The sequence below is a fragment of the Limnohabitans sp. Bal53 genome, from assembly GCF_003063355.1.
Taxonomy (GTDB): Bacteria; Pseudomonadota; Gammaproteobacteria; order Burkholderiales; family Burkholderiaceae_C; genus Limnohabitans_A.
Map to the genome: position 1 here is coordinate 516,212 of NZ_NESH01000001.1, position 57,671 is coordinate 573,882.

The window sequence follows — 57,671 nt, forward strand, 5'->3', positions numbered from 1 at the left end:
CCACATCGTACAAACGCCGTGGCGCCTGGCGTGCGGTGGCGGCGTCAAAGCCATCATCGCCCGTCAAGATTTCGGCCACCCAGGCGATGTCTTCCAAGTTGCGAGCCAACACGCCCACTTCGTCCAGTGAAGGCGACTGGTCCAGCACGCCGGTGCGCGGCACCAGCCCGCGTGAAGGCTTGTATGCATACACCCCGCAATACGAGGCCGGACGGATCACCGAGCCATTCGTTTGAGTGCCCAGCGCCACCGGCACCATGCCTGCGGCCACCGCTGCGGCCGAACCGCTGGACGAGCCACCCGGCGTGTGGGCCGTGTTGTGCGGGTTGCAGGTTGGGCCCGCTTGGGTGGTCGCAAACTCCGTGCTCACGGTTTTACCGAAGATCACGGCACCGGCTGCACGCAACCGGGACACCACGGTGGCATCCCCCACCGAGTAGCGGCCCTTGTGAATGGGGCTGCCGTATTCGGTGGGAAAGTCCATGGTGTCAATGATGTCCTTGACCGCCACCGGAATGCCGTACAAAGGGCCCGGCAAATGGCCAGCCGCACGGTCGCGTTGCAGGTTGTCGGCCTGCAGCGCCACCACACGTTCATCACGGTGGGCGAATGCGTGGATCTTCTCATCGGCCGCATCCGCAAACCGACCCAATTTGGCGGTGAACTCCTCCACCGTCTCCTGGCCACTGAGCAAGTGCTCGCGGATTTGCAGAGCCGTCAATTCCGATACGGTTTTCAAAGCGTCTGTCATCACTGCTGCTTGAAGAAGTCAGGGTTGACCACCGACTCATCGTTGGGGTCACGCTCCATCTCAACCGCTTGGTTGAAGAAATGGTCTGGCAAATAGGTCACCATGGCCGGGTAGACATAGGTCATGGCCAGCGTGAACAAAACCATCCCGACAAAAGGCATGCAGCCTTTGAAGATGGTGACCAGTTGCAGATTTTTGGGTGCAACCCCTTTCAGGTAATAGGCCGACATCGCCATCGGCGGCGTCAGGAACGACGTCTGCAAATTGATGGCAATCAGGATGCCGAACAGGATCGGGTCAATGCCATACAAAGGCAGCAAAGGCAGGAAGATGGGCACGAAGATGATGATGATCTCGCTCCACTCCAAAGGCCAGCCCAAGATGAAAATCAGAAACTGTGACAGCAACAAGAACTGCACGGGCGAGAGGTTCAAGGCCAGCATGAAGTCTTTGACCACATGCTCACCGCCAAGGTAAGAGAACACCGAGGCAAACGTGGCCGCACCCACAAACAGGAAACACACCATGGCTGAAGTGCGGGCAGTGAGGTAGACCGACTCGCGCAGACGCTGCCAAGTGAAGGCGCGGTAGACCACGGCCAAAATGATGCCGCCCAAAGCGCCCATGGCAGCCGCTTCACTGGGGGTGGCCAGGCCAAACAAAATGGAGCCCAACACCGCCATGATCAGCGCGGCCAAAGGCACAAAGGCTTTGAACACCAACACGATGCTTGCCCACACGGTGTAGTGCTCCACATCTTTGGGCTTGGGGCACAAAGAGGGGTTGAGCGTGGCGCGCACGATGATGTAGATCAGGTACAGCAAAGCCAATGTGAAACCGGGGATGATGGCCGCGGCGTACAGCTTGACCACCGACACGCTGGCCGTGGCCGCATACACGATGAGCAAAATGGAGGGCGGAATCAAAATACCCAATGTGCCGCCAGCTGTGATCACACCAGAAGCAAGTTTTTGGTCATAACCGGCTTTGAGCATGGGCGGCAAGGCAATGAGGCCCATCAGGGTCACCACCGCACCCACGATGCCGGTGGCCGTGGCAAAGAGCGCACAGGTGATCAGTGCGGCCACAGCCATGGAGCCGGGCAAAAAGCGCAAACCGACCTGCAAGCTCAGGAACAATTTATCGAGGATGTTGGCCCGCTCGATGATGTAACCCATGAACAAGAACAAGGGGATCGATATGAGCACATCGTTGTTCATCACGCTGAAAGTGTTCTGCGTGAAGAGGTACAGGATGCGGTTGTCCCACATCAACTGATCGGGCGTGAAGTAGGCGTAAAAGCCAAAACCGATGCCCATGGCCATCAAGGTGAAGGCGATCGGAAAACCCAGAAAAATAAAGACGATGAACAGCCCCAACATGACGAGGGCGATGATGGGATCACTCATGACGGTGCTTTCTCAGCGTGCTGTTGAATCAGCACTTGTTCAAGTTCTTCAACGTCGCCACTGCGCGACAACCACTCGCCGGTTCGAATGCACACCAGGCAACGCATGACCTCAGCAGCACCTGCAATCAGCAGCGTGACGCCGGCCACAAAAATCACCGACTTCAAGGGCCACACCGGCACACCGGCGGGACTGTTCACGCTGGACTCCAGAATGCGGGCGCTCTCGTAGGCGTACTGGCCACCGGTGAACACCATGGCAAAAATGGCTGGAAAATAAAACACCAGATAAAGGGTCAGGTCGACCTTGGCCTGCGTGCGGTTGGACCACTTGCGGTAAATAAAGTCACCGCGCACATGCGAGTTGCGCGAGACGGCATAAGCCCCCGACATCATGAACAGGGCGCCATACAGCATGTAGCTCATGTCAAACGCCCACGCGGTGGGGTTATTGAGCACATAACGCATGAACACCTCAAAACAGGTGGATGCGGTCAGAATCAAGACACACCAAGAGAAGGCGTGACCAATCGACTTGCTGAGGATATCAATCCTTCGAATCCAGACTTCCATGCGATTTACCTCTAGACAGACAAAAACAAAGGCTGCCGGAACCGATTCCGACAGCCTTCAGGAGGACCTAATGATCAGCGCGGCAGCTTGGTCTTTTGCACGTGCTCGTAAGCCATTTTGTAGTCGGCTTCGTTGGTGAAGTGGTAGAAGCCCACGCGACGTGACCAAGCCTTGAAGGAGTCGTTCACTTCTTTGAACATGTCGACTTCCTTTTCCAACTTGGCTGTGACCTTATCCCAGGCTGCCAACTGACCTTTGTACACGTCAGCCGAAGTGCGTGACACCTGGACTTTGTGCTTGACGATCAACTCCTGCAAGTCTTTGGAGTAGTTCTGGTGCGCCAGGGCCGTGGATGCTGTTGAAGCAGCTTCTGCAGCGTACTTCAGGACCGCCTTCAGGTCGGCGGGCAAGGCGTTGTACTTGTCCTTGTTGAAGATGATTTCAAAGAATTCCTGGGCTTGGTGGTAGGAACCCATGGAGTAGAACTTGGCCACGTCTTGTGCGCCAAAACGCATGTCCGATGTGGGGTTGTTGTATTCAAAGGCATCGATCACACCGCGCTGCATGGCAGGAACGATTTCGCCGCCTGGCAACTGAGCCACGGCCATGCCCATTTCCTGCAACATGTCAGCTGCCAAGCCGATGGTACGGTACTTGAAACCCTTCAAGTCAGTTGCCTTCTTGGGTGGAGATTTTTTGAACCAACCCAGTGGCTGCGAAGGCATGGGGAAGGAGAAGAAGCCGACGACGTTCAGGTTCATCTTGGCGACCAGTTTGTCCCACAGCTGCTGACCACCACCGGCTTGAATCCAGCTCAGACCGATTTCGGGGGTGGCGCCACTCACGGGGCCAGTGCCAAACAAAGAAGCCACTTTAGACTTACCGTACCAGTAGCCGGACACGTGGTGACCACCGTCGAGCACGCCTTTGCTCACGGCATCGATGATTTCGAAAGGCTTGACCACGGCACCAGCTGGCAGGTACTCGATTTTCAGGCGGCCACCGGACATTTCATTGACGCGGCTGACGTACAGCTGAGCCATTTCGCTGAAGATGTCGTTGGCACCCCAGGAGCCTTGCATCTTGAACACGATGGGGGCCTGGGCCACAGAAATCATGGGCACGCCAGCCAAAGGTGCAGCAACGGCTGCAGTGGCGGCTTTGCCAAAGAAACGGCGGCGGCTGGCTTCAGGGGCATCGGTCTTTGCCGATGCGATGTCTTGCTGGACTTGTGTCATGGATGGTCTCCTGTTTAAACGTTCAAGCGCGAAAAATTACCGCTCGGTATCGGATTATGAAGGTCGCTTGGGCTTTACCCGTCAGTGAAAACCCGTGGGTATACCGTCATTTATTTCAGGTCACATTGAAAAAAAATTCAATTCACGGAGTTGAAGTCACCTGTCTAGACACCGATGCAGGTGGCCGTGAAGGCAGCAAGGCCCCGTTCGTACAAAATGTTGTAAAGGCTTTGTTCAAACGCCTCATGAGCAGCGGTTGCGATCTTTCATGTCTAAAAGCTGGCACGCGAACACCCATCAAGCATCGCTGAGCAAGGGTAACCGCAAAGTGAAGACCGTTCGCCGACCCGGTTCAGACTGGAAAGTCAAGCGACCGCCGTGCATCTCGACGATGGAGCGGCTGAGCCACAGGCCCACACCCATGCCTTGAGACTTGGAGGACTTGAACAAACTGAACACATCGTCGGCACGATCAGGCGCGATGCCTTGCCCGTTGTCTTCCACCTCCAGCTCCAGGTGCTGCCCCGAGGCTTTGGAACGAATGCACAACTCAAGTTGGGGTCGCCCGGACTCTGCCAATGCATCGATGGCATTGTTGAGCAGGTTCAAGATCACTTGTTGCAACTGCGTCGCATCCCCATGCAAGCGCAAGCTGGGATCCAACTCAGTCCTCCCGCCGATGTCGGCATCTTTCATTTTCGACTGAACCAGATCCAGCACCTCCTGGACCAAATCGTCCAGTTTCAAGACCGTGTACTCGCCCTTGCTCATGCGAAACAGGTTGCGCAGCTTGCGGATGATGTCGGCCGCACGCTGCGTGTCGTGCACGATGGCGAAGGCCACTTTGTGCAGGATGTCCAGCTGGAGCGGTGACTGCTCCCGCTCAGCCTCCTCCAGCATGGTTTGAATCAATTCGGCGTGCAACATATTGGCCGTAAGCGGCTGGTTCAGCTCATGCGCAAAACTGGCCACCAATGCCCCCATGCCCGCGCTTTTGTTCGACAGCGTCAGCTGTCGGATGATTTCTTCGCGCTCGGTCAACAGGGCGCCTAGATCCTGAGAATGCTGAAAAGCCAGGGCGGCACGCTCTTGCTCGCGTGCGAGTTGCTGCTCCGTCGCCATTTTGCTGCGGTGATCCTGCTCTACAAAGATCTGCATGAAGCCCACACACAGCATCATGATGGCCAAAAATTGACCGATGAAAACCAGCGCTTGATCCCAAGAGGCTTCATACAGGTCTTGCGCCCCCAAGCCTGTCAACATGGCCAGCGTCTTGATGCCCAAGGTGCCAGACAAAATCAGGCCTGCCCACTTCACCGAAGTGGCACCCCTTTGGTCGTGGGTCAGGGCAATGCGTTGGCCCGCAAAAAAATACTCCAAACAATTGAAGGTGTAAAAAGCATAGAACACCAATATGACGGTGCTCTCGGGTGAGCCTGAAAAATACAAGCCAAAACTGAGGGCCAAAAAGGCGATGTTCAGCCCCCCAGAGGACCACAACCAAATGGACGAAGCTGGTCCATTGAGTGAGCGCAAAGCCACCTGACGCCCCCAGTTGCCGGCGGCCATCAAAAACTGACCGGCCACCACCACGACTTCGGTGCTGAGCCAACCCCGGCTGCCCAGCACGCACAGGCCCAGCGCGCTGAAAATGCCCGAGGCACTCCACAAAACCACCACAGGGCTGCGAAAACGGGCCAAGCCATACCAAATGGCGGCATGCAGCATCAGGTACAAAAAAGCATCCATCCAGAAGATGGTTTGCACACTCACATTCAAAGCGGCCTCCTTGGCCCAAACGGACAGCCATCCGTGGATGGCGCCGGATCACCGGCCCACGGACTCAAACAGCCGCAGATTATGCGTTGACCGACGCAGCCGCTTCGATCCGCACCGCGCAGTATTTGAATTCCGGAATCTTGCCAAACGGGTCCAACGCCGAATTGGTCAACAAATTAGCCGCAGCCTCTTGGTAGGCAAAGGGAATGAACACGGTGCCCAGTGGCGTGCCATCGTCTTGCCGCAATTGCAACTGAACTTCGCCGCGCCGTGAGGCCAAGCGCACCCACTGCCCGGCCTCCAAGCCCAAGCGCCGCAACTCGCTGCCGTTCACCGAGGCCGTCGCCGCAGGCTCCAGCGCATCGAGCACGGTGGCGCGGCGCGTCATGCTGCCGGTGTGCCAATGCTCCAGCTGCCGCCCAGTGATGAGCACCATCGGGTACTCGGCATCGGGTTGCTCATTGGCGGGGATCAGGCTGGCCGTCATCAGCCGCACCCGGCCATCGGCGGTGGGGAAATGGTCATGAAAGACGATGGGCTGGCCCGGATCGTCTGCGCTCACACACGGGTAAGTGACCGAGCCCGCGTTCAGGCGTGCCCAGTCGATGCCGCCAATGGCCGGGGCCATGGCCTGGCGCATTTCTTCGTACACCTGGGCCACACCCGAGTGCTCGCCTGCATAGTGCCAGTTCAGGCCCATGCGCTCGGCGATTTGCTGGATGATCCAAAGATCGGGTTGGGCATCGCCCGGCGGCAGCAAGGCCTGGCGGCCCATTTGCACCGTGCGGTCGGTGTTGCTGACCGTGCCGGTCTTCTCGGGCCAGGCGCTGGCAGGTAGCACCACATCGGCCAGCCAAGCCGTTTCGGTCAAGAAGATGTCTTGCACCACCAGGTGCTGCAAGCTGGCCAGCGCGTGCCGTGCGTGGTTCAGGTCCGGGTCGCTCATGGCCGGGTTCTCGCCCATGATGTACATGCCGCGCACCTTGTGCGGGTCGCTGTCCGGAGCCAAAGCCTTGTGCATGATTTCCACCACGGTGTAGCCCGGCTGGTCGTCCAGTTTCGTGTCCCAGAACTTCTCAAACCAGTCGTGCGCCGACTTATCCGTCACCCGCTGGTAGTTGGGGTACATCATTGGGATCAGGCCCGCGTCACTCGCCCCTTGCACGTTGTTTTGGCCGCGCAGCGGGTGCAATCCCGTGCCGGGGCGGCCGATCTGGCCGGTGATGCTGGCCAATGCGATCAGGCAGCGCACGTTGTCGGTGCCGTGCACATGCTGGCTCACGCCCATGCCCCACAAGATCATGGCGGCCTTGGCGGTGGCGTAGGCCCGGGCCACCTCACGGATAGTGTCGGCCGAAATGCCGCACACCAAGCTCATGGCCTCGGGCGTGAAGGCCTGCACATGGGCCTTGAGTTCGGCCACGTTGTCGGCGCGCTCGCGCAAGAAGGTCTCGTCGCACAGATTCTCGGTGACGATGACGTGCAGCATCGCGTTGAGCAAAGCCACATCGGTGTCGGCCTTGAACTGCAGGTTGCGCCAGCTGTGGCGGCCGATGTCGGTGATGCGCGGGTCGGCCAGCACGATGCGTGTGCCGCGCTGAGCCGCATTTTTCATCCAAGTGGCAGCCACCGGGTGGTTGGCTGTCGGGTTGGAGCCGATCACGATGATCAGGTCAGCATGCTCGACATCGCGCACCGGGTTGCTCACTGCGCCCGAGCCCACACCTTCCAGCAAGGCGGCCACGCTGGACGCGTGGCACAAACGGGTGCAATGGTCCACGTTGTTGCTGCCAAAGCCGGTACGCACCAGCTTTTGGAACAAATAGGCTTCTTCGTTGCTGCCTTTGGCCGAACCGAAACCAGCGAGCGATTTGGGGCCGTGTTGCTGGCGCAAGGCGTTCAGTGGCCCGGTGGCCAAACCCAAGGCTTCTTCCCATGTGGCTTCGCGGAAGACTTCGCGCCAGTCGGTGTGGCCCTCGATCAGGCTCAGGTCTTTGGCCACACCCGGCTTGCGGATGAGAGGCTTGGTGATGCGGTCCGGGCTGTGGATGTAGTCCATGCCAAAACGGCCCTTGACGCACAAGCGACCTTCGTTGGCTGGGCCTTCGCGGCCTTTGACGCTGATGATTTTTTCATCTTTGACCTGGTAGGTGACCAGACAGCCGACGCCACAAAACGGACACACGGAGTCGACTTCGCGGTCCACCATCTGCGGACCCATGTGGCTCTTGGGCATGAGCGCGCCTGTGGGGCAGGCCTGCACGCATTCGCCGCACCCCACGCAGCTGCTGCCGCCCATCGGGTCGGCCAGATCAAACACCACTTGGGTGTGCGCACCCCGAAAAGCCAAGCCAATCACATCGTTGACCTGCAGATCACGGCAGGCGCGTTGGCAGCGGTTGCACTGGATGCAGGCATCCAGATTCACCGCCATGGCCGGGTGCGACAGGTCCGCGGGCACGGCGTCGCGCTGGAGCGCGGCCAGCGCCGGACGTACCGTGACGCCGTGGTGATCGGCCCATTGGCTCAGTTCGCCATGCGGGGCTTCGGCACGGTCGTCCAGCCACTTGTGGCCCTGCTCGGGCAGGTCGGCCAGGAGCATCTCCAGCACCATCTTCTGGCTTTTGACGGCGCGCTCGCTGTTCGTCTGCACCTGCATGCCGGGCGTGGCGCTGCGGCAGCAGCTGGGGGCCAGCGTGCGTTCACCGTCAATTTCGACCACACAAGCGCGGCAGTTGCCATCGGGCGCGAGGCCTTCTTTGTGGCACAGGTGCGGGATGGCGATGCCCAGCTCTTTGGCGATGTTGAAAATGCTTTTGCCAGCAGACGCTTCAACGCTTTGGCCATTGAGGGTGAATTGCACAGTGCTCATGGCTTCGCCTCTTGATTGGCGTCAGCGCGAGCCTTGTCGCCATGATCACCCTCCCCGTCATCGCGAGCCTTGCCGCCATGACCACCTTCCCCGTCATCGCGAGCGGAGCGTGGCGATCCATAGACAACCTCTGACAACGCCACCGTAGATTGCCGCGCTTCGCTCGCAATGACGGGTTGTTGGGGAACGCCGCCGCCATCAGCGGCAACGCGAACCTTATCCTCATCAGCATCATCGCGAGCCTTGTCGCCATGACCACCTTCCCCGTCATCGCGAGCGGAGCGTGGCGATCCATATGCAACCTCTGACAACACCACAATGGATTGCCGCGCTTTGCTCGCAATGACGGGTTGTTGGGGAACGCCGTCGCCATCAGCGGCAACGCGAACCTTATCCTCATCAGCATCATCGCGAGCCCTCTCCTCATCAGTGTCGTGGCGAGCCTTACCGCCATCAACGTCAACGCGAGCCTTGCCGCCATGACCACCCTCCCCGTCATCGCGAGCGGAGCGTGGCGATCCACCTTTCACTTCGTGGGCAAAGTAATCGAGCACACACCGGATCGGGTTGGGCGCGGCCTGACCCAGGCCGCAAATCGACGCGTCACCCATGACCTGCGCCAAGTCTTGCAAGGTGTGGGCATCCCACACGGGCGCGGCCATGAGTTGCGCGGCCTTGTCAGTGCCAACGCGGCAAGGCGTGCACTGGCCGCAGCTCTCGTGCGCAAAAAAGCGCATCACGTTCAGGGCCGCTTCACGGGCGCTGTCGCGCTGGCCCAGCACCATCACAGCGGCCGAGCCAATGAAGCAACCATGCGGCTGCAAGGTGTCAAAGTCCAGCGGCACATCGGCCAAGCGCGCGGGCAAGATGCCGCCGCTGGCCCCGCCGGGCAGGTAGGCGTAGAGCGTGTGGCCCTCGGCCATGCCGCCGCAGTATTCATCCACCAGCTCGCGCAGCGTGATGCCCGCAGGCGCGAGCTTGACGCCGGGTTGCTTCACGCGCCCGCTGACGCTGAAACGGCGCAGGCCTTGGCGACCGTGGCGACCGTGAGATGCGAAACTTTCTGCGCCTTGTTCAATGAGTTCGCGCACCCAGTAAAGCGTCTCAAAGTTATGCTCCAGCGTCGGGCGGCCAAACAGCCCGACCTCGGCGATGTAGGGCGGGCGCATGCGCGGCTCACCGCGTTTGCCTTCGATGCTTTCGATCATGGCCGACTCTTCGCCGCAGATGTAAGCGCCCGCACCCCGGCGCAATTCGATGCGCGGCAAGGCGCAAGGCGGGTTGGCCTGCAAGGCGGCCAATTCTTGGGTCAACAAAACACGCGCTTCGTGGTACTCGTCGCGCAAATAAATGTAGACCGCCTCGCAACCCACCACGCTGGCAGCGATCAGCACGCCTTCCAAAAAACGGTGCGGATCGGCTTCCAAACAGGTGCGGTCTTTGAAGGTGCCAGGCTCGCCTTCATCGATGTTCACCGCCATCAAACGCGGGCCGGGTTGGCTGCGCACGATGCGCCACTTGCGACCGGCCGGAAAACCCGCGCCGCCCAAGCCGCGCAGGCCTGAAGACTCGAGACACTGGATGACGGATTCATGGTCTTTCAGACAGGCTGCCACTTGCAGGGCCAGCTGGTAGCCCCCGGCTTTTTTGTATTCATCGAAACGCAGGGCCTGGGGCAAGGCCAAGGGCTGCGTGCTGTTTGCGGCCACCAAGCGGCTCACATCCTGAGCCGAGGCAAACCCCACTGCCTGCTGGCCCACTTGCGCCGCAGGGGCTTGCTCGCAACGACCCAGACAAGGCACAGGCACCACCTTCACATCCAGCAGCTCGTTTTGCAATTGCCGCAGCAAGCGGTCGCTGCCCGCGAGGCTGCAGCTCAGGCTGTCGCACACACGTACGGTGATTCGTGGCGCTGAGGCATCGTCTTTCAGAATCTCAAAGTGGTGGTAGAACGAAGCCACCTCGAACACCTCGACCACGGGCAGCCGCATCTCGGCGGCCAGCGCCACGATGTGGCGTTCGAACAGCCCATGAAAGTGGTCGTTGAGCACATGCAGGTGCTCGATCAGCAGATCACGGCGGTGGCCTTCCGCAGGCACAGGACCGATGAGGGCTTGCACATCGGCTCGGGCCTCAGGCAAGACCTGCCGGCCTTTGAGCTGGGTTCGGGGCTGGCGCAGTTGCTGGCGAACTTGGTCCAGGCCAATTTGGGTGGTATTGGCCATGCGTGGTCAGTAGGTTTCGAGGTGTAAACGGCCTTCTTTTTTCAGCGCCGCGCCGATGGTATCCCAATCGAGCCCAGCGTTCTGTGCGATATCGCGCAGCGCCATGACCACGCCCTCTTCCATGCTTTTGAGGCCGCACACATAAAAACAGGTGTTCGGGTCTTTGAGCTGAACTGCAATGTCGGCAGCGCGATCGCGCATGGCGTCTTGCACGTAACGCTTGGGCTTGCCCACTTCGCGCGAGAACGCGAACTCGGTGTCGATGAAGTCTTTGGGCAGGTTGTTCAGCGGCCCAAAGTACGGCAACTCGGCAGGGGTGCGGGCCCCAAAGAACAGCATCAATTTGCCGCCCTCGAACTTGCCACTGGCGCGCAGGCGGCGACGCCATTCGGTCATGGCGCGCATGGGGGCAGAACCCGTGCCGGTGCAGATCATGACGATGTTGCTCTTGGGGTGGTTGGGCATGAGGAAGCTCGCGCCAAAAGGCCCGATCACCTGCACTTTTTCACCCACATTCAAATCGCACATGAAGTTGGAGGCCACGCCGCGAACGGGTTGACCGTCGTGGTCTTCGAGCACGCGCTTGATGGTCAGCGACAGGTTGTTGTGGCCGGGGCGTTCGCCATTGCGCGGGCTGGCAATCGAATACTGACGGGCATGGTGCGGCTTGCCGTTGGCGTCCACACCAGGCGGGATGATGCCAATCGACTGGCCTTCGAGCACCGGGAAAGGCAGGCTGCCAAAGTCGAGCACGATGTGGTGGGTGTCGTAGTCTTGTTGACCTTCTTGCAAACCTACCTCAGTCACGCGCAGGTTGCCCGTGACGGTGGCGGTGATGGTTTTCTCTGCGGCCTTGGGGCCATACAAGTTGGTGTAAGGGTGCGCGGCCGACCAAGGCGGGATGGTGGCGCCGAATTGCGCTGAGTTGAAGCCCGAGGCTGTGGCGGTGCTGACGGCCGATGAAGACGAAGCGGCGGCTTGTACGGCGGCTTGAGCTTCTTCTTGCGCCAGACCGGCATCACCACCGGCCGCCGCCAGTTCTTCGGCGCTCAGTTCAGCGGGCAGGTCGTACCACTTGAGTTGTTCTTCGATGCTGTAGGCCTTGGCCTTGGGCACCATGCGCCAGTTGTCGATCGAGCCTGTCGGGCAAGGCGAGATGCAGTCCATGCAACCGTTGCAGACGTCGGCTTTGACCACGTAGTTGAGCGAGTCGTGGGTGATCGCACCCACGGGGCAGATCGCTTCACAGGTGTTGCAGCGGATGCAGATTTCCGGGTCGATCAGGTGTTGTTTGATCAGCGTCGCTTCTGTGCTCATGTCTTGGCTCTCTTATGTTTGTTTGTCTTATCTTGTTGGTGGTCTGCGTGGTCCGCGACGTTAGGACTTTGTATGCGTGGTCCGCAACAGTATGGCTGGGGGCCGGTCGCCTCATGCTGGGGTACCAGAAATCGGCGCCCGGCCCCCAGCCATACCGTCGCTCTGTGCCTGCTTCAGCGCCCAGAGTCTAATGGGACCCTGATCGCTGCGCACACCCATGTCATTGAAAGGGCAAGGGGCGGGTGACGATTTTCGGTACCCCGTTATGAGGAACCCGCCCCTTGCCCTTTCAATGACCGCCTCCACTCCAGGCAGAACATAGAAACAACCAGCCACACAGCCACCCACAGACGCGGAACAAGCCCATGCAGTTGACAGGGGAAGGGGCGGGTGACGATTTCTGGTACCCCAGCATGAGGAACACGCCCCTTCCTCTGTCAACTGCCGCCCCCGCAAACAGAGAGGACGGCAGCAAGAGGATCAATCAGTTGAACCGAACGTAATCAAAGTCCACTGGCTGACGGTTGATGCCCATGACGGGGGGCGCAATCCAGTTGGCGAACTTGCCAGGCTCCACCACTCGGCCCATCAGGCTGGCCACGTAAGCGCGGTCTTCGTTGGTGGGCAACCACTCGCCCACTTTGGCCATCCACTCGGCGTCAGTCACCACTTGGCCGTCGGGCGTGATCTTGGAGCCCGACAAAGAGCCGATGTTGCGGTGGAAAGCCTTGTGCGGTGCTTTCAAGGTGAAAGGAATACCGGCCTTGCTGATCACACGGTTCCAACGGTCGATGCCGCCTTTGGAGTCCGTGATGTAGTCGTCGCGCAGCACCTCGTTCAAAGCGTTGAGCATCGGCACTTCTTTTTCGACCAACTTGCCGTCTTCGACTGACAAGATCTTGTAGCTGTTGCCCTTCAAGATGTGGTCATCGCCACGCTTGCCTTCTTCGTAACGGCCCTTGAGGCCAGAGCTGTAGAAAGTGGCGGCATTCGACGACTCGTCGGCACCGAACAAGTCGATGGTCACCGAGAAGTGGAAGTTGATGTAACGCTGAATAGTCGGCAAATCGATCACACCGGCTGCGCGCAGCTTGCCCACGTCGTCGGTTTTGAGTTGGTTCATCACATCCACCGTGCGCTGGATGGTGCGGCTCACGCCGGACTCACCCACAAACATGTGGTGCGCTTCTTCGGTCAGCATGAACTTGGTGGTGCGGGCCAGCGGGTCGAAGGCCGACTCAGCCAAGGCGCACAACTGGAACTTGCCGTCGCGGTCGGTGAAGTAGGTGAACATGAAGAAGCTCAACCAGTCAGGCGTCTTCTCGTTGAAGGCCTGCAAGATGCGGGGGTTGTCTTCGTTGCCGCTGTTGCGCTGCAGCAGGGCATCGGCTTCTTCACGACCGTCTTTGCCAAAGTATTTGTGCAACAGGTACACCATGGCCCACAGGTGGCGACCTTCTTCCACGTTGATCTGGAACAGGTTGCGCAAGTCATACATGCTGGGCGCAGTCAGGCCCAAGTGGCGCTGCTGCTCCACCGATGCGGGCTCGGTGTCACCTTGTGTGACGATGATGCGGCGCAGGTTGGCGCGGTGTTCGCCAGGCACGTCTTGCCAAGCTTTTTCGCCAATGTGGTCACCGAAATGGATCTTGCGGTCTTGCTCGCCGGGGTTCATGAACACGCCCCAACGGTAGTCACGCATCTTGACGTGGCCGAACTGGGCCCAGCCTTGAGGGTCCACGCTCACGGCGGTGCGCAGGTACACGTCCATGTCGGTCGAGCCCTCAGGGCCCATGTCGTCCCACCAGTTGATGAAGTTGGGCTGCCACTGCTCGAGTGCGCGCTGCAGCGTGCGGTCTTCGCTCAAGTTGACGTTGTTGGGGATTTTTTCGCTGTAGTTGATACCGGACATGGAAATCTCCTTAAAAAAAGATGGAATCGTCACTGCGAGCGCAGCGTGGCAGTCTGTGGATTGCCGCGTCGCTTCGCTCCTCGCCATGACGGGTTGATGGGCATAAAGATCGTTGGGTCTCAAACGCGGTTCATGTCGAACTGGACTTTTTCGCCCTTGCCGTAAACCTTCAAGGCGCCCTTTTCGCCCACGGCGTTGGGGCGCTGGAAGATCCAGTTCTGCCAGGCGGTCAGGCGACCAAAAATACGGGTGGCCATGTTTTCCTTCTGGGCGAAACGCAGGTTGGCTTCCAGACCGGTCAGCGCGTCGGGCGACATGGCGGCACGCTCTTCCAGGGCCAGGCGGATTTCGTCAGCCCAGTCGATGTCGTCAGGTGCAGCGGTCACCAGGCCCAAGGCCAGTGCGGCGTCCGCATCAAGGGCTTGGCCAATCGCGCCGCGGGCGGCTTCCATGGCGGGCACTTCTTCATAAAAGCGGCGTTGCAGGCGGGTCTGGTCGTTGACCATCGGGAAGAAACCGAAGTTCATCTCGCTCAGTTGCAGCTTGGGCGCTTTGTCAGCGTCATCGGGCAAAGCCAGCATGTAAGCGCGGTCGGCGCAGAACGCCAACTCGGCCAGGGTACCCGCAAAGCAAGTGCCTTCTTCGATCAGGGCGAACAGGCTGCGCGAAGACACGTCGAGGCGGGCCAGTGTGCGGCGCAGGTGGCCGATGGTCTCGCGCACCAGCCAGTGGTCTTTGTGGGCCAACAAGGTCGCGTCAGACGCCAGCACGGCAGCGGCGTCACCGGCGGTCTTGAGCACCCAGGTGCCGATGTCGAGTTCGTTGGTGCGCATGTGCAAGATGGCGTCGTCCAGTTCGCGCACCATCTGCAGCGGCCACCAGTTCACGCCAGCCGCTTCGATGCCCGCGATGTCGGTGGGTTGGGCTGTGGCGGGGGCCTTGACGGTGAACGTGGCGATGCGCTTGGCGCGGTCGATTTCAACGGTCACGTTGGTATAGGTCAGCGCGTCCGCTGCAATGCTGCGGTTGAGCGGCGTCAAGGTCACGCCCTTGGCACCTGCGGGGCGGATGCTGGCAGCGGCCAGTTGGGTGGCGCGCTGTTTGACCACATCCTTGAACACAGCAGGCTTGGCGATCGCATCCACCAGACGCCAGTCCACGGCTTTTTGACCGCGCACGCCTTCGACGCTGGTGCAGAAGATGTCGGCCAGGTCGTGGCGCACATGGCGCTTGTCGGTCACGCGGGTCAGGCCGCCGGTGCCGGGCAACACGCCCAGCAGCGGCACTTCGGGCAGCGACACGGCACTGGAGCGGTCGTCGACCAGCACGATGTCGTCACAGGCCAAGGCCAACTCGTAGCCGCCGCCCGCACAAGCGCCGTTCAAGGCAGCCACAAACTTCAGGCCGTCGTGCTTGCTGGAGTCTTCGATGCCATTGCGGGTTTCGTTGGTGAATTTGCAGAAGTTCACTTTCCAGCCGTGGGTCGAGACGCCCAGCATGAAGATGTTGGCACCCGAGCAGAACACGCGGTCCTTCAAGCTGGTCACCACCACCGAGCGCACTTCGGGGTGTTCGAAACGGATGCGTTGCAGCGCGTCGTGCAGCTCGATGTCCACGCCCAGGTCGTAGCTGTTGAGCTTGAGTTTGTAGCCGGGGCGGATGCCCGCGTCTTCATTGATGTTGATCGACAAGGTCGCGATCTCGCCATCAAAAGCCATCTGGATGTGTTTGTATTGGGAGGGGTTGGTTTGGTAGTCAACCTGGAATGTTTGCGTCATGTGGCGTCTCTGTGGAAGAAGAGGTGTCTTGATTGGGGTCAAAAAATGCATTTCATTGCATGTTGCATTGAATTTTATTGCAGGCCACCGACCTCCACAACATGCACTTTAGTGCATTTTATAAGTGTTTACCCTAGGAAATGCATTTTTCTTCCAGACTTCAAATCGGCAACGCCAAATGTTGGCGAACAGAAGACCTCAAAGCCGCAAAAGCCTGATCTTCGGTGCGCCCACTGGTGTTGATGGCCATGTCCGCCTTGGAGTAGAAGGCCGATCGGCCGTCCAAAATGCGCTTGAGGTCTTCCATGGCTTCACGGCTGCCCGCCATGGGCCGCATGTCGCCTTGCGCGGCCACGCGGCCCATGTGGTCAGCGGCATCGGCCTGCAGCCACACGGTGCTGCAGTGCGACAGCAGCACATTGAAATTGGCCGAATCCGACACCAGGCCGCCGGGTGTGGCAATCACGACTTCGGGGTAGATCTGGATGGCCTCTTCGAGTGCCCGACGCTCGTATCGGCGGTAAGCATTGGCACCATACAGGTTGTGGATCTCGCTGATCTGGCAGCCGGCAAACTGCTCAATCTCACGACTGAGTTCTATGAAAGGAAAACCCAGATCGTCGGCCAAGCGCTGCCCCAGCGAGGTCTTGCCCGCGCCGCGCAAACCGATCAGGGCGATGCGGTTCTTGCGCTCTTGCGCATTGCCGCCTTCGCCAAACATCTCGCCCAGCTGCACTCGGGCACGGCGCAGATCGGCTTCGCTGCGCTTTCCCAACAACTCGCGGATCAACAGCCACTCGGGCGAGGTGGTGGTCACGTCACCCAACAACTCGGCCAGCGAGCATTGCAAAGCATTGGCCACTTGCAACAGCACCAGCACAGAGACATTGCCTGTGCCGTATTCGAGGTTGGCCAGATGCCGCTCAGACACATCGGCCGCCACCGCCACGGCGCGGCGCGTCATGCCCTTGCGCGATCGCAGCGTGCGCACGCGCTCGCCCAGCGACTCGAGAAACGGGCTGCGCTTGCCGTCCACGTCAGGCGCGTTTGCCTGCGTCTGCACAAATTCTTCGTGTGTTGCCATGCTCAAATTTTGTCCCGAATTAGGGAAAACCCTTTAATTTCTACAAACCTAAAACATGCACTTTATTGCATACTCACCAACACGCAAAATAATGCATTAACCCGTGTTTATACCGCCAACTGCCCCCTTGGAACAGTTTTTTGTTGCACATCAGAGCATGTCAACACCCCCACAGCGCCCCAGTGCGCACCCCAAAAGATCTTTCACATGACCACCTCCTTGCTCCCCAACTTCTTCGCAGGCCGCTGGCAAACTGGCACCGGCCCAGGCACGCCCCTGTTTGACCCGGTGCTGGGCACTGAATTGGCCCGCGTGTCGAGCAGCGGCATCGACCTGGCCGAAGGCTTTGCCTTGGCCCGCGAACAAGGCGGCGCGGCCCTGCGCGCCCTGAGTTATGGCCAACGCGCGGCCTTGCTGACCCAAATCGTGGATGTCCTGCAAGCGAATCGAGACGCGTATTACGAAATCGCCACCGCCAACAGCGGCACCGTGGCCAAGGATTCCGGCGTGGACATCGACGGCGCGATCTTCACCCTGGGCTATTACGCCAAGCAAGGTGCGGCCCTGGGCGATGCCAAGCTGCTGCTCGATGGCCAGCGCATCCGCATGGCCAAAGACCCGGCCTTTCAGACCCAGCACATCCAAGTGCCCACACGCGGCGTCGCGCTGTTCATCAACGCATTCAACTTCCCCAGCTGGGGTTTGTGGGAAAAAGCCGCCCCGGCTTTGCTGTCGGGTGTGCCGGTCATCATCAAACCGGCCACCGCGACCGCCTGGCTGACCCAGCGCATGGTCAAAGACGTGGTCGACGCGGGCGTGCTGCCTGTGGGCGCGCTGTCGGTGATTTGCGGCTCGTCCGCAGGTCTGATGGACCAACTGCAGGCCTTTGACGTGGTGAGTTTCACCGGCTCGGCCGAGACGGGCCAAATCATCCGCAGCCACCGCGCCGTGACCGAGCTGTCGGTGCGCTGCAACATCGAAGCCGACAGCCTCAACAGCGCCCTTCTCTCGCCCGCCGCCACAGCCGATAGCGAAGCCTTCAAGCTGCTGGTGGCCGAAGTGGCCCGCGAGATGACTGTCAAGTCGGGGCAAAAGTGCACCGCGATTCGCCGCGTTTTTGTGCCACGTGCGCTGTACCCAGCTGCGGCCGAAGCCATTGGCGCGCGCCTGGCCAAAACCACTGTGGGCAACCCAAGAAGCGAATCGGTGCGCATGGGCGCGCTGGTAAGCCAGGAACAAAAAGCCAGCGTGCTGGCCGGATTGGCCCAGCTCAAAACTGAAGCCACTGTACTGTTTGATGGCAACAGCGCTGGTCTGGTGGACGCCGACGCTTCGAGCGCTTGCGTGGCCCCGGTTCTGTTAGGCACCGAATCGCCCATGACGGCCAAGGTCTTGCATGCGGTCGAGGTGTTCGGCCCCGTCTCCACCTTGATGCCTTACGACAGCATCGACGAGGCCTACGCCATGATCCGCCGAGGCGAAGGCTCGCTGGTGTGCTCGGTCTACAGCGAAGACCCGGCCCTCACGGCTCAGGCCTCGGTAGAGCTGGCCAGCAGCCACGGCCGCGTGCACGCCATCTCGCCCGACGTGGCGGCCTTGCACAGCGGCCACGGCAATGTGATGCCCATGAGTTTGCACGGCGGGCCAGGCCGCGCCGGTGGCGGCGAAGAGTTAGGGGGCCTCAGGGCGCTCAACTTCTACCACCGCCGCACTGCGGTGCAAGGCAGCTCGCTGGCACTGGATCAGCTGGCCGCGCAAGGCACCGCCATGTCCTTGTAAACCCCCTTCACAAGCCACCCACATTCCAACAACATCAGAGACATCCGAGGAGACCCACATGACACGCTCCGTGACTGCCCCCAGCACGAACTTCAACTTTGCCCAACACCTGATCGCCACCAACGCCGGGCGCGCCGCCAAAACCGCGTTGATCGACGATGTGGGCACCCTGACCTATGGCGAGCTGACCGACCAGATCCGCCGTTTTGCAGGTGGCCTACAGGCCATGGGTATCCGGCGCGAAGAGCGCGTGCTCTTGCTCATGCAAGACAGCTGCGACTGGGTGGTGGCCTTTCTGGGATCGCTCTATGCGGGCGTGGTGCCAGTGGCCGTGAACACCTTGCTCACCGCCGAGGACTATGCCTTCATGCTGAGCAACAGCCGGGCGCAAGCGGCGCTGGTATCGGGGTCCTTGCTGCCCACGCTGAAAACGGCCATGGATCTGGTCAAAACCGAAGTACGGCAAGTGCTGGTCTCGCGCCCCACAGGCGCTTTGACACAGGGCCAATTCAACATGACCGACTTGGTGGCGCAAAACCAGCCCGTTCTGCCTGCGCAGACGCTGGCCGACGAACCGGCGTTTTGGCTGTATTCGTCCGGCTCCACAGGCAAACCCAAGGGCACCGTGCACAGCCAGGGCAACTTGTATTGGACAGCCGAGCTGTACGGCAAGGGTGTGCTGGAGCTGAAAGAAAGCGACACCGTGTTCTCGGCCGCCAAGCTGTTCTTTGCCTACGGTCTGGGCAACGCCCTCACCTTCCCATTGAGCGTGGGCGCCACAGTGGTGTTGATGGCCGAGCGCCCCACCCCACAAGCCACCTTCAAACGGCTGGTTCAGCACCAGCCCACCGTGTTTTACGGCGCGCCCACCGGCTACGGCGGCATGTTGGCCAACCCCGAACTGCCCGCCAAAAGTCAGGTCGCCCTGCGCCTGTGCTCGTCGGCGGGCGAAGCCCTGCCGCGCGACATCGCCGAACGCTGGTCTGCCCACTTTGGCTGCGACATCATCGACGGCATCGGCTCCACCGAAATGCTGCACGTGTTTTTGTCCAACCGCCCAGGCGACGTGCGCTATGGCACCACAGGCAAGGCCGTGCCTGGCTACGAAGTTCAGTTGCGCCATGAAGACGGCAGCGTGGTCACCGGCCACGACGAGATTGGCGACCTCTACATCCAAGGCCCCAGCAGCGCCTTGATGTACTGGAACAACCGCGAGAAAACCCGCGACACCTTTCAGGGCATATGGACCAAGAGCGGCGACAAATACACCCGCGATGCCGATGGCTACTACACCTACGCGGGGCGCAACGACGACATGCTCAAGGTCAGTGGCATTTATGTCTCGCCTTTTGAGGTGGAGTCCACCTTGGTGCAACACCCCGCGATTTTGGAGGCGGCCGTGATCGGCAAAGTAGACACCGATGGCCTGACCAAGACCAAGGCTTTCATCGTGCTCAAAGCAGGCCAGAGCATGACGCAAGACGAGGTCAAGGCGTTCGTGAAGGAGCGCCTGGCCCCTTACAAGTACCCGCGCTTCATCGACTTTGTGGCCGAGTTGCCCAAAACAGCCACAGGCAAGATCCAGCGCTTTCGCCTGCGTGATCTGGAAAAATCAGCGTCCTGACCACCGATCAGGCGAGAGGAAAACCTCCAGCGCTGGCTTGCGCTGAGGATTTGCCCCATGGGTACCCAAAGATCAGTTCGGTGCTTCGTCCTCGTCCGCATGGGGCACATTCAGCACCCGCTCAATTTCCTTTTGCAACGCCGCCTGCGACATGGGTTTGGAGACATAGCCATCCGCCCCCGCGCCCAAGAAGCGCTCCCGGTCGCCGGTCATGGCGTGGGCCGTGACCATCAAGACGCGCGTTCTTTGGCCTCGCTCACCCTCGCGCTCTCGCAACAGTTTGAGGGCAGTGATGCCGTCCATGACCGGCATCATCACGTCCATCAGAACCACGTCGAAACGGTCCTTTTCCAGCACATCCAAGGCCTGCAAACCATCGCAAGCCGAAACGTAGCGGTAACCCATGCGCTGCAACATGATCTCGGCCAGTTTGCGGTTGATGTCGTGGTCCTCCACGAGCAAAACCGAAATCAGCTTTTGGTACCTCGGGCTCTCACTCAGATCTGAACTCTGAGCGGCTGCAGCGCTTTGGTCGTTGGCATCCAAACTGGTTTTTTCGACCGGCAAAGTCACCGTGAAGCATGCGCCCAGGTCGGGCTGCGCGTTGGCGCTGATCTCACCGCCCATCAAATGCACCAGCCGACGGGTGATGGCCAAGCCCAGGCCAGTGCCGCCAAACGAGCGTGTCACCGAACCATCGCCTTGCGTGAAGGGGCTGAAGAGCGCCGCAGTACGCGATGGATCAAAACCAATGCCAGTGTCGGTGATGCTGATTCGCAGCACACAATGCTCAGCATCATGGCCCGGGACGGCTTGCGCGGCCACAGTGACCGCACCGACTTCGGTGAACTTGATGGCATTGCCAATCAGATTGGTCAACACCTGGCGCATGCGAACCGGGTCCATCCAGGCCCATTCGGGCACCGCCGACGCGATGTCCACCTGTAGATCGATGCCCTTGACACGGGCCAACTGCTCCAGGGAGCGGCTGGTGTCGTGGATCAATTGCCCCGGGCTGACCTTGAGCAATTCCAGCTCCAGAGCCCGGGCTTCGATTTTCGAGAAGTCCAGAATCTGGTTGATGATGTGCAGCAAATGGTTGGCCGAATCGCGCGCCAACGTCAGGTATTCCTTTTGCGCCACCTTGTCCTGGGTGTCCATGGCCAACTCGGTCATGCCCACGATGCCGTTCATGGGGGTACGGATCTCATGGCTCATATTGGCCAGGAATTCACCCCGCATGCGGTTGTCCTGCTCGGCCTTTTCCTTGGCCTCGATGAGCATCCGTTGGGCATTTTCGATGGTCGTGAAATCCTGCATCACGCCCACAAAATGCACCTCATCGTCCACCCGCATTTCGCTGATGGTCAAACGCAATGAGAACAACTGGCCGTCCTTACGCCGACCATGGAGCACACGCGGCTGGTTGATGATCTTGTTACCCCCTGTACGTTGGTAACCCTGCATGTAGTGATCATGCCGCTGCCCATCTTCGGCCCTCATCAGCATGTCCACCTTCTGACCCTTGAGTTCTTCTAAGGTGTAGCCAAAAATCGCCTCTGTGGCGTTATTGCACTGGACAATCTGGCCTTCGGCATCGGTCACCACGATGGCTTCAGGGACCGACCTAAAAATGCTTTGCAGCTTGCTTTCGCTCAAGCGCATTTGCCGCTCTATCTGTTTGCGCTCGTTGATTTCTTCGTTCAGTTGTTCGATGGCTGCGCGCCGTTCGGTCGCCAATTTGCGCGACGTGAGCAAAGCCTGGCGGAATCGCCGCACCGTCAACCACACCAGCAGCAGCCCCAAAAAGAGCAGTGCCAGCAGGACCACAAAGGTGCGGTTGAGGATGCCGGTGCTGGTGGTCTGCCACTGCGAAACGGGTAACACCACCTCCAGGGCACCGCGCACATCCCCAGTTTTCCAGTCGGTTCGGGGTGAGCTGGGATAACTGTTGTGGCAGGCCACGCAGCGCAACGTCATCCGGTCGGCCTGAGCGAAACGCAAGACCCTTTCGCCGTTGAGGATCTCCTCGCGCACAAAAGGCACATCCGGCTTTTCTTTCAAATGTTGCAGGGCCTGACGCTGAAAGTCATCCAGCTCGCGCTCTTGCTCGCGCCAGGGAAAAGGCTTTTCGCTGTAAAGCCGCACCTGGGTGCCCCCATCGACTTTGGACAGGTAGTGACCCAAATCCAGCGTCAAGGTGGCAGGCAAAGGCAGGGTATTTTTCCGATTTTTATAGTCGTGCGTGACGTGCAAACCCGCCTCCATGGCGCGGGGCACGATCTGATCGGTGTAGAAATTGCGAAATTGCGTGAGGCTCACAGCGTGGGCCTGTGCACTTTCGGTGGCGTATTGCCGGACCATCCGCTCGCTGGCCTGGTAGGTGTAGAGCACCACCCACAGACAAATGCCCACCAAAAGCAGCCCCAACCACCACAATGGCCAACGCTGAAGGGCTTGACGAATCCAATAAACAGGTAAAAGGAGGTATTTCACATGACGCCTTTGATACTGGACGCATGATAACAACGAATACCTATGGACTCTTTACAGTGGGTATCCCAAGAAACCCAGGGTTCAAGGCCCGCCTGGCTACTGGCTCAGGCGGCCCTGACTGGGCACTCAGGTGTCCTTGCTGACCTTGATGGTCGGAAACTTGGACGAAAAGTCCTTGGCTTTGGCCGCGATCTTGACCGCCACCTGGCGGGCAACCGCCTTGTAGATCTGCGCCACTTCGCCGTCGGGGTCGTTGACCACAGTGGGCTTGCCGCTGTCGGCCTGAAGGCGAATTTGCATGTCCAAAGGCAGCGCGCCCAGGTAGTCCATGCCATATTCGGCGGCCATTTTCTTGCCGCCATCGGCGCCAAAAATATGCTCCACATGGCCGCAGTTGGTGCACACGTGCACGGCCATGTTTTCAACCAGCCCCAAAATCGGCACGCCGACTTTTTCGAACATCTTCACGCCTTTTTTAGCGTCCAAAAGGGCAATGTCTTGCGGGGTGGTCACGATCACGGCACCCGTCATGGGCACGCGTTGTGACAGCGTCAGCTGAATGTCACCGGTGCCCGGGGGCATGTCCACGATCAAATAGTCGAGTTCTTTCCAGTTGGTCTGGCGCAGCAGCTGCTCCAGCGCCTGGGTGGCCATGGGGCCGCGCCAGATCATGGCATCGTCGGCATTGACCAAGAAACCAATCGACATGACCTGAACGCCATAATTTTCCAGCGGCTCCATGGTCTGGCCGTCTTCGCTCTCGGGGCGGCCTTCGATGCCCATCATCATGGGCTGACTGGGGCCGTAAATGTCGGCATCCAACAAGCCCACTTTAGCGCCTTCGGCAGCCAGCGCCAGGGCCAGGTTCACAGCGGTGGTGCTCTTGCCCACGCCGCCCTTGCCAGAGGCCACGGCCACGATGTTTTTGACCTGCGGCAGCAGGGCCACACCGCGCTGGGCAGCGTGGGCCGTGATCTTGCTGGTCACGTTGGCCGACACGTTGGAGACGCCCGCCACACCTTTGGCCGCAGCAATCAGCGCTTGGCGCAGCGCCGGGATCTGGCTCTTGGCCGGGTAACCCAGCTCCACATCAAAGGCGACATCGCCGCCTTCGACTTGCAGGTTCTTCAGGGCTTTGGTGGACACAAAATCTTTGCCCGTGTTCGGGTCAATGACGGCTTGCAGGGCTTGGAGGAGTTGTTCGGTGGTCGCCATGGTCTCTTTCTAGAATGGGGCGGAGTTTACCGACAAGACAGGCCGTACACCCTAAAATCACCGATTCCCCCTACAAACTGTCCCACCATGTCTGCCCATAACGGTCTTCTAGAGGCGCCCCGCCAACTCTTTGTCACCACCGCCTTGCCGTATGCCAACGGCAATTTCCACATCGGCCACATCATGGAATACATCCAGGCCGACATCTGGGTGCGGTACCAGCGCATGCAGGGCAACCACGTCAACTTTGTGGGCGCTGACGACACACACGGCGCACCCATCATGATCGCGGCCGAAAAAGCCGGGAAGACGCCCCAGCAGTTCGTGGCCGACATCGCGGCCGGTCGCAAGCCTTATCTGGACGGCTTTCACATCCAGTTTGACAACTGGCACAGCACCGACGCACCCGAAAACCACGAATTGGCGCGCCAGATTTACCGTGACCTGCGCGACATTTCGGCAGCCCATGGTGGCTCGCTGATCGAGGTGCGCTCGGTCGAGCAGTTCTTTGACCCGCAAAAGAACATGTTTTTGCCCGACCGCTTCATCAAAGGCGAGTGCCCCAAGTGCCACGCCAAAGACCAATACGGCGACAACTGCGAGAGCTGCGGCGCGGTTTACGCGCCCACCGACCTGATCAACCCCTTCTCGGCCCTGTCCGGTGCCAAACCCGAGCTCAAAACCTCGGAACACTTTTTCTTCAAGCTCTCCGACCCACGTTGCGTCGAGTTTTTGAGCCAGTGGACACAAGACGGCAAGCTGCAGCCCGAGGTGGCCAACAAGGTCAAAGAGTGGTTTTCTGTGCGCACCAACCCCGACGGCACGACCAGCGAAGGCCTGGGCGATTGGGACATCTCGCGCGACGCACCCTACTTCGGCATTGAAATTCCCGACGCACCGGGCAAGTACTTTTATGTCTGGCTCGACGCGCCCGTGGGCTACTTGGCGTCCCTCAAAAACCTGCTGGACAAGCGAGGCGAAAGTTACGACGCCTACATGGCCAACCCGGCGCTCGAGCAGTACCACTTCATCGGCAAGGACATCGTCACCTTCCACACGCTGTTTTGGCCAGCCATGCTGCATTTCTCGGGCCGCAAAACGCCCAACAGCGTGTTCGTGCACGGCTTCTTGACGGTGAACAACGGCGAGAAGATGAGCAAGAGCCGCGGCACGGGCCTGGACCCGCTCAAGTACCTGAGCCTGGGCATGAACCCCGAGTGGCTGCGCTACTACCTGGCTGCCAAACTCTCGGCCCGCAACGAAGACATCGACTTCAACGCCGAAGACTTCATGGCGCGGGTCAACAGCGATTTGATCGGCAAGTTTGTGAACATCGCTTCGCGCTCGGCCGGCTTCATCGCCAAGCGCTTTGCCGGACAACTCGGCGCGGTGAGCGACGACGGCCAAGCCCTGCTCTCGGCCTTGCAAGCCGCCACGCCGAGCATCGCCGCTTTCTACGACCAGCGCGAATATGCCAAAGCCCTGCGCGAAATCATGCTGCTGACCGACAAGGTCAACAGCTATGTGGACCAAAACAAACCCTGGGACTTGGCCAAACAAGAAGGTCAGAACGCCAGACTGCACGACGTGTGCACCACCTGCATCGAGGCCTTCCGCCTGCTCAGCCTGCAACTCAAACCCGTGCTGCCCGCATTGGCGTCGCAGGTCGAGGCCTTCTTGAACGTAGGCCCCTTCACTTTTGCGCAAGCAAAACAGTTGCTGGGCGCGGGTCACACCATCAACGTCTACCAACACCTGATGCAACGCGTCACACCCGAACAACTCGACGCCCTGTTCGAGCCGCCTGCCGTGGTCGAAGAAAAAGTCATCCCTGGCGGCGAAGAAATCGCCCCGACGATTGGCATCGATGACTTCGCCAAGGTGGACCTGCGCATCGCCCAAATCGTGAACTGCGAGGCAGTCGTTGGCTCGGTCAAGCTGCTGCGCCTGACGCTGGACGTTGGCGAAGGCCGCATGCGCAACGTCTTCAGCGGCATCGCCAGCATGTACAAGCCCGAAGACTTGGTGGGCAAGCTCACCGTGATGGTGGCCAACTTGGCCCCTCGCAAGATGAAGTTTGGTGTTTCCGAGGGCATGGTGCTGGCCGCCAGCCACGCTGACGACAAGGCGGACGCTGGCATTTACGTGCTGCAGCCCTGGCCCGGCGCCAAGCCCGGCATGCGCATCCACTGACCCGATGGCTCGCTGCACACGTCCTCCAGATCAACCGAGGAACGCCTGTGCAGCCAAGCCCCGTGCACATGGCATGTTGGCGTGTCGCATAATTTGCCTATAAAAATAAACACGAGACACCCATGAACTGGATGCAGGCCACGCATTTTTTTCGTCCCCGTTTGCTCGACAGTCTGCACGGCTACAACCGCGAGCGCTTCTCCCAAGACGTGGGCGCGGGTCTGACCGTGGGGGTGGTGGCCTTGCCACTGGCCATGGCCTTTGCCATCGCCTCAGGCCTCAAACCCGAGGCGGGCCTGTTCACCGCCATCATTGCGGGCTTTCTGATCTCGGCCTTGGGTGGCAGCCGGGTGCAAATCGGCGGACCGGCCGGGGCCTTCATCGTGATCGTTTACGGCATCGTCGAGCGCTATGGCTTGGCCAACCTGATTTTGGCCACCGCCATGTCGGGCGTCTTGTTGTTCTTGATGGGGTTGTTCCGACTGGGCACGCTGATCCGCTTCATCCCGGTGGCGGTGGTGATTGGTTTCACCAACGGCATCGCGGTGCTGATCATGCTGTCGCAAATCAAGGACTTTCTGGGCCTGAAAGTGGCTGCCATGCCCGCCGATTTCTTTGGCATCCTGAACACCCTGTGGCTGAACCTGCACACTGCCAACCTGGCCGCCTTGCTGCTGGCCTTGGCGTCTTTGTCTTTGGTGGTGGGTTGGTTGAGCATGACCCGCCGCTTGACGGACACCCGATACCGCTGGGCCAGCATGGTCCCAGGCTCCATCGTGGCGCTGGTGTTTGCCACCCTGGTCACCTGGATTCTGAATTTGCCCGTAGAGACCATTGGCAGCAAGTTTGGCGGGATCCCCTCGTCCATGCCCGGCTTTGCCTGGCCCGAGTTCAGTTGGGACAGCGCCCGTTTTTTGCTCATGCCCACCTTGACACTGACGCTGTTGGGGGCCATTGAATCGCTGCTGTGCGCCCGCATTGCCGACGGCATGATCGGCGACCGCCACAACCCCAACCAGGAACTGATGGCGCAAGGCGTGGCCAACTTTGTCACGCCGTTTTTTGGCGGTATGCCCGCCACAGGCACCATTGCCCGCACTGTGACCAACATCAAAAGCGGTGGCACCACCCCGATTTCGGGCATGGTGCATGCGCTGACCTTGCTGGTCGTGGTGCTGGTGGCCGCCCCCCTGGCCGGGCACATCCCCCTGGCGGCGCTGGCCGCGATCTTGATGTTTGTGGCCTGGAACATGGGCGAGTGGCGTGAATTCATGCACCTGCAGCAGTACCGCATGCCCTACCGCATCACCTTGCTTGCGGTGTTTTTCCTCACCGTGGTGTTTGACCTGACGGTGGCGGTCGAGGTCGGCCTGATCGCGGCCTGCCTCACATTCATTTACCGCATCTCCAGCTTGACACGCTGCGAAGGCGTGACCCGCGTCGAGCAGCCAGGCCTGGCCGGTTTTGAGCACCGGGTGCAGGCTTGGCGCATGTACGGCGCGCTGTTCTTTGGGGCGGTCAAACTGATCGAGGCCATCGAGGACAAAATCAACACGCCCACACTGGTGCTGGACCTGAAAAACGTCATCTACATCGACTCCTCGGGCGCGGACGCGCTGTTGAACCTGATCGAGACCTGCCGCAAAAAACAAGTTCAGCTCATTGTGTGCGGACTGACGCACCAGCCACTCGACATGGCCCAGCGCAGCGGCCTGCTGGAGCACATCAAAGACCACCTGCAGCCTGACCTGAGCAGCAGCTTGGCCCTGGCCGTCAGCTTGAGCGCAGACCCGGCCCGCTAAAATGGTTCCACTCAGGTTTTGACTGTCTTCAGGGACTGCCAAAAGCCTTTTGTTTTTGCCCTGCACAGATTGCCCGCCATGTCCATTTTTCGCCGCCCCGATTACAGCTCTGACACGACCCAGTTCATTGACCAACTCAAGGCCCAGCGCCCCGAGCTCGAAGCCGAACAGCGCCAAGGCCGCGGTCTGCTGTGGGACAAACCGATCGATCGCGACATCCAAGCCGAGTTCAAGCAAGGCCGTGTGGCGCAAAAGCCCTACGTTTACCAAACAAAGGCCTGAGCGGCATTGACTCAAACCCTGACGACTTGATGGCCCGACTTTCCAGGTCCCCACGCCCGTGAGCACCACGCCCCCCCAGCCTGAACCCTTGCAGCTGCCCGAAGTCGCGGCCAATGCGGCCATGCCTTCGGTGATCGACCAAGTGGCCTTGGCGCGTTTGTATGGTGAGCCGCTGTTTGCCATGCCCAGCGACCTTTACATCCCGCCAGATGCGCTGGAGGTGTTTCTGGAGGCCTTCGAAGGCCCGCTGGACTTGCTGCTGTACCTGATCCGAAAACAAAACTTCAACATCCTCGACATCCCCATGGCGGGCGTGACGCGCCAGTACCTGAGCTATGTCGAAGAGATCCGCCAGCGCAACCTGGAGCTGGCGGCCGAATACCTGCTCATGGCGGCCATGCTGATCGAGATCAAGTCGCGCATGCTGCTGCCCCCGAAAAAAGTGGCCGAGGGCGAGGAGGCCGAAGACCCGCGTGCCGAACTGGTGCGCCGCCTGCTCGAATACGAGCAAATGAAACTGGCCTCGATGCAACTGAACGTGATCCCGCAATACGGCCGCGACTTTTTGCAGGCCCAAGTGTTCATCGAGCAAAGTCTGCAGCCGCGCTTTCCCGATGTCAGCATGGACGAGCTGCAATCGGCTTGGCGTGACATCCTCAAACGCGCCAACCTGGTGCAACACCACAAGATCAGCCGCGAAGAGCTCAGCGTGCGCGAGCACATGAGCATCGTGCTCAAGCACCTGCAAGGGCGTAAATTTGTGGAGTTTGAAAACCTGTTCGATCCAAGTTTGGGTGTGCCGGTGCTGGTGGTTACCTTCATCGCCTTGCTGGAGCTGGCCAAGGAAACCCTGATCGAGATCACCCAGGCCGAGGCCTTTGCGCCGATTTACGTGCGCCTGGCCTACACCCCCAATTGACCCGCACACGCCCTGAAGTCTGCAGGGCTGCCCGTCAGGGCCATCCTGAGCCGCTGACTTTCACGCCCTGAGAACAACTAGCGATTGCCTTGAACACCTTCAACGCTACCCCCTACGGCACATCGCCACCTGCTTCACCTGTGGCTGCCCGCCAACGCATCCGTTTGCCGCGCCTGAACGCGCTGCGCGAGCGCGGTGAAAAGAGCACCATGCTCACCGCCTATGACGCCACCTTTGCTGCTGCGGCCGATGCCGCTGGCGTGGACTGTTTCCTCGTGGGGAACTCGCTGGGCATGGTTTGTCAAGGTTTGCCCAGCACCGTGGGCGTGAGACTGGACACCATGCGCTGCCACACCGAAAGCGTCGCACGCGGCATTCGTCGCGCACAAGGCACGGCATGGATCATGGGCGACCTGCCCTTTGGCAGTGACCAGGCGTCCAAAGAGCCAGCTCTGCTCAGCGCAACCGAGCTGATGCAAGCGGGGGCCATGGGCGTTCACGTGCGCGCCATCAAGACCGGTCAGTTCCCCGACAACACACTGCACGCCTGGTAAGGCGTTTTTGACCCATGATCATTGCACGCTCCATCGACGAACTCCGTCAAGCCCTGAGCCCTTCGCAACGCCCCGCTTTTGTGCCCACCATGGGCAATCTGCACGACGGCCACATCCAACTGGTGGCGCGCGCCAAGCCCTTGGGTGACTGCACCGTCGTGAGCATTTTTGTGAACCGACTCCAATTTTTACCGCACGAGGACTTTGACAGCTATCCCCGCACCTGGGAAGCCGACTGCGCCAAGCTGCAAGCTGCGGGCTGCGACGTGGTGTTTGCGCCGCGCGAAACCGATCTCTACCCTGAGCCCCAGACCTTCAAGGTGCATGCCGACCCTGCGCTGGGTGATATTTTGGAGGGTGCATTTCGACCCGGCTTTTTCACGGGCGTCTCGACTGTCGTCATGAAATTGTTCACGGCTGTGTTTGCAGGCAAGGTCCAGGGCGTGGCCGTGTTCGGCAAAAAGGATTACCAGCAACTCATGGTGATTCGCCAGATGGTGCGGCAGTTTGCGCTGCCCATCGAGGTCTTGGGCGTGGAAACTTGCCGCGCCGAAGACGGCCTGGCCCTGAGTTCGCGCAACGGTTATTTGAGTGAGCCTGAGCGCAACCAAGCGCTGCAGCTGTCAATGGCCCTGCGCGAATTGGGACGCGACGCCTTGGCTGCCGCCGAGGCGCTGACCCGACACTTGCCCGCGCTGGAGGCGAAAGCCATGGAAGGTCTGCGCCAAAGCGGCTGGCAGCCCGACTACTTGACAGTGCGCCGGCGCAGCGACCTGCAAGCCCCTCAGGCCGGTGATGCGCTGGTGGTGCTGGGTGCCGCGAAATTGGGTGCAACGCGCCTGATCGACAACTTCGAAATTTGATGGTTGCGCAGCCGGCTCAATGGCTGCGACCGCTGCGGAACATGCCATGGGTTTTGCGGCTGAGCACGCCTTGCGCGGCCAGCTTGTTCATCGAAGGGCTGGCATGCGCATGGGTGATGGCCATGCCCAAGGCATCGGCCGCGTCTTGCCGGGGCAGCACGGGCAACTGCAGCAAGCGCTTGACCATCTCCTGGATCTGAGATTTGGCGGCGCGCCCGTGCCCGGTGACCGATTGCTTCATTTGCAAAGCGGTGTATTCGGCCACTGGCAAGTCACACGACACCAAGGCCGTGACCGCACAACCCCGGGCCTGACCGAGCAGCAAAGTCGCTTGCGGGTTGACGTTGACGAACACGATCTCGACCGAGGCCACATCGGGCTGGTAGCGCGCGGTGATTTCACGCACGCCGTCGTAGATGATTTTCAGCCGGGCGGGCAGGTTGCCCATCTCACCACGCGTGGTCTCAATGACGCCACTGGCTACGTATTGAAGGCGCGAGCCGGTGATCTCGATCACGCCAAAGCCGGTGGTTTGCAAACCCGGGTCGATGCCCAGGATGCGAATGCTGGCGGGGGCTGGGGTACTCAGGCTCATGGCAGCACCACATCGTTCATGCGCGCCATGATGGTCTCGGCGCGCCGCGCCAAGTAGGCCGACTGCGCCAGCTTTTCAAAATAACGCGGGCGCGGCAGCATCACTGCCAGGCGAGCGGCCTCCCAAGCGTTGAGCCGGGCCGCACTTTTACGAAAGTAGTGCTGCGCCGCCGCCTCGGCACCGAACACGCCCTCTCCCCATTCGACGCTGTTGAGGTAGATCTCCAAAATACGCTCTTTGCTGAGCAAAGCCTCCAGCGTCAGCGCCAGCACCATCTCTTGGCCCTTGCGCAGCAGCGTGCGCTCACCCGATAAAAACAGGTTTTTGGCCAGCTGCTGGGTGATGGTGGAGCCGCCCACGATTTTGACGTCCACCGGTTTGTCCGGTTGGCGCTGGGCACGTTTTTCGGCTTGCGCTTTGGCACGGGCATTTTTTTCCCAGGCTTTTTCAAGGGACTGCCACCAAATGCCGTGATGCTGGGTGAAGGCCGAATCTTCTGAGGCGATCACGGCGCGTTGCAAATTGGTGGACATGGCTTTGAACGCCACAGAGTCCTGCCGCCAAGGCAATTGCCCTTGCTGCTTGAGAATTTGCCAAGCCTGCGAGCGTTGGAAGCTGGTGGATTCGGGGGCGATCCAAGCCATGGCAGCGATGCGCAGGATAAAAAACAGCTGCAAGCCCACACAGGCCAAGGCCAAAAGCAGCAACCAGCGTCCTAAAGCACGCATCATGCAACCACCTCTAAGGGACAAAGCATTGAGCAGCTCACGGTTTGAAGGACTCAGAAGCCATCATGCGGGTGGCCAATGTGTCGTCCCGCGAGAAATTGAAGCGCGAGACCACCACGATTTGATCGGCCTGGGCCCGCATCTTTCGGTTGAAAAGGCCAAACGGTGCGGCGGTCCGCACGATGGCCACCGCGCGTTCGTCGAGCAATGGATTGCCTGACGAGCGGGCCACTTCGGTACTGAGCAACTGTCCCCGACTGTCGACCGTGATCACCATGGTCAATTCGCCGTAGAGTTTTTCACCGGCTGCCTCCGGGAAGTTCAATGTCCCCTGGTACTCGATGCTGTGGCGCATTTTGTCGTAGTAAATCGCATACACCGCCTCTTGAGTGGCCGGGCTGATGTAGCGCTTGCGGGCCGCCCCTTGGGTTTGGTCTACGCGCTGCTCGATTTGCGCCAACTGACGCGCCAATTGCTGCTGGCGTTGCACCTTGGCCTCGCGATCGGGGCTGTCGCTCTTGTCGCCTGCATTCTCCCGGGTGAGCACGGCCAGCTCATCCTTGAGTTGGGTCAGCAAACGCATTTGCTGCATTTTGAGCACTTCGATTTTTTGCTGAACCTCGCTGCGGTCCGTGCCCGCAGCAGCATTCATCGCGGGCGGTAAGGGCGAGCTGGAAATGCGCACTTCGGGCACCTCGCCGCCACCGGCCAAACGGACCTGCGCCAAAGCTTGGGCTTCCTGGGGACGCTCCTGGCTGCGCGCGTTGACCAAAATCACTTCCAGCGGTGTGTCCTGAAAAACCCGGTTATAGGTTTCAGGTGCAGCAAAACGAAAACCCACCAAACCCGCGTGAACGGCCACGGACAAGCCCAATGTCCAGCTCAAAACCCTGTGGGAGGACTGCTGCAAAGGACCTGCGGTGTGACGGGTCTCCTTGGCGAGCGGTGGTTTCTTGTCAGGCCGCATGAAGTGGTGTGCTGTCGTTCAGGTCCACCGCGATGGTCACCGGACCCGCAGGCAGGTTGTCCTCATCCTCGGCCTCTTGTTCGGCCTCGTCCGTGCCAGCGCCCTGGCCTTCAGCGTCCAAGTGCGCGATCACGGTGCCGCGCACATCCAGGGCCATCAGGTCCACATCGGCCAACTTGACGCGCACGCGTGCACCGCGTGGCAGATTGTTCGCACCCATGACGCTGAACATCAGCGGCAAGGTGTCGGCGCGCACCAGCCAGGCTCCGCCGCCCATTTCCTTGACCAGGCTGGCGTCCAGCTCCTCGAGGCTGTGCTGCTGCACATGGCGCAGCGTCCAGTAACGCTCCATGCTGGACTGCACGCCGTTGTAGGCGCTGTAGGCCGCGTCAAAACCGCTGATGATGGAAAACAACTCGGCGTCTTTGGGCTTGAAGGGCGCGGCCAGTGCAGCGGTGGCGCCATGCTTGGCGCAGGCGATGATTTGCCACTGGTTGACCAAGTCAGTGTAGCGGCGCAGCGGCGAGGTGCTCCAGGCGTAGCTGGGCACGCCAATGCCGGCGTGCGGCAGCGCCTTGGTGCCCATGCGCACTTTCACACCGGGCGCCAGACTGGCTTGGCTGCGGTAAATGCCGGGCACACCCAGCTGGGCCATCCACTGGCCCCAGGTGCTGTTGGCCAAGATCATGGCCTCGGCCACCATCAAATCAAGCGGCGCGCCGCGTTTGCGGGTGCCGATCACCACCGTCTCGTCACCCGTGGGCGGCGTGTCATTGCTGTCCCGCTCGAGCTTAAAGCTGTAGTCCGGGCGGTTGAAGTTTTCGGGCTTGCCGCGCACCACCTCTCGCCGCGCCTTGAGGGTTTGCGCCAGGCGCCAGTAAAACGCCAGGGTGTCGCGGCTCACGGGCACGTCTGCGTGGTCGCTCTGGTCTTCGCCCTCCAGCCATTCGCGGGTGATGCGATCGTCCAGTTGGTCGTGTCGCAGGTTGACCAAGATCGGCACCCGCTCCAGGCGTGTCTCGGCGCTTTGCACTTCCAGCGTGTCTTCACTAAAGGTGACGTACAGCGACACCGCCGGGCAGTCGCGCCCCTCGATCAAGGTGTAGGCCTGCACCACGCTGTCGGGCAACATGGTGATTTTGTAGCCAGGCATGTAGACGGTAGAGAGGCGGGCACGGCCGAGCTGGTCAATCGGACTGCCAGGGCTCAGGGCCAGGCCCGGTGCGGCAATGTGGACGCCCACGGTGACCGTACCCGTGCCCAGACCCTGCAGCGACAGGGCGTCGTCGATTTCGGTGGTGTGCGAGTCGTCAATCGAAAAAGCCTGCACCGGGGCCAGCGGCAAGTCGTCGGTGATGGCCGGCGCTTGCAAAGGGGGAAAGCCCGTGCCCTTGGGGAACAGGTCGAACAGGAAACGCTGCCAATGGAAATCCCAAGCTGAGGCGATGGCCCCCGCGTTTTGCAGCAGGTCCAAAGGCGCGGTCTGGCTGCTCTTGCTGGCCTCGACCACGGCCTTGTATTCGGGCGTGTTCTTGTCAGGGCGAAACAGGATTTTGTAGAGCTGCTCTCGGATCGGCTCGGGGCAAGTGCCCGCCACCAGATCGGCCGACCAAGCCTCGATTTGAGCTTGGATCTGCTTTTTCTTTTCGATGGCCAGCAAGGCCTGTTGCACGATTTCGGCGGGGGCTTTGCGAAAGCGCCCCTTGGCACCACCCCGGCGGAAGTAATGCGGGGCTTCGTGCAAGCGCAGCAAAGCCGCCACCTGCTCGGTGGTGCTGGCGTTGGTGCTGAAATAGTCTTTGGCCAAGTCGCCAAAGCCGAACTCTTCGTCCGGGGCGCATTCGTAGGCCAGCTCCAACTCGATGGTTTGGCTCAAGGCGGCGGCATCACTCAGCAAAGCGGCCGGGGCCGGTTTGTCGAACCTGAGCATCATGTGGGCCGATTTGACCTTGACCCGTTTGCCGGAGTCGAGTTCGACCTGCGCAGAGGCCTCGGCTTCGGACATGATCCGACCGGCCATGAATTTGCCGGCATCTTCAAATAATACGTACATGGTGGGATTTTCCCATGCCACCCGGCCATTCGGCCTGTCAGGCTTCAAGCCAGCTGCAGAAATTCAAGGATTTGCGGCAAGTGGTATTCAAAATCGCTCAGGGCGTGATCGCCGCCCTCGATCAGGCGCACTTGTCCAGACTGGTGGCAGGCCAGCATTTCGCGCCAGTCCAGCACCTCATCACCCTTGGCGATGATGGCCAGCGTAGTGGGCAGTGTTAGTGGGGGCTGACTTTCAAGCACTTTGAGCTCTTGCACATAAGCGGGCTCAAAAAAGATGCTTTGCGCGGGGTCTTGCCAGACCGGGTGCTCGCCGATGTATCGCGCCAAATCGCGCGAAGGGTGCACGGCTGGGTTGATCAGCACCGCTGGGATGGCCAAGTGCGCCGAGAGCCATGCCGCATAAAAGCCCCCAAGCGAAGAACCCATGACCGCCATCTGCCCACGCGGCCAGGTGGCAGTGCCCTGCAGCAACAGGTCCATGGCTTGGGCGGGCGATGCGGGCAACTGTGGGCACCACCAGGTCACACGGGGGTGCAGGGCTTGCACCCGCTGGGCCATGATTTGGGCCTTGGCCGATTGCGGCGACGACCGGAAACCATGCAAGTAAAGCAAATGGGTGGTGTGCACGGGGCTTCAGATTTCGATTTTCGAGCCCAGCTCAACCACCGCATTGGTGGGTAGGCTCAAAAACGCAGCCGCGCCGGAGGCGTTGTGGTGCATCTGGGCAAAGATTTTTTCACGCCAGGGCGCCATGCCGCCGCCGATGGTGGGGATCACGATGTCGCGCGAGAGGAAGTAACTGGTCGTCATCGGATCGAGCTTGTAGCCCTCACCCCGGATTTTGGTCAAGGCCGTCGGCAAATCGGGGTTGTCCTTGAAACCGTAGTTCACGATGACTTGCCAGCAATCATGTCCCAGCGGTGTCACATCCAGACGCTCTTGGGCATCGATGCGCGGCACTTCGTGGCTGCGCACGGTGACAAACAGGTTGCGTTCGTGCAGCACTTTGTTGTGCTTCAAGTTGTGCAGCAAGGCGTTGGGCACATTGCCGGACTCGGCCGTGAGGAACACAGCCGTGCCCTCTACCCGTGTGGGCGGCGAAATGAACACGGCCTCCAGAAAATCCGTCAGGCGCAAGGCGTCCGAGCGCAAAGATTCGTTGAGCAAGCGGCGACCATCGTGCCAGGTCAGCATCAGGGTGAACACCGCCGTACCGATCAAGAGCGGGAACCAGCCGCCGTCGAGCAGCTTGAGCAGGTTGGACGCCCAAAATGCCAGATCGACCACAAAGAAAAAGCCTGTGGCGCCGATGCACAGCGCCAGCGGCAGCTTCCAGGCGTAGCGGATCACAAAGAAGGTGAGCACGGTGGTGATCAGCATGTCGGTGCACACCGCAATGCCGTACGCTGCAGCCAGGTTGCTCGACGACTTGAACATGACCACAGCCAGCACAATGGCGACAAACAGGCCCCAGTTGACAAAAGGCATGTAGATTTGACCCGTGTCGGTCTCGCTGGTGTGTTGCACCTGCAGGCGAGGCAGATAACCCAACTGAATGACCTGTTTGGTCACGCTGAACGCGCCGGAAATCAAGGCTTGCGAGGCGATCACCGTGGCCATGGTCGCCAGGCCCACCAGCGGCAGCAAGGCCCAGTCGGGGGCCATCATGAAGAAGGGGTTTTTGACGGCCTCGGGTTCGGCCAAGAGCAAAGCGCCCTGGCCGAAATAGTTCAATGTCAGACAAGGCATGACGACGCTGAACCAGGCCAGACGGATCGGTTTTTTACCGAAGTGCCCCATGTCGGCATACAGCGCTTCGCCACCCGTGACGCACAAGACCACCGCCCCCAAGATGATGAAAGTGGTGCCCGGGTTGTGCCACATGAAGCCCAACGCATAGTGCGGGCTGATGGCCAGCAAAATTTCGGGGTGGTGGGCGATGTGCGACACGCCCAGCACCGCGATGGTGGCAAACCAGACCAGGGTGATGGGGCCAAAGAACTTGCCGATGCCAGTCGTGCCGCGTTTTTGGACCCAGAACAAGCCAAACAGGATCACCAGCGTGAGCGGAATCACGTACTTTTTGAAAGTGGGAGAAATGACCTCCAGGCCTTCGACTGCTGACAGCACCGAAATGGCGGGGGTGATCACCCCATCGCCATAAAAAAGGCAGGTGCCAAAAATGCCCACGATCAGCAAAACCTTACGCAGCTGTGGCCGATCTTTGACCGATTGCGAGGCCAGCGCCAGCATGGCCACCAACCCGCCCTCGCCATGGTTGTCAGCGCGCAGCACCAGCACCACGTACTTGACCGACACGATGGTGGTCAGTGTCCAAAAAAAGATCGAGAGGATGCCGTAGACGTTGTCGGGGGTGAAAGGCACATGGCCGGAGCCAAACACCTCTTTCATGGCATACAGCACGCTGGTGCCGATGTCGCCATAAACCACACCAATGGCCCCCAAAGTCAGGGCGGCAAGTGAAGAACGGGTAGAGGCCACACGAAGGGGCGGCACCCGCATGGGGCCGCTAAGCTGCGAAGAGGGCTATTGTGCGCCCTCTTTTTCCGCACTGTCACGGCTCATTTTTAGAAATGTTGCAGTGCAACAACTGGTCGTTTGACCCGGGGCCCTCTTCAGTCGTAGACCTCGGCCTCAGGGTCGGTGGCTTCGAGCTCATAACTGGCGGCCAACATGGCCAAGCGGCCAATCACGCCATACATGTAAAAGCGGTTGGGCACACTGGCGCCAGGTTTGACGCCGGGCTGGGGCAGGTGCGGGGTGTCGGCAAAGGCCAAAGGCACAAAGCTCGCGCCCGGGGCGTTGAGGTTCTCGTCCACACCGCGCTCGGCATGCACGCGGTAAAAGCCGCCCACCACATAGCGGTCCATCATGTAGACCACCGGCTCGGCCACGGCGTCGTTGATGCGCTCATTGGTCAGCACGCCCTCCTGGATGATCACGTCGTTGACGGTCTGGCCGTCTTTGATGATGTTCATTTTGTTGCGGGTTTTGCGGTTCAAAGCATCCAAGTCAGACACATCACGCACCGTCATGATGCCCATGCCATAGGTGCCGTTGTCGGCTTTCACCACCACGAACGGTTTTTCGTTGATGCCGTATTCCTTGTACTTGCGCTTGATCTTGGTCAGCAGCGCGTCCACGTTGCTGCGCAGGCAGTCCATGCCGGTGCCTTCGGCAAAGTTCACATCGCCACACTGGCTGAACATCGGGTTGATCAGCCACGGGTCGATGCCCAGCAGCTTGCCAAAGCGCTTGGCCACCTCTTCGTAGCTCTGGAAATGCTTGGTCTTGCGGCGCACGCTCCAGCCCGCGTGCAGGGGCGGCAGCAAAAACTGCTCATGAAGCTCTTCCAGAATGCCCGGAGCACCGGCCGACAGGTCGTTGTTGAGCAAGATGGTGCAGGGGTCGAAGTCTTTGAGGCCCAGGCGGTGCTGGCTGCGCACCACGGGTTCAAGCGTGACGCTTTCGCCGTTGGGCAATTCGATGGTGGTTGGCTCTTTGATCTCGGGGTTGATCGAGCCCATGCGCACATTCAGGCCCGCCATGTGGAAGATGCGCTGCAACTGCGCCACATTGGTCAGGTAAAAAGTGTTGCGGGTGTGGTTCTCGGGGATGATCAGCAGATTTTTGGCCTCAGGGCAGATCTTTTCGATGGCCGCCTGCGCCGCTTGCACCGCCAAGGGCAGCATCTCTGGCGTCAGGTTGTTCCAGCCGCCGGGGTAGAGGTTGGTGTCCACCGGGGCCAGTTTGAAGCCCGCGTTGCGGATGTCCACCGAGGTGTAGAACGGCGGAGTGTGTTCCATCCACTCCAGGCGGAACCAGCGCTCAATGGCGGGCATGGAGTCGAGGATGCGCTGCTCCAACTCATTGATGGGGCCATTCAGGGCGGTGATGAGGTGGGGAACCATGGGCATCCTTTATCGCGAAAATCAGATCAAAATTAAAAATCATATGGGGCCGGCCTGCGCCATTGCAAGCGCCAACCGGACACTGTGCCAGCCGCTTGTGCGCCTGTGCACGGAAAGCGCGGCACTCAGCCGCGCACCTCGCCTTCGCCCAACACCACGTACTTGAGCGAGGTCAGGCCTTCGATGCCCACCGGGCCACGGGCATGGAACTTGTCGGTGCTGATGCCAATTTCGGCACCCAGCCCGTACTCGAAACCATCGGCAAAACGGGTGCTGGCGTTCACCATGACGCTGGCCGAGTCCACCTCGCGCAAAAAGCGCTGGGCGTGCATGTGGTCGCGCGTCAGGATGGCGTCGGTGTGGTGGCTGCTGTAGTGGTTGATGTGGGCAATCGCCTCATCCACCCCCTCGACCACCTTGATGCTGATGATGGGCGCGAGGTATTCCTCGAACCAGTCTTGCTCGGTGGCGTCCTTGAGGTTGGCTTTGGCAATTTGACTCAAAATCGCCTTGGCCTTGGGGCAGCAGCGCATTTCAACCCCTTTGGCTGCGTAAATCGCGCCGATCTTGGGCAAAAATTCAGCGGCCACGCTGCGCGCCACCAGCAGACTCTCACTGGCGTTACAAGGACTGTACTTCTGGGTTTTGGCGTTGTCCGCCACTTTCACAGCCATGTCGATGTCGCACGGGTCGTCCACGTAGGTGTGGCAATTGCCGTCCAAATGCTTGATGACGGGCACTTTGGCTTCGGCGCTGATGCGCTCGATCAGGCCTTTGCCGCCTCGCGGAATCACCACATCAACAAACTGCGGCATGGTGATGAGCTGGCCCACCGCGGCGCGGTCGGTGGTTTGCACCAGTTGCACTGCATCTAAAGGCAGACCGCTCTCGGTCAACGCCTGCTGCACCAATTTGGCCAAGGCCTTGTTCGACTCAATCGCTTCAGAGCCGCCGCGCAGGATGCAGGCGTTGCCGCTTTTGATGGACAAACTGGCCGCTTCGATGGTCACATTGGGGCGGCTCTCGAAAATCATGCCGAACACGCCAATCGGCACGCGCATCTGGCCCACACGGATGCCGCTCGGCACCTGCTTCATGCCGATGATCTCGCCGATCACATCGGGCATGGCCGCCAATTGCTCGCAGCCTTGGGCACAGGTCTCCAACACCTGGGGTGTGAGTTTCAAGCGGTCCACCATGGGCTCAGCCAGCCCGGCAGCGCGGGCGCGCTCCAAGTCTTTGGTATTGTCAGCTTGTAGAGCCTGAGTGTTCTCACGCAACAAGGCAGCCAAATGGCGCAAAGCCTGATTTTTGGTGGCCGCAGAGGCTTTGGCCATCAGCGCAGACGCTTTTTTGGCCTGTTGGCCCAAGGACTGCATGTGTTCAGCGGTGTTCATTTCGGTCATGTGGCCATTTTCGCAGAAGCCAATGACGCTTTGGAGCCAACCTGCCATGTGCATGGGCAGTCATCGGACGCTGGTGCAATCAACGCACGACGCAAAAACGCGAGAATCGCACAGCCAAGCGTTGCAGGGCCTGCCAGGGGTCGGTCGGCCAATCGGGCACTTTCAGGCCTTTGACGATCCCGTCGACCTGGTGGGCCGCTTGCAGCAGGCCATTCAAGCGGGCTTCGCTCATGCGTGGCAACACGCGCTCGAACAAGCGTTCGCGCGGGCCCCAAACGCGCTGCTCGCGCAGGGCCATGGGCAAGGGTTTGCCGGCGGTCATGGCGTCTTTCACGCGCTTCATGGCACGAATGTCTTCTGCGAGGGTGTAGTGCACCAGCACAGCGGCCTCGCCCTCGGCCTGCAAGCCGTCGAGCATGCGCTGCACCCGGGCCACCTGGCCCGACAAGACCGATTCGGACAACTTGAACACGTCATAACGGGCCACATTGACCACGGCCGACTCGACCTGCGCTTGGCTGAGTTCGCCTGCTGGGTAGAGCAGGCCCAGTTTCTGGATCTCCTGGTGCGCAGCCAACAAATTGCCCTCCACGCGGTCGGCAAAAAACTGCAGCGTGCGTTGGCCCTCTTCGCCTGCGGCCACGCTTTGGCCCTGCATTTGCAGGCGCTGGGCGATCCATTGAGGCAAGGCATTGCGCTCGACCGGGTCGGTGGCGATCAGCACGCCATGGTTTTCCAGGGCCGCAAACCAGGCCCCTTTGCGCGTGGCCGCGTCCAGTTTGGGCAGCATGACCAGGGTCAATGTGCTGTCATTGCCTTGGGTGGATGCAGCCATTTGCTGGATGGCCGCGCTGCCCTCCTTGCCAGGCTTGCCCGAGGGAATGCGCACCTCCACGATTTGTTTGTCGGCAAACAGACTCAGCGAACCCCCTGCGGCCAGCACCTCGCTCCAGTCGAAATGGGCCCCGGAGACGGTGTGCACACTGCGCTCGGTGTAGCCCTGCGCGCGTGCGCTGGCGCGGATGGCGTCGGCCGCCTCTTGCTGCATCAGGGGTTCGTCGCCGTGCAGGATGTACAGGCTGCGCAGGCCTTTTTGCAGGTGCGCACCGAGCTGGGGCAGGGCCAGTTGCATGGCGCGTCTCAGGGTTGGGCTGTCGCCGCGGCACGCGGCTTGACCGCCGACAGTCGCCGCATGATCTGCTGCACGATGTCGGTCTGCATGTCACGGTACAGGGTGGCTTGCTCGATTTCCTTGGACAGCGCTGCGGTTTCGGTGAAACTCAGGTCACGTTGCTGGGCCAGCTCGACCGGTTCGATCAGCACCAGGCCTTGCGGCATGCGCAAACGGAACCGCACACGCAAGCGCAATTGCAGCTCGCGCACCTGGCCCGAGGCGTTCACGCCGACCACCGCCTGCTGGCGTTCTTCACTCAGAATGTCCAGTACCGCATCGGCTGTGGCCATTTGTGCGGGCTCGGTCAGCAGCGTGATGCGGCCCGTGCCCAGCAAGTTGCGGCGCAACTCCACACCCAAGGGCGAGCTGGTCGAAAAATTGGCGTACAGCGTTTTGAACGGGTAATCGCCCGCGCTGCGCAGCTGAAAGCCGCAGGCCGAGAGACCCACCAGCACAGGCCCAGCACCGAGCAACTGCCAACAGCGGCGGCGTGAAGTGTTCATCACAGGGAGATCATCGGGGTGTGCGGGCATCAGTCCGTGGGCTCACAGCACCACGTTGACCAAACGGCCAGGGACCACAATCACCTTCTTGGGCACGGCACCAGCCGCTTGCTTGACGACGGCTTCATGGGCCAGGGCAGTGGTCTCGATCAGCGCTTTGTCGGCTGCAGCGGGCACCAAGATGGCACCACGCAACTTGCCGTTGATCTGCAGCATCAGCTCAATCTGGTCACGCTCCAGGGCCGACTCGTCCACAGTGGGCCAAGGCGCGTCGAGCAACTCGCCTGCAGCTTGAGCAAAACCCAGCTGCTGCCAGATTTCGTCGGTGATGTGTGGGCAAGCGGGGTAGAGCATGCGCATCAAAAGCGAGAGCCCTTCACACAGGGCGGCGGTGTCGCCTGCGCTGGCATCGGGCTTGAAGTCTTCCAGCGCGTTGAGCAGCTTCATGCAACCGGACACCACCGTGTTGTACTGCATGCGCTCATAGTCGTAACCCACTTGTTTGAGCACCAAATGCATTTCGCGGCGCAGCGCTTTGGCCGAGTCGCCCAATACAGCTTGGCTCAGATCTTGACCCGTGGCCGAGCGCAACAGCTCGTGGTGCTTGAAAGCAAAGTTCCAGACCCGGCGCAAAAAGCGGTAGCTGCCTTCCACGGCCGAGTCGTTCCACTCGAGCGTGACTTCGGGCGGCGCGGTGAACATGGTGTACAGACGTGCCGTGTCGGCGCCGTAGCGCTCGATCAGGTCTTGTGGGTCGACGCCGTTGTTCTTGGACTTGGACATGGTGCCCACGCCCTCGTAGTCGATGGCAGTACCCACCGGCAGGCGACCGTCGCCGCTGTCCGCTTCGTTCTTGAGCTTGGCGCCAATGACCTTGCCGGTCTCGTCCAGCACATGCTCCACGTCGTGTGGCCAGAAATAGTCCTTGCCACCCTTGGCCGTGCGGCGCGAGTAGATGTGGTTGAGCACCATGCCCTGCGTGAGCAGCTTGCTGAAGGGCTCATCGACCTTGACCAGGCCCAGGTCGCGCATGACCTTGGTCCAAAAGCGGGCGTACAGCAAGTGCAAGATGGCGTGCTCGATGCCACCAATGTACTGGTCCATCGGCATCCAGTAATCGGCACCATCGGCGACCATGGCTTGGTCATTCTTGGGGTCGCAATAGCGCATGAAATACCAGGACGAATCCACGAAGGTGTCCATGGTGTCGGTTTCGCGGCGGGCGGGCTTGCCACACACCGGGCAGGTCACCCCGGCGTGAAAGCCCTCGTGCTTGTGCAGCGGGTTGCCCGAGCCGTCGGGGATGCAGTCTTGCGGCAGCACCACGGGCAGGTCTTTTTCGGGCACCGGCACCGCGCCATGTTCGTCGCAATGGATGATCGGGATCGGCGTGCCCCAGTAGCGCTGGCGGCTCACGCCCCAATCGCGCAGACGCCAAGTGGTTTTCTTCTCGCCCAAGCCTTTGGCGGCCAGTAACTCGGCCACTTTGTAAACAGCGGCTTTTTGATTCAAACCGTCGAGTTCACCGGAGTTGATGCAGACGCCGTCTTTGGTGGCATACCACTCGGACCATGCGGTTGCATCGAAGACCTCAGAGGCCTTGGCTTTGCCTGCGTTGGGCAACGATGTTGAGCTTGCGTCTGAGGCGCCCGACGCAGGCGAAGACAAGGCCGGGGCACGTGCAGCAACAACCTGCTTGATGGGCAATGCGTATTTCAAGGCAAACGCAAAGTCGCGCTCGTCATGTGCAGGCACACCCATCACGGCGCCGTCGCCATAAGACATCAACACGTAGTTACCAACCCAAACCTCGACCTGAGCACCCGTCAACGGATGCGTCACAAACAGGCCTGTGGCCACGCCCTTTTTCTCTTGGGTGGCCATTTCGGCCTCTGTTGTGCCGCCACTCTTGCACTCTTCCAAAAACGCCGCCAAAGCGGGGTTGCTGGACGCAGCGTGCAACGCCAGAGGATGCTCAGCCGCCACCGCGCAAAACGTCACGCCCATGATGGTGTCTGCACGGGTAGTGAACACGTACATCTTGCCGTCGCCAATCAGCTGACCGTCAGCACCTTGGATTTCGTGCGGAAACGCGAAACGCACACCTTCGCTCTTGCCGATCCAGTTTTCCTGCATCAGGCGCACTTTGTCGGGCCAGCCGTTGAGTGTGGCCTTGTCGTTGCCGATCTGGACATGGTCCAGCAGCTCTTGCGCGTACTGGGTGATGTTCAGGTAGTAACCGGGGATTTCGCGCTTTTCCACGGGCGCACCGGTGCGCCAGCCTTTGCCGTCGATCACCTGTTCGTTGGCCAGCACCGTCTGGTCCACCGGGTCCCAGTTGACAACCTGGGTCTTGCGGTAGGCGATGCCTTTTTCCAGCATCTTGAGAAACAGCCACTGGTTCCACTTGTAGTAGGTCGGGTCGCAAGTGGCGACTTCGCGCGACCAGTCGATGGCCAGGCCCATGGCCTGCATCTGCTTTTTCATGTACGCGATGTTCTCGTACGTCCATTTGGCCGGGGGCACGCCGTTTTTGAGGGCGGCATTTTCAGCAGGCAGGCCAAACGCGTCCCAGCCCATGGGCATCAAGACATTGAAGCCCTTCATGCGCAGGCTGCGCGTGAGCATGTCGTTGATGGTGTAGTTGCGCACATGGCCCATGTGCAGCTTGCCACTGGGGTAAGGCAGCATGGAGCAGGCGTAGAACTTCTTTTTGCTGGCGTCTTCGGTGACGCGGTAGGCATCGCGAGCCGTCCAACGGGACTGCGCTGCGGGTTCGACTTCGAGGTGGTTGTACTTGTCTTGCATAGGGCTAAATTGTAGGGGCTGGGCGGGCTCTGGCTTGTGGCAGGCGCAGCCAGGCCCACGCCGCTCGGACGAGGGCAACTTCAGGGCGAAACCACCTCGGCCACAAAGCCGATCCGGCTCAAACCGGCTTTTTGGGCCAGGCCCATGGTTTCGACCACCCGGCCGTAGGGCACGGACGCATCGGCACGCAGCTCCAGCTCGGTCAGTGGGTTACGGCGTGCAGCTTTGGACAGTTGTTCGTGCAAGGCGTCTTGGGTGATCAGCTGGTCGTTCAGGAACCATTGACCTTGCGCATCGACCACCAGAACAAAGGCCTGTGGCGCAGTTCCTGCCTCTCCAACCTCGCTTTGGGGCAGGTCCAGGCGAATGGCACTGGTCATCAAGGGGGCGGTCAGGATGAAAATGACCAGCAGCACGAGCATCACGTCCACCAGCGGCGTGACGTTGATCTCGCTCATGGGCGCATCAGCTGGGCGGCTGGGCAGGCGTCCAAAAGACATGGCCGCTCAGTCCCGGGGGCCGGCGAGCAAGGCGCGCACATCATGGGCAAAGCCTTCGAGCTCGGCCTCGATCTGCCCAATGCGCCGCCCCAGCAGGTTGTAGCCCAGCACCGCCGGAATCGCCACCGCCAGACCGGCTGCTGTCATGACAAGGGCCTCGCCCACAGGCCCGGCAATTTGCTCAATGCGGATAGGACCACCCTCGGCCATACCGCTCAGGGCATTAAAAATGCCCCAAACAGTGCCCAGCAAACCGATGAAGGGTGAAGTGGAACCGGCCGTGGCCAGCAACACCTGCCCCCATTGCAAGCGGCGCAGCACCGATTGCATGGCCTCGCGCAGCACGCGGGTGAGTTGGTGGTGGCGTTGGCCCGCCGAAGCCAAAGTGCCCCCCAAAGGCAGCAAGGTGGCATCGAGCAAGGGCAGCACACAGGCTTCACGGTCAAACTGGGCCACGCGCTGGCGGGCATCGTCAAAACCTGCGGCTTGCCAAAAGGCGGCCACGCTGCGCGGCACGTCTTGCGTGACACGGGAGAGCAAACGCCATTTCCAGGCGATCACCACCCAACTGCCCACAGACAAAGCCAAGAGCAAGAGCGCCAGCACACGGCTGACGACATCGCTGTGCAGCAGGAAGTCGTTCAAGCTCATGGGCGGCTTTCGGGCAGCGGCGCGTCAGCGCAGGTTCAGCACGTCGAACATGTCAAACAGGCCACGCGGCTGATTGGCCAAAAAGCGCACGGCCCGCAAACTGCCCTGCGCGTAGGTGGCACGGCTGGAGGATTTGTGCGTAACCTCGATGCGCTCACCAATACCGGCAAACAGCACCGTATGGTCGCCCACGATGTCACCACCACGAATGGTCGAAAAACCGATGGTGGAAGGGTCGCGCTCGCCCGTGTGGCCATAACGCTCGTACACGGCGCAGTCTTTCAAGTCGCGCCCAATGGCCTCGGCAATGACTTCACCCATCTTGAGGGCAGTGCCTGAGGGCGCGTCCACCTTGTGACGGTGGTGGGCTTCGATGATTTCGATGTCGTAACCGGTCGACATGGCTTGCGCAGCCATTTGCAGCAGTTTGAGGGTGACGTTGACGCCCACACTCATGTTCGGCGCCATGACGATGGCGATGTCGCGGGCGATCTCGGCAATCTCGGCTTTTTGCGCATCGGTAAACCCCGTGGTGCCAATGACTGCCTTGACGCCCAGCTCGCGGCAGACCTGAAGGTGGGCCAGTGTGCCTTCAGGGCGCGTGAAATCGATCAAGCAGGATGCGCCTTGCAGGCCTGCGTGCAAGTCAGCGGTGACGCTGGTGCCGGTGACCCGGCCCAGCGCGGCCCCGGCGTCTTGACCCAAAGCGGGGCTGGCCGCGATGTCCAGCGCACCCGAGAGGCGGCAGTCGTCGGTGGCCAAGATGGCTTCGATCAGCATGTGCCCCATGCGACCGGACGCGCCGGCGACGGTGATGGGCAAGAGGTGGGTTGAGGTCATGGCTTGAATGGGCAAAATATGAAGGGCTGGGCCTTAGGGATCACGTCAGGAGACATCCAGCACGGGGTGTTCAGCGGGTGGCCGGCTCCAAAGGTGGGTAGCTGCGCGGCAAAGCCGCAGGCGCGGCGACTGATGCAGGTGCATCAGCGCGGGTAGCTGGCGCCTGGGCCGGGGCGAACGCCTTCAACTCTTCTTCGCTCGCTTGCAATTTGGGCAATTTGCCCACCGACTGGGGACGCACCAAACGTCCGGCAAACTCCGACTCACTGGGCAACACATCGCTGTCGACTTGTTCGAGCAGATCGCCCTTGAAGTAAACCGTGAGCCTGAAGTTTTGCGCTGGCACGCCCTGGCGCTGGATGCTGAAGGCGTAGTCCCAACGGCTGGCATGGAACAAACTGGCGATCAGGGGGGTTCCCAAAATTTCGCGCACCTGGGCACGTGTCATGCCGGGGCGCAAGGCTTTGCGCTGTTCATTCGAGACAAAGTTACCTTGCACCACCTCGGGCACAAAGGGCTTGAAGGTGTCGCGATTCACAGCGCTGGGCAAGTTGCCGCAACCGGCCAGGCTCGCGCCCAGCAAGAGGGCGGCCAAGCCTTGAGCGGTCAGACGAAAAGTCAGGGAAGCTGTCATGGTTGAGGGTGTGCCGATATGATCGGGTCATTGTAGCGGCTGCCTTGCCGCTGGACTGCCACCAGCCCCCTAACCAGACAGCCCATGAGCCAGATCGACGAACTGAAAAACAACGGACTCAAAGCCACCTTGCCACGCATGAAAATCCTGGAGGTTTTCCAAAGCGGCACGATGCGCCACATGACCGCCGAAGATGTGTTTCGTCAACTGCTCAAGGACAACGCTGACATCGGCCTGGCCACCGTGTATCGGGTGCTGACCCAATTCGAGCAAGCGGGAATTCTCAGCCGCAACCACTTCGAAAGTGGCAAGGCGGTCTACGAGCTCAACGAAGGCCAGCACCACGACCACATGGTTTGTCTGGACTGCGGTCGGGTGGAAGAGTTTTATGACGCAGAAATTGAATCACGCCAACAGGCTGTGGCCCAAGCCAAGGGTTTTGTGATCGCCGACCATGCGCTGAGCCTTTACGCACACTGCATGCAAAAGCCCTGCCCCCACCGCAACGCCCGTTGAACAAGCGCTGGCTCCGCGCTCAACCCATGGCGCGGCGCTGGCGCTCGATGAAGTCCTGGTAAGTGTCGATGCCACGCATCTGCAAGATGGTGTTGCGCACAGCGGCCTCTACCAACACCGCGATGTTGCGCCCGGCCATGACCTGGATCACCACCTTCTGCACCGGAATGCCCAGGACGTCTTGCCGCAGAGGCTCGGAGGGCAGGCGCTCGTAATCGCGCTCCAGGGTTTCACGCCGCACCAAATGCACAATGAGTTTGAGCCGCATCTTGCGGCGCACTGCGGTCTCGCCAAAGATGGCTCGGATGTCCAAAAGTCCAATGCCGCGCACTTCCAACAAGTTTTGCAGCAGATCGGGGCAGCGCGCTTCGATGGTGGTCTGGTTGATGCGGTACAAGTCCACGGCGTCGTCGGCCACCAAACCATTCCCCCGCGAGATCAACTCCAGCCCCAGCTCGCTTTTGCCCAGACCCGATTCGCCCGTGATCAGCACGCCCATGCCCAAAATATCCATGAACACGCCGTGCATGGTGGTGCGGTCGGCAAAGTGTTTGGACAAATACGCACGCAGCACATCGATCACAAAAGCCGAGGAGTGCTCGGTGGCGAACATCGGAATTTGCGCACGCTCGCACATGGCCAGCAAGGCCTCGGGCGCGGTCTGGCCATCGGCCAACACCAGCACAGGCGGCTCCAGCGTCACGATGCGTGCGATGCGCCGCGAGCAGTCGTCCGGCGTGCCATTCGTGAGGTAAGCGACTTCGCGTGGCCCCAGAATCTGCACGCGATAAGGATGGATGTAGTTGAGGTAGCCCACCAAGTCTGCGCCGGAGCGGGCTTGGCGGACGGCCACTTCATCAAAACGCCGCTCTGAAGCACCCAGCCCGGCTTGCCACTGCCACTTGAGTTGATGGCGGTGGTCCTCAAAAAGGACATCGGCGCTGATGACGGTGGGTTTCATCGCCTGCAGGCTGTGAAAGGATAAATCAGGCGGTTTGGGCCGATTGCCATTGGGCAATCAACTGGTGCAGGCCCACTTGGGCTGTGCTGCTTTTGATGCTTTCGCGCAAAGCGGTGTCGCTGAGCAGCTCGGCTATCTCGGACAGAATTTCAAGGTGCTTTTGGGTCGCCGCTTCGGGCACCAGCAAAAAGATCAGCAAATTGACCGGCTGCTCGTCCGGTGCGTCAAAGCCAATGGGCTGGGCCAATTGAAAGACAGCGGCCATCGGGGCTTTGAGGCCCTTGATGCGACCGTGTGGTATGGCCACACCGTGGCCCAAGCCGGTCGAGCCCAATCGCTCGCGGGCAAACAGGCTGTCGGTGACCAGGGCACGCGACAAGCCATGCAGATTCTCAAAGAGAAGTCCGGCTTCTTCGAATGCACGTTTCTTGCTGGTGGCTTCCACCCCCACAAGAACTTGGGCAACAGGCAATATGGATGAGAGTCGGTTCATGGTCGAGGCCGGATTATGCACCCGATCCGCCAACAGGCTTTGTCGCCAGCCTGACCGGGTCTCGACAGCTCGTGTCTGCTGGCCGCTCAAGGGGCAAAAAAAAGGGCCACTTGAAGCGGCCCTAGAGAATGAGAGATGAAAAAATCACATCATGCGCTTGGGCGCACTGTGGTGGTGGTCGGTGATGCGGTCCTTGTGTTTGACCACCTGACGATCGAGTTTATCCACCAGATCGTCCACCGCCGCGTACAGGTCCTCGTGAGCGCTCTCGGCAAACAGGTCATTGCCTTTGACGTGGATGTTGCATTCGGCGCGTTGGCGCTTGTCTTTTTCCTTCTGCTTTTCGACGGTCAGCAGCACTTTCACATCGACCACCTGATCGAAATGCCGGGTGATGCGATCGAGTTTCCCCGTGACGTACTGGCGCAAAGCCGGGGTCACTTCCAAATGGTGCCCGCTGATGGTTAAATTCATAATCGTCGCCTCCATAGATTCAGGGTAAAGAAAGCCCCGCCTTCGCGGGACCCTGAAACCACCTTTGAGGGGTGGCTCGACCCCACTATGCGCGCCCCAAAATGGAAAAGCAATACGCCACCAACTAAACCTGCAAAGACCCGTTCTTTTGTCCCCAAAGCCTCATTTCGGTGCTATCGTACGGATTGAATCAGGGCTTCGGGCAGGCCCCCTTAGACCATCACGGGCCCCTGAACTCCTCAGCCTGCCGCCTGCGCAGGCGCCCCATGCAAGCGCAAATGCCCGGCCAGCCAAACGCTGAGCAAACTGGCCACCACCCCCAACAAACCCGCCACCCAATATCCGGTGAGTTGCCCCTGCGCGTCGCGCCCGATGATGAGCCCTGCCACCAGTGCAGCCATGCCCATGGAGGCCGACTGAACGGCCGAGTTCAGGGTCATGAAGGTGCCACGCAAACGGGGCTCAACTGCCGAAGAAATCATCGCCATGCCAGGAATCATGCGCCCACTCATCATGGTAAAAAACAGCGTCGAGATGGCCAGCAAGCCCCACAAGGGCAGCCCTTGCGAGAGGGTGGTCGCCATCAATGGCACGGTCACCGCCAAAGCCAGACGCTGGAACATCTTCACCTTGCCCACCCGGTCCGTCAGACGGCCAAAATAGCGAGCGCTGAGCAAGGTGGCCACGCCACCGCACAGGTAAATCCAAGGCACCTCAGAGGCCTGCATGCCCGCATTGGACTGCAGGTAAATGGTGATGTAAGGAATGACCGTGAACGCCGCGAACATCATCAGACCCGACACGGCAAACGCCTTGAGGTGGTTGGGCTCGGCCAGCACCTGGCCGATACCACGCCAAACACTCACCCGCTCAGGGTGGTGCAAGTGCGCGTCCAGCCGGGGCAATGTTTGCCAGGCGCCCAGCGCCAGCAGGCCCACCAGTGCGGCGATGCCCACAAAAGGCGCATGCCAGTTGAAATGTGCGGCCAAAAACAGACCCAGCGGCACGCCCGCCACGGTGGACACGGAAAAAGAGGTCATCACCACGCTCATGGCGCGGCCTCGGCGCTCAAAAGGAATCACATCGGCCACGATGGTCTGCGACAGGGCCGACAGGACGCCGCCAAACAAACCTGCGGCCACACGCGCCACCATCAACCAGACATAGTCGGGCGCCAAGGCGCAAGCGAGCGTAGCCAACCCGAACAGGCTGTACATGCCCAGCAGCAGCTGCTTGCGCCCGAAGCGGTCAATGTAGGTGGTCGCCATCAAACCCGAAAAGCCTGCCGACAAGGTGTAGGCCGAGACCAAGAGCCCAAACTGGGCATTGCTGATCCCAAAAAGAGCCGTGAACTGAGGCCCCAGGGGCATCATGATCATGAAATCGAGGATGTGGGTGAACTGGATGCCGGCCAGCGTAAAAAGCAGCCAGCGCTCGCGCCGTGGGGTCAGATGGGGAGTGGTCATGAAACAATGCCGTGCAATTGTCTGAATCTAACACCCAGGCCCTGCCCCTTCTCGCACCATGCACATCGACACCTTGACCGACGCCGCCAACCACCCCCTGCGATCGCCCCTGAACGGTCTGGTTCTGATGGGTGGTGGTGCACGCACCGCCTACCAGGCCGGAGCGCTGGAGGCCATCGGTCGCTTGCTCGGTGGCAAGGCAAGCGCGAGGCCTTTTCCATTTCAGGTGCTGACAGGCACCTCGGCCGGGGCACTGAACGCCACTTTCTTGGCCAGCAAAGCCCTGCAGGGCCTGGCCGGGCTGGACGATCTGGCCAATTTTTGGACCCAGATCCGCACAGAAGCCGTCTACAGCCTGCCCCAGACCCCACTGGACAAGTTCAGCCGATGGGCCACAGCAGTGGGTTTGTTGCGCTCGGCTCGCACCCATGCTGCCGCGATGGACAGTTTGGCCTTGGTCAACACCTTGCACCAAGCGATTGCCCTTGAAAAAATCGACACCGCATTGCAAAGCGGCGTGCTGCAGGCCCTGGCCGTGACGGCATCCAGCTACTCCAGCGGGGTGCACTGGACGTTTTGCCAAACCCGCGATGGCCAGCCGATCCCCTGGAGCCGCCCGGGACGGCGCGCCGAGCAACAACCCATCACCATCGAGCATCTGATGGCGTCCAGCGCCATCCCCTTCATCTTCCCGTCCACACCGCTGTGGGTGGATGGCGGCATGGAGTTTTTTGGGGATGGCTCCATGCGCCAGATTTCCCCCCTCTCAGCGGCCGTGCACTTGGGGGCCGACCGGATTTTGGCCATTGGCGTGGGACAACCCCCGAGGGTCGGTCAGGGTGCACACAACCCGGGAAGGCCGTCTTTGGGCACGATTGCCGGACACGCCATGGCCAGCGTGTTCCACGACACGCTGGAAGCTGATGTGGAACAAATCGGGCACATCAACCAGTCGCTGCAGACCTTGCCCCCTGCGCTGCGCGCACAGTTGCCGTTTCGCCCGGTACAGGTGCTGGCACTGCAACCCAGCGCCTCGCTGGACGCGTTGGCTCAAGAGCATGCACACACCCTGCCCAGGCCCATTCGACGGGTGCTCGAGGGGCTCGGTGCCCTGCGCGGCAGTGGCGCGGCACTGGCCAGCTATTTGTTGTTCGAGCCGGACTTTGTGAACGCGCTGATGGCCCTGGGGCGTGCCGATGTACAAGCTCGCGCCGACGAAATACGGGCCTTTTTGGGCGAAAACGCTACAGCGGCAGTGCGATAATCACCCGATTCATTCTGGAGACACATTGCTGTGGAAACTACCCCGAGTGGGTAGCTTTCGAACACCCTGAGCACCCTGCCCATCGTTCGAAAGCTGCCGCACCCCCCTTCGCTGCCCCTTAGAACCTTTGGCACCTGGCCATTTTTGGATTCGCCATGCTCAACATCTTCACCCTGGTCAACGGTCGCCTCTTTCAGGAAGAGATCGAGTCACTGGAAGAGCTCTCACGCTTCCAGCCCATTTGGGTCGATTTGGAGTCGCCCACGCTCGAAGAAAAACGCTGGATCAAACAGTACTTCGGCCTGTCCATCCCGGAAGACGCGATGGACGAGGACATCGAGGAGTCGGCCCGCTTTTACCAAGAGGACAACGGCGAGCTGCACATCCGCTCGGACTTTTTAATCGCTCAAGAAGACCAACCCCGCACCGTGCGCTGCGCTTTCATCCTGAACCAGCACAACGCAGAGCTCAAAAGCCAGGGCGTGCTGTTTTCCATCCACGACGAAGACGTGCCTGTTTTCCGCTTGCTGCGCATGCGCGCTCGACGCGCACCTGGCCTCATCGAAGACGCCAAGGATGTGCTGCTCAAGCTCTTTGACGCCGACGCCGAGTACTCGGCCGACACACTCGAAGGCATTTACGACCAACTGGAGACAGCGGGCAAAAAAGTGCTGTCTGGCGATGTGACAGACGCCATGGCCGGTGAAGTGCTGGGTGCCATTGCCCGCCAGGAAGACTTGAACGGCCGCATCCGCCGAAACGCCATGGACACGCGCCGCGCCGTGAGCTTCATGATGCGCTCCAAAATGCTCAACGCCGAGCAGTTCGAAGAAGCCCGCCAAATCCTGCGCGATATCGATTCGCTCGATTCGCACACCGCTTTTTTGTTCGACAAAATCAACTTCTTGATGGACGCCACCGTCGGTTTCATCAACATCAACCAGAACAAGATCATCAAGATCTTCTCGGTGGCCAGCGTAGCATTGCTGCCGCCCACCCTGATCGCCAGCCTGTACGGCATGAACTTCCAGTACATGCCCGAACTGTCGCAAAAGTGGGGTTACCCCTTTGCTTTGAGCCTCATGATCGCCAGTGCGGTGGTGCCCATGTGGTACTTCCGTCGCCGGGGCTGGCTCAAGTAAGGCGCAGCTTTAGCCCAGTGCGCGCTGGCTCAGCCACTGTGACACGATGGCCAGGCTGTAGCGGCTGGCCACCTCGCGGATGAAGCGCTGAAAGTCGGTGTGCGCAGCATCATCCGCCCGGTCAGAGATGGTGCGCACCGCCGCAAAGGGAACACCGTAATCGTGGCACACCTGTGCCACCGCAGCGCCCTCCATCTCCACCGCCAAAGCCTCGGGCAATGCTTGTCGCAGCGCATGGCTTTCGTCAGAGGTCGAGACAAAACGGTCGCCACTGAGGATCAGGCCTTGGTGCACCTTGGGGGCATGCAGTTGGAACTCGGCCAAGGTGCTCGCCCCCAGGTGCAGCGCGGCATTGGCCAACACCTGTTCGCTGGCCTTTGCCAGTTGGACCGCCAAATCGGCATCGGCCGCAAAACGGGCACGGCCGTACAGCGGTACCTCATGACGCGGAAACAGTGGCGAAGCGTCCATGTCGTGCTGCACCAAGCCATCGGCCACCACCACATCGCCCACCCGCACCCCGCAGCCCAGGCCGCCGGCCACACCCGTGAAAACCAGGGTATCGACCCCAAAGCGCTCCAGCAGCACCGTGGCCGTGGTCGCTGCGGCCACCTTGCCGATGCGCGAGAGCACCGCCACCACCGAGTGGCCTTGCCAATGGCCCACCCAAAAGTCGCGACCGGCCACCTGCACCCGCTGCTCATCGGGCATCACCGCCAACACGGCCGCCAGTTCTTCGTGCATGGCGCTCATGATGCCAATCACTGCCATGGGTCACCCTTGTTCTGTGTTTAAAAAAGAAAACGGCCACCTTGGAACAGGTGGCCGCCGAACCGCGTCCGGGGCTTCAGCCCCGAAGCTGCGCCATCAAGCCTTGGCGCGCAATTCGCGTCGCAAAATTTTACCCACCGGCGTTTTGGGCAATTCATCGCGGAACTCGATCACGCGGGGCTGCTTGTAGGCGGTCATGTGCTCGCGGCAGTAAGCGATGATCTGCGCCTCTGTGAGTGCCGGGTCTTTGCGCACCACCACCAGCTTGACCGTCTCGCCGGTTTTCTCGTCCGGCACACCAATGGCTGCGCACTCCAGCACGCCCGGGCAGGCCGAAGCGACCTCCTCAACCTCGTTGGGGTAGACGTTGAAACCGCTGACCAAAATCATGTCTTTCTTGCGGTCCACGATCTTGAAGTAGCCTCGTGCATCCATGGTGCCGATGTCACCCGACTTGAAATAGCCGTCGGCGGTCATGACCTTGGCGGTTTCATCCGGGCGCTGCCAGTAACCCGCCATCACCTGCGGGCCTTTGATGGCGATTTCGCCTGGCGTGCCGTGGGTCGTGACTTCGTTGCCTTCGTCGTCGAGCAGTTTCATCCAAGTGCCAGGCAAAGGCACGCCAATCGTACCGGTGAACTCGGTGCTGGTGGTCGGGTTGCAGCTGGCCGACGGACTGGTTTCAGACAAACCATAGCCTTCACAGATCGGGCAGCCCGTTTTCTCCAGCCAAAGCTTGGCTACATTGGGCGTCACGGCCGTCCCGCCACCCAAAGACACCTTCAGATTGGACCAGTTGACGGTGCCAAAGTCCGGATGATTGGCCAAACCATTGAACAGGGTATTCACCGCCGGGAAACTGTGGAAAGTGTGCTTGGACAACTCCTTGAGCACAGCAGGCAGATCACGCGGGTTCGGGATCAGGATGGTTTTGCCGCCCATGCGCAGGCCCAGCATCATGTTCACCGTGAAAGCGAAGATGTGGTACAGCGGCAAAGCGCACACATTGGTAGGCTGCTCGCCGGCGGGTATGCGCTGCATGACGGGTGCATTCCAAGCCTCGGACTGCAGCACGTTGGCAATCACATTGCGATGCAACAGCACCGCGCCCTTGGACACGCCAGTGGTGCCACCCGTGTACTGCAGCACCGCGATGTCGTCGGCCGACAACTCAGGCTTGCGAAACGCCTGTTGACGCCCTTTGGAGAGGGCCTCGTTGTAACGGATGGCTTTGGGCAAATGGAAGGCGGGAACCATCTTCTTGACGTTGCGCACCACATAGTTAACCAGGCTGCCCTTGAGCAGGCCCAAGCGGTCTCCCATGGCGGCCAGTACCACATGCTGCACAGGGGTTTGGGCGATGCATTTTTCCAGCGTCGCCGCAAAGTTCTCGATGATCACAATGGCCTTGGCACCCGAATCCTTGAGCTGGTGCTCCAGTTCGCGGGCGGTGTAGAGGGGATTGACGTTGACCACCACCAAACCCGCACGCAAAACAGCAGCCACCGCCACCGGGTACTGCGGCACATTGGGCATCATGATGGCCACGCGATCACCCTTGTCCAACCCCAATGACTGGAAGTAGGCAGCCATGGCCAGACTTTCTTGGTCGGTCTGGGCAAAACTGATGTCCTTGCCCAAAAAACTGTAAGCAGGTCGGTCAGCGAATTGGGAAAAACTGTCTTCCAGTAAGCCCACCAAGGAGTTGTAAGCGGTGGGATCGATGTTGGCTGGAACACCCTCTGGGTAACTGTTGAGCCAAACGGGATTCAAGTTCATATCATGTTCTCCTAAGGTTCAGTCTAACTGAAATCTGACACCTGACTGACGCAAAACATCTTGGGGTTTACGCCAAAAAAAAGGGGGTGAACATCGTTCACCCCCCTGTGTCAAACAAGCGCTGAGGACTTAGGACTTCAAAGCCACCAACACCTCGTCGAGCATCTTCTTGGCGTCGCCAAACAACATGCGGTTGTTGTCTTTGTAGAAAAGCGGGTTGTCCACACCAGCGTAGCCGCTGGCCATGGAGCGCTTCATCACGATGCTGGTGCGGGCCTTCCAGACTTCAAGCACCGGCATGCCAGCGATCGGACTGGTCGGATCGTCTTGGGCGGCCGGGTTCACGATGTCGTTGGCGCCGATCACGATGGCCACGTCGGTCTCGGGGAAGTCATCGTTGAGTTCATCCATCTCGAACACGATGTCGTAAGGCACTTTGGCCTCGGCCAACAACACGTTCATGTGGCCTGGCATGCGGCCCGCCACGGGGTGGATGCCAAAGCGCACGTTCACGCCTTTTTCGCGCAGGGTGCGGGTGATCTCGAACACCGTGTGCTGGGCTTGCGCCACCGCCATGCCGTAGCCTGGCACGATGATCACGTTTTTGGCGTCGCGCAGCATCTCGGCGGTCTCTGCGGCCAAGATGGGGCTGACTTCACCTTGCGGCTCGGCCGCTTCGCCTGTGGGCTTAGGCGCTGCGGCCGTGGTGCCAAAGCCCCCAGCGATCACGCTGATGAAGCTGCGGTTCATGGCATTGCACATGATGTACGACAAAATCGCGCCGCTTGAGCCCACCAGGGCACCAATCACGATCAACAAGTCATTGGAGAGCATGAAGCCCGTGGCCGCTGCGGCCCAGCCGGAGTAGCTGTTGAGCATGGACACCACCACCGGCATGTCGGCGCCACCAATGGCCATGACCATGTGGATGCCAAACAACAAGGCGATGGCGGTCATGATGAACAAGGGCACCATGCCTTCTTCCACCGTCTGGGCGTTCATGAACTCACGGCCAAAATAAATCACCGCGATCAAACCCACCAGGTTCAGCCAGTGGCGAGCGGGCAGCAACAAGGGGCTGCCACCGATGCGGCCGGACAACTTGCCAAACGCGGCCACCGAACCCGAGAAGGTCACCGCGCCGATGAAGATGCCGATGTAGATTTCACCCGCGTGGATGGCGTGCGCCGCACCTTCCAAATTCTTGGATGCCTCGGGGTCCACATAAGTGGCGTAACCCACCAGGGCTGCGGCCATACCGACCATGCTGTGCATGAGCGCCACGAGTTCGGGCATTTGCGTCATCTGCACTTTGCGTGCAGCGTACAGACCAATGAGCGCGCCCACC

44 protein-coding genes and 2 pseudogenes (2 of these 46 running past the window's edge) are annotated in these 57,671 nt (G+C 60.4%); 11 read left to right on the plus strand and 35 right to left on the minus strand.

The window, feature by feature from the left end; all coding sequences use genetic code 11:
- From B9Z50_RS02445 to B9Z50_RS02495, 11 genes and pseudogenes are all read right to left on the minus strand, one after another.
- Positions 1-751, minus strand: partial view of an amidase gene (locus tag B9Z50_RS02445; RefSeq protein ID WP_108362077.1) — the 5' portion only. Its footprint begins 602 nt before the window's first position; 751 of the gene's 1,353 nt are visible here — the first part of the coding sequence; it begins with the start codon at positions 749-751; its stop codon lies beyond the left edge, outside the window.
- Complete coding sequence (locus B9Z50_RS02450; protein WP_233249722.1) at positions 751-2,160, minus strand: TRAP transporter large permease subunit; 1,410 nt, start codon at positions 2,158-2,160, stop codon at positions 751-753. The genes B9Z50_RS02445 and B9Z50_RS02450 overlap by 1 nt, the downstream gene beginning before the upstream one ends.
- Positions 2,157-2,732, minus strand: a complete 576-nt coding sequence (locus B9Z50_RS02455; RefSeq protein WP_233249723.1) for a TRAP transporter small permease subunit — start codon at positions 2,730-2,732, stop codon at positions 2,157-2,159. The genes B9Z50_RS02450 and B9Z50_RS02455 overlap by 4 nt, the downstream gene beginning before the upstream one ends.
- Positions 2,733-2,806: 74 nt before the next feature.
- Positions 2,807-3,970, minus strand: coding sequence for a TRAP transporter substrate-binding protein (locus B9Z50_RS02460; RefSeq protein ID WP_108362078.1), 1,164 nt, complete (start codon positions 3,968-3,970; stop codon positions 2,807-2,809).
- Between the two features lie 297 nt (positions 3,971-4,267).
- Positions 4,268-5,743 (minus strand): sensor histidine kinase, encoded by a 1,476-nt coding sequence (locus B9Z50_RS02465; protein WP_146183145.1) that lies wholly within the window; start codon positions 5,741-5,743, stop codon positions 4,268-4,270.
- A gap of 85 nt (positions 5,744-5,828) precedes the next feature.
- On the minus strand, positions 5,829-8,621 hold the full coding sequence (gene fdhF / locus B9Z50_RS02470) for a formate dehydrogenase subunit alpha (protein WP_108362080.1): 2,793 nt from the start codon (positions 8,619-8,621) through the stop codon (positions 5,829-5,831).
- A gap of 527 nt (positions 8,622-9,148) precedes the next feature.
- Positions 9,149-10,846: pseudogene (locus B9Z50_RS02475) on the minus strand (NADH-ubiquinone oxidoreductase-F iron-sulfur binding region domain-containing protein); the annotation flags it as partial.
- 6 nt (positions 10,847-10,852) lie between these two features.
- A complete protein-coding gene (gene boxA / locus B9Z50_RS02480) occupies positions 10,853-12,163 on the minus strand; it encodes a benzoyl-CoA 2,3-epoxidase subunit BoxA (RefSeq protein WP_108362081.1) in 1,311 nt (436 codons plus the stop codon).
- 484 nt (positions 12,164-12,647) lie between these two features.
- The gene (gene boxB / locus B9Z50_RS02485) at positions 12,648-14,075 is read right to left on the minus strand and encodes a benzoyl-CoA 2,3-epoxidase subunit BoxB (protein ID WP_108362082.1); all 1,428 of its coding nucleotides are present in this window, start codon (positions 14,073-14,075) and stop codon (positions 12,648-12,650) included.
- A 119-nt stretch (positions 14,076-14,194) separates the two neighbouring features.
- Positions 14,195-15,853 carry a 2,3-epoxybenzoyl-CoA dihydrolase gene (boxC, locus tag B9Z50_RS02490; RefSeq protein WP_108362083.1) on the minus strand — a complete coding sequence of 553 codons (1,659 nt, stop codon included), beginning with the start codon at positions 15,851-15,853 and terminating at the stop codon, positions 14,195-14,197.
- A gap of 160 nt (positions 15,854-16,013) precedes the next feature.
- Positions 16,014-16,937, minus strand: a complete 924-nt coding sequence (locus tag B9Z50_RS02495) for a helix-turn-helix transcriptional regulator (protein ID WP_108362084.1) — start codon at positions 16,935-16,937, stop codon at positions 16,014-16,016.
- Between the two features lie 207 nt (positions 16,938-17,144).
- On the opposite strand from B9Z50_RS02495, the gene B9Z50_RS02500 reads away from it, so the two are divergent.
- Complete coding sequence (locus tag B9Z50_RS02500; RefSeq protein WP_108362085.1) at positions 17,145-18,716, plus strand: 3,4-dehydroadipyl-CoA semialdehyde dehydrogenase; 1,572 nt, start codon at positions 17,145-17,147, stop codon at positions 18,714-18,716.
- A gap of 58 nt (positions 18,717-18,774) precedes the next feature.
- Complete coding sequence (locus B9Z50_RS02505) at positions 18,775-20,340, plus strand: benzoate-CoA ligase family protein (RefSeq protein WP_108362086.1); 1,566 nt, start codon at positions 18,775-18,777, stop codon at positions 20,338-20,340.
- A 72-nt stretch (positions 20,341-20,412) separates the two neighbouring features.
- Here the strand turns inward: B9Z50_RS02505 and B9Z50_RS02510 are convergent, their stop codons facing one another.
- Positions 20,413-22,836, minus strand: coding sequence for a response regulator (locus B9Z50_RS02510; RefSeq protein WP_158270616.1), 2,424 nt, complete (start codon positions 22,834-22,836; stop codon positions 20,413-20,415).
- 126 nt (positions 22,837-22,962) lie between these two features.
- Positions 22,963-24,051 carry an iron-sulfur cluster carrier protein ApbC gene (gene apbC / locus B9Z50_RS02515; protein WP_108362088.1) on the minus strand — a complete coding sequence of 363 codons (1,089 nt, stop codon included), beginning with the start codon at positions 24,049-24,051 and terminating at the stop codon, positions 22,963-22,965.
- A gap of 87 nt (positions 24,052-24,138) precedes the next feature.
- Between apbC and metG the strand changes: the two genes are divergently transcribed.
- The 6 genes and pseudogenes from metG (at position 24,139) to panC (ending at position 30,664) form a co-directional block, all read left to right on the plus strand.
- The gene (gene metG / locus B9Z50_RS02520; protein WP_108362089.1) at positions 24,139-26,244 is read left to right on the plus strand and encodes a methionine--tRNA ligase; all 2,106 of its coding nucleotides are present in this window, start codon (positions 24,139-24,141) and stop codon (positions 26,242-26,244) included.
- A 122-nt stretch (positions 26,245-26,366) separates the two neighbouring features.
- On the plus strand, positions 26,367-28,046 hold the full coding sequence (locus tag B9Z50_RS02525) for a SulP family inorganic anion transporter (RefSeq protein ID WP_108362090.1): 1,680 nt from the start codon (positions 26,367-26,369) through the stop codon (positions 28,044-28,046).
- Between the two features lie 78 nt (positions 28,047-28,124).
- A complete protein-coding gene (locus B9Z50_RS02530; RefSeq protein WP_108362091.1) occupies positions 28,125-28,328 on the plus strand; it encodes a DUF3460 family protein in 204 nt (67 codons plus the stop codon).
- Positions 28,329-28,449: 121 nt separating this feature from the next.
- Positions 28,450-29,247 (plus strand): ScpA family protein, encoded by a 798-nt coding sequence (locus B9Z50_RS02535; RefSeq protein ID WP_108362520.1) that lies wholly within the window; start codon positions 28,450-28,452, stop codon positions 29,245-29,247.
- 83 nt (positions 29,248-29,330) lie between these two features.
- Positions 29,331-29,789 (plus strand): annotated as a pseudogene (locus tag B9Z50_RS02540) (3-methyl-2-oxobutanoate hydroxymethyltransferase); the annotation flags it as partial.
- Positions 29,790-29,815: 26 nt separating this feature from the next.
- Complete coding sequence (gene panC / locus B9Z50_RS02545; RefSeq protein WP_108362092.1) at positions 29,816-30,664, plus strand: pantoate--beta-alanine ligase; 849 nt, start codon at positions 29,816-29,818, stop codon at positions 30,662-30,664.
- Between the two features lie 16 nt (positions 30,665-30,680).
- Here the strand turns inward: panC and ruvC are convergent, their stop codons facing one another.
- The 15 genes from ruvC to B9Z50_RS02620 form a co-directional block, all read right to left on the minus strand.
- Complete coding sequence (gene ruvC / locus B9Z50_RS02550) at positions 30,681-31,229, minus strand: crossover junction endodeoxyribonuclease RuvC (protein ID WP_108362521.1); 549 nt, start codon at positions 31,227-31,229, stop codon at positions 30,681-30,683.
- Positions 31,230-31,255: 26 nt separating this feature from the next.
- The gene (mtgA, locus tag B9Z50_RS02555; protein ID WP_108362522.1) at positions 31,256-31,987 is read right to left on the minus strand and encodes a monofunctional biosynthetic peptidoglycan transglycosylase; all 732 of its coding nucleotides are present in this window, start codon (positions 31,985-31,987) and stop codon (positions 31,256-31,258) included.
- A 37-nt stretch (positions 31,988-32,024) separates the two neighbouring features.
- A complete protein-coding gene (locus tag B9Z50_RS02560; protein WP_108362093.1) occupies positions 32,025-32,954 on the minus strand; it encodes an energy transducer TonB in 930 nt (309 codons plus the stop codon).
- Positions 32,944-35,007 (minus strand): RNB domain-containing ribonuclease, encoded by a 2,064-nt coding sequence (locus B9Z50_RS02565; protein ID WP_108362094.1) that lies wholly within the window; start codon positions 35,005-35,007, stop codon positions 32,944-32,946. The genes B9Z50_RS02560 and B9Z50_RS02565 overlap by 11 nt, the downstream gene beginning before the upstream one ends.
- A 44-nt stretch (positions 35,008-35,051) precedes the next feature.
- Entirely contained in the window at positions 35,052-35,636 is a 585-nt protein-coding gene (locus B9Z50_RS02570; RefSeq protein WP_108362095.1) for a YqiA/YcfP family alpha/beta fold hydrolase, read from the minus strand.
- Positions 35,637-35,642: 6 nt separating this feature from the next.
- Positions 35,643-37,532: a potassium transporter Kup gene (locus B9Z50_RS02575; RefSeq protein WP_370463049.1), complete on the minus strand. Its 1,890-nt coding sequence runs from the start codon at positions 37,530-37,532 to the stop codon at positions 35,643-35,645.
- A 113-nt stretch (positions 37,533-37,645) separates the two neighbouring features.
- Positions 37,646-38,941, minus strand: a complete 1,296-nt coding sequence (gene gshA / locus B9Z50_RS02580) for a glutamate--cysteine ligase (protein ID WP_108362524.1) — start codon at positions 38,939-38,941, stop codon at positions 37,646-37,648.
- Between the two features lie 125 nt (positions 38,942-39,066).
- Entirely contained in the window at positions 39,067-40,347 is a 1,281-nt protein-coding gene (locus B9Z50_RS02585) for a glutamate-5-semialdehyde dehydrogenase (protein WP_108362525.1), read from the minus strand.
- 79 nt (positions 40,348-40,426) lie between these two features.
- Positions 40,427-41,479, minus strand: a complete 1,053-nt coding sequence (holA, locus tag B9Z50_RS02590; RefSeq protein ID WP_108362096.1) for a DNA polymerase III subunit delta — start codon at positions 41,477-41,479, stop codon at positions 40,427-40,429.
- Positions 41,480-41,487: 8 nt separating this feature from the next.
- Positions 41,488-42,024 carry an LPS assembly lipoprotein LptE gene (lptE, locus tag B9Z50_RS02595; RefSeq protein WP_108362526.1) on the minus strand — a complete coding sequence of 179 codons (537 nt, stop codon included), beginning with the start codon at positions 42,022-42,024 and terminating at the stop codon, positions 41,488-41,490.
- A 42-nt stretch (positions 42,025-42,066) separates the two neighbouring features.
- Positions 42,067-44,832, minus strand: a complete 2,766-nt coding sequence (gene leuS / locus B9Z50_RS02600) for a leucine--tRNA ligase (RefSeq protein ID WP_108362097.1) — start codon at positions 44,830-44,832, stop codon at positions 42,067-42,069.
- An 80-nt stretch (positions 44,833-44,912) separates the two neighbouring features.
- Positions 44,913-45,332 carry a biopolymer transporter ExbD gene (locus B9Z50_RS02605; RefSeq protein ID WP_108362098.1) on the minus strand — a complete coding sequence of 140 codons (420 nt, stop codon included), beginning with the start codon at positions 45,330-45,332 and terminating at the stop codon, positions 44,913-44,915.
- A 6-nt stretch (positions 45,333-45,338) separates the two neighbouring features.
- Positions 45,339-45,983: a MotA/TolQ/ExbB proton channel family protein gene (locus B9Z50_RS02610; RefSeq protein ID WP_108362099.1), complete on the minus strand. Its 645-nt coding sequence runs from the start codon at positions 45,981-45,983 to the stop codon at positions 45,339-45,341.
- Positions 45,984-46,007: 24 nt separating this feature from the next.
- Positions 46,008-46,823: a 4-hydroxy-tetrahydrodipicolinate reductase gene (dapB, locus tag B9Z50_RS02615; RefSeq protein ID WP_108362100.1), complete on the minus strand. Its 816-nt coding sequence runs from the start codon at positions 46,821-46,823 to the stop codon at positions 46,008-46,010.
- Between the two features lie 70 nt (positions 46,824-46,893).
- Positions 46,894-47,457 carry an outer membrane protein assembly factor BamE gene (locus B9Z50_RS02620; RefSeq protein ID WP_108362101.1) on the minus strand — a complete coding sequence of 188 codons (564 nt, stop codon included), beginning with the start codon at positions 47,455-47,457 and terminating at the stop codon, positions 46,894-46,896.
- Positions 47,458-47,541: 84 nt separating this feature from the next.
- Here B9Z50_RS02620 and fur point away from each other — a divergent pair, with 84 nt between their 5' ends.
- Positions 47,542-47,973 (plus strand): ferric iron uptake transcriptional regulator, encoded by a 432-nt coding sequence (gene fur, locus B9Z50_RS02625; protein WP_108362102.1) that lies wholly within the window; start codon positions 47,542-47,544, stop codon positions 47,971-47,973.
- Positions 47,974-47,992: 19 nt separating this feature from the next.
- Here fur and hprK read toward each other — a convergent pair whose 3' ends face one another.
- From hprK to B9Z50_RS02645, 4 genes are all read right to left on the minus strand, one after another.
- Positions 47,993-48,934 carry an HPr(Ser) kinase/phosphatase gene (gene hprK / locus B9Z50_RS02630; RefSeq protein WP_108362103.1) on the minus strand — a complete coding sequence of 314 codons (942 nt, stop codon included), beginning with the start codon at positions 48,932-48,934 and terminating at the stop codon, positions 47,993-47,995.
- A 25-nt stretch (positions 48,935-48,959) separates the two neighbouring features.
- Entirely contained in the window at positions 48,960-49,427 is a 468-nt protein-coding gene (locus B9Z50_RS02635) for a PTS sugar transporter subunit IIA (RefSeq protein WP_108362104.1), read from the minus strand.
- Between the two features lie 144 nt (positions 49,428-49,571).
- On the minus strand, positions 49,572-49,901 hold the full coding sequence (gene hpf / locus B9Z50_RS02640; RefSeq protein WP_108362105.1) for a ribosome hibernation-promoting factor, HPF/YfiA family: 330 nt from the start codon (positions 49,899-49,901) through the stop codon (positions 49,572-49,574).
- A gap of 239 nt (positions 49,902-50,140) precedes the next feature.
- Positions 50,141-51,367, minus strand: coding sequence for an MFS transporter (locus B9Z50_RS02645; protein ID WP_108362106.1), 1,227 nt, complete (start codon positions 51,365-51,367; stop codon positions 50,141-50,143).
- A gap of 58 nt (positions 51,368-51,425) precedes the next feature.
- On the opposite strand from B9Z50_RS02645, the gene B9Z50_RS02650 reads away from it, so the two are divergent.
- Positions 51,426-52,631: a patatin-like phospholipase family protein gene (locus B9Z50_RS02650; RefSeq protein ID WP_108362107.1), complete on the plus strand. Its 1,206-nt coding sequence runs from the start codon at positions 51,426-51,428 to the stop codon at positions 52,629-52,631.
- Positions 52,632-52,786: 155 nt separating this feature from the next.
- The gene (gene corA / locus B9Z50_RS02655) at positions 52,787-53,773 is read left to right on the plus strand and encodes a magnesium/cobalt transporter CorA (RefSeq protein WP_108362108.1); all 987 of its coding nucleotides are present in this window, start codon (positions 52,787-52,789) and stop codon (positions 53,771-53,773) included.
- Positions 53,774-53,782: 9 nt separating this feature from the next.
- On the opposite strand, the gene B9Z50_RS02660 is transcribed toward corA, so the two are convergent.
- From B9Z50_RS02660 to pntB, 3 genes are all read right to left on the minus strand, one after another.
- Positions 53,783-54,544: a 5'-methylthioadenosine/adenosylhomocysteine nucleosidase gene (locus B9Z50_RS02660; RefSeq protein WP_108362109.1), complete on the minus strand. Its 762-nt coding sequence runs from the start codon at positions 54,542-54,544 to the stop codon at positions 53,783-53,785.
- A gap of 96 nt (positions 54,545-54,640) precedes the next feature.
- Entirely contained in the window at positions 54,641-56,323 is a 1,683-nt protein-coding gene (locus B9Z50_RS02665) for a long-chain-fatty-acid--CoA ligase (protein WP_108362110.1), read from the minus strand.
- A 129-nt stretch (positions 56,324-56,452) separates the two neighbouring features.
- Positions 56,453-57,671, minus strand: partial view of a Re/Si-specific NAD(P)(+) transhydrogenase subunit beta gene (pntB, locus tag B9Z50_RS02670; protein ID WP_108362111.1) — the 3' portion only. Its footprint extends 200 nt past the window's final position; the window shows 1,219 of its 1,419 coding nt (coding positions 201-1,419); its start codon lies off the right edge, out of view; it ends in the stop codon at positions 56,453-56,455.

Bases quoted from the DNA above. Each gene is read 5' to 3' on its own strand.
- B9Z50_RS02560 (WP_108362093.1), bottom strand. From the start codon at position 32,954: ATGCGGCCTGACAAGAAACCACCGCTCGCCAAGGAGACCCGTCACACC.
- B9Z50_RS02635 (WP_108362104.1), bottom strand. From the start codon at position 49,427: ATGAACCGACTCTCATCCATATTGCCTGTTGCCCAAGTTCTTGTGGGG.
- leuS (WP_108362097.1), bottom strand. From the start codon at position 44,832: ATGCAAGACAAGTACAACCACCTCGAAGTCGAACCCGCAGCGCAGTCC.
- B9Z50_RS02535 (WP_108362520.1), top strand. From the start codon at position 28,450: ATGCCTTCGGTGATCGACCAAGTGGCCTTGGCGCGTTTGTATGGTGAG.
- B9Z50_RS02610 (WP_108362099.1), bottom strand. From the start codon at position 45,983: ATGAGCTTGAACGACTTCCTGCTGCACAGCGATGTCGTCAGCCGTGTG.
- B9Z50_RS02495 (WP_108362084.1), bottom strand. From the start codon at position 16,937: ATGGCAACACACGAAGAATTTGTGCAGACGCAGGCAAACGCGCCTGAC.
- B9Z50_RS02645 (WP_108362106.1), bottom strand. From the start codon at position 51,367: ATGACCACTCCCCATCTGACCCCACGGCGCGAGCGCTGGCTGCTTTTT.
- corA (WP_108362108.1), top strand. From the start codon at position 52,787: ATGCTCAACATCTTCACCCTGGTCAACGGTCGCCTCTTTCAGGAAGAG.
- B9Z50_RS02500 (WP_108362085.1), top strand. From the start codon at position 17,145: ATGACCACCTCCTTGCTCCCCAACTTCTTCGCAGGCCGCTGGCAAACT.
- gshA (WP_108362524.1), bottom strand. From the start codon at position 38,941: ATGGTTCCCCACCTCATCACCGCCCTGAATGGCCCCATCAATGAGTTG.
- boxB (WP_108362082.1), bottom strand. From the start codon at position 14,075: ATGTCCGGTATCAACTACAGCGAAAAAATCCCCAACAACGTCAACTTG.
- B9Z50_RS02650 (WP_108362107.1), top strand. From the start codon at position 51,426: ATGCACATCGACACCTTGACCGACGCCGCCAACCACCCCCTGCGATCG.
- B9Z50_RS02505 (WP_108362086.1), top strand. From the start codon at position 18,775: ATGACACGCTCCGTGACTGCCCCCAGCACGAACTTCAACTTTGCCCAA.
- B9Z50_RS02575 (WP_370463049.1), bottom strand. From the start codon at position 37,532: ATGCGGGTGCCGCCCCTTCGTGTGGCCTCTACCCGTTCTTCACTTGCC.
- hprK (WP_108362103.1), bottom strand. From the start codon at position 48,934: ATGAAACCCACCGTCATCAGCGCCGATGTCCTTTTTGAGGACCACCGC.
- B9Z50_RS02530 (WP_108362091.1), top strand. From the start codon at position 28,125: ATGTCCATTTTTCGCCGCCCCGATTACAGCTCTGACACGACCCAGTTC.
- B9Z50_RS02565 (WP_108362094.1), bottom strand. From the start codon at position 35,007: ATGTACGTATTATTTGAAGATGCCGGCAAATTCATGGCCGGTCGGATC.
- hpf (WP_108362105.1), bottom strand. From the start codon at position 49,901: ATGAATTTAACCATCAGCGGGCACCATTTGGAAGTGACCCCGGCTTTG.
- B9Z50_RS02525 (WP_108362090.1), top strand. From the start codon at position 26,367: ATGAACTGGATGCAGGCCACGCATTTTTTTCGTCCCCGTTTGCTCGAC.
- panC (WP_108362092.1), top strand. From the start codon at position 29,816: ATGATCATTGCACGCTCCATCGACGAACTCCGTCAAGCCCTGAGCCCT.
- boxA (WP_108362081.1), bottom strand. From the start codon at position 12,163: ATGAGCACAGAAGCGACGCTGATCAAACAACACCTGATCGACCCGGAA.
- B9Z50_RS02605 (WP_108362098.1), bottom strand. From the start codon at position 45,332: ATGTCTTTTGGACGCCTGCCCAGCCGCCCAGCTGATGCGCCCATGAGC.
- lptE (WP_108362526.1), bottom strand. From the start codon at position 42,024: ATGAACACTTCACGCCGCCGCTGTTGGCAGTTGCTCGGTGCTGGGCCT.
- B9Z50_RS02455 (WP_233249723.1), bottom strand. From the start codon at position 2,732: ATGGAAGTCTGGATTCGAAGGATTGATATCCTCAGCAAGTCGATTGGT.
- holA (WP_108362096.1), bottom strand. From the start codon at position 41,479: ATGCAACTGGCCCTGCCCCAGCTCGGTGCGCACCTGCAAAAAGGCCTG.
- fur (WP_108362102.1), top strand. From the start codon at position 47,542: ATGAGCCAGATCGACGAACTGAAAAACAACGGACTCAAAGCCACCTTG.
- metG (WP_108362089.1), top strand. From the start codon at position 24,139: ATGTCTGCCCATAACGGTCTTCTAGAGGCGCCCCGCCAACTCTTTGTC.
- fdhF (WP_108362080.1), bottom strand. From the start codon at position 8,621: ATGAGCACTGTGCAATTCACCCTCAATGGCCAAAGCGTTGAAGCGTCT.
- mtgA (WP_108362522.1), bottom strand. From the start codon at position 31,987: ATGCGTGCTTTAGGACGCTGGTTGCTGCTTTTGGCCTTGGCCTGTGTG.
- B9Z50_RS02620 (WP_108362101.1), bottom strand. From the start codon at position 47,457: ATGACAGCTTCCCTGACTTTTCGTCTGACCGCTCAAGGCTTGGCCGCC.
- boxC (WP_108362083.1), bottom strand. From the start codon at position 15,853: ATGACGCAAACATTCCAGGTTGACTACCAAACCAACCCCTCCCAATAC.
- B9Z50_RS02450 (WP_233249722.1), bottom strand. From the start codon at position 2,160: ATGAGTGATCCCATCATCGCCCTCGTCATGTTGGGGCTGTTCATCGTC.
- B9Z50_RS02660 (WP_108362109.1), bottom strand. From the start codon at position 54,544: ATGGCAGTGATTGGCATCATGAGCGCCATGCACGAAGAACTGGCGGCC.
- B9Z50_RS02460 (WP_108362078.1), bottom strand. From the start codon at position 3,970: ATGACACAAGTCCAGCAAGACATCGCATCGGCAAAGACCGATGCCCCT.
- dapB (WP_108362100.1), bottom strand. From the start codon at position 46,823: ATGACCTCAACCCACCTCTTGCCCATCACCGTCGCCGGCGCGTCCGGT.
- B9Z50_RS02585 (WP_108362525.1), bottom strand. From the start codon at position 40,347: ATGACCGAAATGAACACCGCTGAACACATGCAGTCCTTGGGCCAACAG.
- B9Z50_RS02665 (WP_108362110.1), bottom strand. From the start codon at position 56,323: ATGAACTTGAATCCCGTTTGGCTCAACAGTTACCCAGAGGGTGTTCCA.
- apbC (WP_108362088.1), bottom strand. From the start codon at position 24,051: ATGGCGACCACCGAACAACTCCTCCAAGCCCTGCAAGCCGTCATTGAC.